Annotated in this window: 55 protein-coding genes and 3 riboswitches (1 of these 58 cut by a window edge); of the genes, 24 read left to right on the plus strand and 31 right to left on the minus strand. The window is 64.1% G+C overall.

All coding sequences use genetic code 11. From position 1 onward, the window contains the following. Positions 1–40 precede the first annotated feature (40 nt). The 7 genes from NCHOL11_RS14725 to NCHOL11_RS14755 all read left to right on the plus strand — a co-directional run bounded on the left by NCHOL11_RS14725 (position 41) and on the right by NCHOL11_RS14755 (position 5,022). Positions 41–859: a sugar phosphate isomerase/epimerase family protein gene (locus NCHOL11_RS14725; protein WP_097093350.1), complete on the plus strand. Its 819-nt coding sequence runs from the start codon at positions 41–43 to the stop codon at positions 857–859. Between the two features lie 29 nt (positions 860–888). Next, positions 889–1,839: an alpha/beta hydrolase gene (locus NCHOL11_RS14730; RefSeq protein WP_097093351.1), complete on the plus strand. Its 951-nt coding sequence runs from the start codon at positions 889–891 to the stop codon at positions 1,837–1,839. Positions 1,840–1,950: 111 nt separating this feature from the next. Next, on the plus strand, positions 1,951–2,433 hold the full coding sequence (locus NCHOL11_RS14735) for an Lrp/AsnC family transcriptional regulator (protein WP_097093352.1): 483 nt from the start codon (positions 1,951–1,953) through the stop codon (positions 2,431–2,433). Beyond that, entirely contained in the window at positions 2,430–2,921 is a 492-nt protein-coding gene (locus tag NCHOL11_RS14740; protein WP_097093353.1) for an Lrp/AsnC family transcriptional regulator, read from the plus strand. Before NCHOL11_RS14735 ends, NCHOL11_RS14740 begins: the two co-directional genes overlap by 4 nt. Before the next feature lie 71 nt (positions 2,922–2,992). Continuing rightward, the gene (locus NCHOL11_RS14745) at positions 2,993–3,499 is read left to right on the plus strand and encodes a nuclear transport factor 2 family protein (protein WP_097093354.1); all 507 of its coding nucleotides are present in this window, start codon (positions 2,993–2,995) and stop codon (positions 3,497–3,499) included. Between the two features lie 140 nt (positions 3,500–3,639). Next, positions 3,640–4,422, plus strand: a complete 783-nt coding sequence (locus tag NCHOL11_RS14750; RefSeq protein WP_097093355.1) for a glucose 1-dehydrogenase — start codon at positions 3,640–3,642, stop codon at positions 4,420–4,422. 42 nt (positions 4,423–4,464) lie between these two features. Beyond that, positions 4,465–5,022, plus strand: a complete 558-nt coding sequence (locus NCHOL11_RS14755; RefSeq protein WP_176502303.1) for a carboxymuconolactone decarboxylase family protein — start codon at positions 4,465–4,467, stop codon at positions 5,020–5,022. 210 nt (positions 5,023–5,232) lie between these two features. Here NCHOL11_RS14755 and NCHOL11_RS14760 read toward each other — a convergent pair whose 3' ends face one another. Beyond that, positions 5,233–6,045 carry a nuclear transport factor 2 family protein gene (locus NCHOL11_RS14760; RefSeq protein ID WP_097093356.1) on the minus strand — a complete coding sequence of 271 codons (813 nt, stop codon included), beginning with the start codon at positions 6,043–6,045 and terminating at the stop codon, positions 5,233–5,235. A gap of 20 nt (positions 6,046–6,065) precedes the next feature. Beyond that, complete coding sequence (locus NCHOL11_RS14765) at positions 6,066–6,854, minus strand: SDR family oxidoreductase (RefSeq protein WP_097093640.1); 789 nt, start codon at positions 6,852–6,854, stop codon at positions 6,066–6,068. Positions 6,855–7,129: 275 nt separating this feature from the next. Between NCHOL11_RS14765 and NCHOL11_RS14770 the strand changes: the two genes are divergently transcribed. Next, a complete protein-coding gene (locus NCHOL11_RS14770; RefSeq protein ID WP_097093357.1) occupies positions 7,130–7,999 on the plus strand; it encodes an LLM class flavin-dependent oxidoreductase in 870 nt (289 codons plus the stop codon). On the opposite strand, the gene NCHOL11_RS14775 is transcribed toward NCHOL11_RS14770, so the two are convergent. Beyond that, on the minus strand, positions 7,993–9,084 hold the full coding sequence (locus NCHOL11_RS14775) for a helix-turn-helix transcriptional regulator (protein WP_097093358.1): 1,092 nt from the start codon (positions 9,082–9,084) through the stop codon (positions 7,993–7,995). The two genes, NCHOL11_RS14770 and NCHOL11_RS14775, sit on opposite strands and share 7 nt — an antisense overlap. A gap of 78 nt (positions 9,085–9,162) precedes the next feature. On the opposite strand from NCHOL11_RS14775, the gene NCHOL11_RS14780 reads away from it, so the two are divergent. From NCHOL11_RS14780 to NCHOL11_RS14810, 7 genes are all read left to right on the plus strand, one after another. Further along, positions 9,163–9,792 (plus strand): nuclear transport factor 2 family protein, encoded by a 630-nt coding sequence (locus tag NCHOL11_RS14780; RefSeq protein ID WP_097093359.1) that lies wholly within the window; start codon positions 9,163–9,165, stop codon positions 9,790–9,792. Between the two features lie 4 nt (positions 9,793–9,796). Then, positions 9,797–10,870, plus strand: coding sequence for an alkene reductase (locus NCHOL11_RS14785; protein ID WP_097093360.1), 1,074 nt, complete (start codon positions 9,797–9,799; stop codon positions 10,868–10,870). Positions 10,871–10,908: 38 nt separating this feature from the next. Next, positions 10,909–11,700: an SDR family NAD(P)-dependent oxidoreductase gene (locus tag NCHOL11_RS14790; RefSeq protein ID WP_097093361.1), complete on the plus strand. Its 792-nt coding sequence runs from the start codon at positions 10,909–10,911 to the stop codon at positions 11,698–11,700. Between the two features lie 4 nt (positions 11,701–11,704). Beyond that, a complete protein-coding gene (locus NCHOL11_RS14795) occupies positions 11,705–12,520 on the plus strand; it encodes an SDR family NAD(P)-dependent oxidoreductase (RefSeq protein WP_097093362.1) in 816 nt (271 codons plus the stop codon). 22 nt (positions 12,521–12,542) lie between these two features. Next, positions 12,543–13,298, plus strand: coding sequence for an SDR family NAD(P)-dependent oxidoreductase (locus NCHOL11_RS14800; RefSeq protein ID WP_097093363.1), 756 nt, complete (start codon positions 12,543–12,545; stop codon positions 13,296–13,298). 31 nt (positions 13,299–13,329) lie between these two features. Next, the gene (locus NCHOL11_RS14805) at positions 13,330–14,793 is read left to right on the plus strand and encodes an FAD-dependent oxidoreductase (RefSeq protein WP_097093364.1); all 1,464 of its coding nucleotides are present in this window, start codon (positions 13,330–13,332) and stop codon (positions 14,791–14,793) included. Between the two features lie 99 nt (positions 14,794–14,892). Further along, positions 14,893–16,389, plus strand: coding sequence for a flavin-containing monooxygenase (locus NCHOL11_RS14810; RefSeq protein ID WP_097093641.1), 1,497 nt, complete (start codon positions 14,893–14,895; stop codon positions 16,387–16,389). A 183-nt stretch (positions 16,390–16,572) separates the two neighbouring features. On the opposite strand, the gene NCHOL11_RS14815 is transcribed toward NCHOL11_RS14810, so the two are convergent. The 14 genes from NCHOL11_RS14815 to NCHOL11_RS14880 all read right to left on the minus strand — a co-directional run bounded on the left by NCHOL11_RS14815 (position 16,573) and on the right by NCHOL11_RS14880 (position 30,854). Then, positions 16,573–18,720, minus strand: a complete 2,148-nt coding sequence (locus NCHOL11_RS14815; RefSeq protein ID WP_097093365.1) for an oxidoreductase — start codon at positions 18,718–18,720, stop codon at positions 16,573–16,575. Between the two features lie 210 nt (positions 18,721–18,930). Then, complete coding sequence (locus tag NCHOL11_RS14820; RefSeq protein WP_097093642.1) at positions 18,931–19,893, minus strand: aldo/keto reductase; 963 nt, start codon at positions 19,891–19,893, stop codon at positions 18,931–18,933. Between the two features lie 242 nt (positions 19,894–20,135). Then, on the minus strand, positions 20,136–20,585 hold the full coding sequence (locus NCHOL11_RS14825) for a TadE/TadG family type IV pilus assembly protein (RefSeq protein WP_097093366.1): 450 nt from the start codon (positions 20,583–20,585) through the stop codon (positions 20,136–20,138). A gap of 7 nt (positions 20,586–20,592) precedes the next feature. Beyond that, positions 20,593–20,772, minus strand: coding sequence for a Flp family type IVb pilin (locus NCHOL11_RS14830; RefSeq protein WP_217991097.1), 180 nt, complete (start codon positions 20,770–20,772; stop codon positions 20,593–20,595). A gap of 69 nt (positions 20,773–20,841) precedes the next feature. Continuing rightward, positions 20,842–22,602, minus strand: coding sequence for a TadG family pilus assembly protein (locus tag NCHOL11_RS14835; protein ID WP_255254857.1), 1,761 nt, complete (start codon positions 22,600–22,602; stop codon positions 20,842–20,844). Continuing rightward, positions 22,599–22,817: a hypothetical protein gene (locus NCHOL11_RS14840; protein ID WP_097093367.1), complete on the minus strand. Its 219-nt coding sequence runs from the start codon at positions 22,815–22,817 to the stop codon at positions 22,599–22,601. The genes NCHOL11_RS14835 and NCHOL11_RS14840 overlap by 4 nt, the downstream gene beginning before the upstream one ends. Beyond that, positions 22,817–23,422, minus strand: coding sequence for a tetratricopeptide repeat protein (locus NCHOL11_RS14845; RefSeq protein ID WP_255254858.1), 606 nt, complete (start codon positions 23,420–23,422; stop codon positions 22,817–22,819). Before NCHOL11_RS14845 ends, NCHOL11_RS14840 begins: the two co-directional genes overlap by 1 nt. Further along, positions 23,422–24,315: a type II secretion system F family protein gene (locus NCHOL11_RS14850; protein ID WP_097093369.1), complete on the minus strand. Its 894-nt coding sequence runs from the start codon at positions 24,313–24,315 to the stop codon at positions 23,422–23,424. The genes NCHOL11_RS14845 and NCHOL11_RS14850 overlap by 1 nt, the downstream gene beginning before the upstream one ends. Further along, the gene (locus NCHOL11_RS14855) at positions 24,315–25,214 is read right to left on the minus strand and encodes a type II secretion system F family protein (protein ID WP_255254859.1); all 900 of its coding nucleotides are present in this window, start codon (positions 25,212–25,214) and stop codon (positions 24,315–24,317) included. The genes NCHOL11_RS14850 and NCHOL11_RS14855 overlap by 1 nt, the downstream gene beginning before the upstream one ends. Next, positions 25,211–26,545, minus strand: coding sequence for a CpaF family protein (locus NCHOL11_RS14860; protein ID WP_097093371.1), 1,335 nt, complete (start codon positions 26,543–26,545; stop codon positions 25,211–25,213). Before NCHOL11_RS14860 ends, NCHOL11_RS14855 begins: the two co-directional genes overlap by 4 nt. After that, complete coding sequence (locus tag NCHOL11_RS14865; protein ID WP_255254860.1) at positions 26,542–27,708, minus strand: AAA family ATPase; 1,167 nt, start codon at positions 27,706–27,708, stop codon at positions 26,542–26,544. The genes NCHOL11_RS14860 and NCHOL11_RS14865 overlap by 4 nt, the downstream gene beginning before the upstream one ends. After that, positions 27,705–28,829 carry a type II and III secretion system protein family protein gene (locus NCHOL11_RS14870; protein ID WP_097093373.1) on the minus strand — a complete coding sequence of 375 codons (1,125 nt, stop codon included), beginning with the start codon at positions 28,827–28,829 and terminating at the stop codon, positions 27,705–27,707. The genes NCHOL11_RS14865 and NCHOL11_RS14870 overlap by 4 nt, the downstream gene beginning before the upstream one ends. A 32-nt stretch (positions 28,830–28,861) precedes the next feature. Beyond that, entirely contained in the window at positions 28,862–29,797 is a 936-nt protein-coding gene (gene cpaB / locus NCHOL11_RS14875) for a Flp pilus assembly protein CpaB (RefSeq protein ID WP_369680252.1), read from the minus strand. A 241-nt stretch (positions 29,798–30,038) separates the two neighbouring features. After that, on the minus strand, positions 30,039–30,854 hold the full coding sequence (locus tag NCHOL11_RS14880; RefSeq protein WP_097093374.1) for a universal stress protein: 816 nt from the start codon (positions 30,852–30,854) through the stop codon (positions 30,039–30,041). Between the two features lie 283 nt (positions 30,855–31,137). On the opposite strand from NCHOL11_RS14880, the gene NCHOL11_RS14885 reads away from it, so the two are divergent. From NCHOL11_RS14885 to NCHOL11_RS14900, 4 genes are all read left to right on the plus strand, one after another. Beyond that, a complete protein-coding gene (locus NCHOL11_RS14885) occupies positions 31,138–33,081 on the plus strand; it encodes a PrkA family serine protein kinase (protein ID WP_097093375.1) in 1,944 nt (647 codons plus the stop codon). A gap of 41 nt (positions 33,082–33,122) precedes the next feature. Beyond that, positions 33,123–34,433, plus strand: a complete 1,311-nt coding sequence (locus NCHOL11_RS14890) for a YeaH/YhbH family protein (RefSeq protein WP_097093376.1) — start codon at positions 33,123–33,125, stop codon at positions 34,431–34,433. Beyond that, positions 34,433–35,971, plus strand: a complete 1,539-nt coding sequence (locus tag NCHOL11_RS14895; protein WP_255254861.1) for a SpoVR family protein — start codon at positions 34,433–34,435, stop codon at positions 35,969–35,971. The genes NCHOL11_RS14890 and NCHOL11_RS14895 overlap by 1 nt, the downstream gene beginning before the upstream one ends. 163 nt (positions 35,972–36,134) lie before the next feature. After that, positions 36,135–36,341 carry a hypothetical protein gene (locus tag NCHOL11_RS14900; protein WP_097093378.1) on the plus strand — a complete coding sequence of 69 codons (207 nt, stop codon included), beginning with the start codon at positions 36,135–36,137 and terminating at the stop codon, positions 36,339–36,341. Positions 36,342–36,351: 10 nt separating this feature from the next. Here NCHOL11_RS14900 and cobF read toward each other — a convergent pair whose 3' ends face one another. Genes cobF through cbiE form a run of 5 tightly spaced genes read right to left on the minus strand, consistent with a single transcriptional unit; the run spans position 36,352 to position 40,742 of the window. Then, on the minus strand, positions 36,352–37,095 hold the full coding sequence (gene cobF / locus NCHOL11_RS14905; RefSeq protein WP_097093379.1) for a precorrin-6A synthase (deacetylating): 744 nt from the start codon (positions 37,093–37,095) through the stop codon (positions 36,352–36,354). After that, entirely contained in the window at positions 37,092–38,399 is a 1,308-nt protein-coding gene (locus tag NCHOL11_RS14910) for a cobyrinate a,c-diamide synthase (RefSeq protein WP_097093380.1), read from the minus strand. The genes cobF and NCHOL11_RS14910 overlap by 4 nt, the downstream gene beginning before the upstream one ends. Continuing rightward, entirely contained in the window at positions 38,396–39,181 is a 786-nt protein-coding gene (gene cobM, locus NCHOL11_RS14915; RefSeq protein WP_097093381.1) for a precorrin-4 C(11)-methyltransferase, read from the minus strand. Before cobM ends, NCHOL11_RS14910 begins: the two co-directional genes overlap by 4 nt. Beyond that, on the minus strand, positions 39,178–39,534 hold the full coding sequence (locus NCHOL11_RS14920; RefSeq protein ID WP_097093382.1) for a cobalamin biosynthesis protein: 357 nt from the start codon (positions 39,532–39,534) through the stop codon (positions 39,178–39,180). Before NCHOL11_RS14920 ends, cobM begins: the two co-directional genes overlap by 4 nt. Continuing rightward, on the minus strand, positions 39,531–40,742 hold the full coding sequence (cbiE, locus tag NCHOL11_RS14925) for a precorrin-6y C5,15-methyltransferase (decarboxylating) subunit CbiE (protein ID WP_097093383.1): 1,212 nt from the start codon (positions 40,740–40,742) through the stop codon (positions 39,531–39,533). Before cbiE ends, NCHOL11_RS14920 begins: the two co-directional genes overlap by 4 nt. Here cbiE and NCHOL11_RS14930 point away from each other — a divergent pair. Continuing rightward, entirely contained in the window at positions 40,732–41,481 is a 750-nt protein-coding gene (locus NCHOL11_RS14930) for a cobalt-precorrin-6A reductase (protein ID WP_097093646.1), read from the plus strand. The genes cbiE and NCHOL11_RS14930 overlap by 11 nt on opposite strands. Here the strand turns inward: NCHOL11_RS14930 and cobJ are convergent. The 4 genes from cobJ to NCHOL11_RS14950 are packed head-to-tail and all read right to left on the minus strand — an operon-like array spanning position 41,457 to position 44,606. Next, positions 41,457–42,206 carry a precorrin-3B C(17)-methyltransferase gene (cobJ, locus tag NCHOL11_RS14935; RefSeq protein ID WP_097093384.1) on the minus strand — a complete coding sequence of 250 codons (750 nt, stop codon included), beginning with the start codon at positions 42,204–42,206 and terminating at the stop codon, positions 41,457–41,459. The two genes, NCHOL11_RS14930 and cobJ, sit on opposite strands and share 25 nt — an antisense overlap. Beyond that, positions 42,203–42,925: a precorrin-2 C(20)-methyltransferase gene (cobI, locus tag NCHOL11_RS14940; RefSeq protein WP_097093385.1), complete on the minus strand. Its 723-nt coding sequence runs from the start codon at positions 42,923–42,925 to the stop codon at positions 42,203–42,205. The genes cobJ and cobI overlap by 4 nt, the downstream gene beginning before the upstream one ends. After that, positions 42,922–43,551, minus strand: coding sequence for a precorrin-8X methylmutase (locus NCHOL11_RS14945; protein ID WP_097093386.1), 630 nt, complete (start codon positions 43,549–43,551; stop codon positions 42,922–42,924). Before NCHOL11_RS14945 ends, cobI begins: the two co-directional genes overlap by 4 nt. Beyond that, positions 43,551–44,606, minus strand: coding sequence for a cobalamin biosynthesis protein CobG (locus NCHOL11_RS14950; RefSeq protein ID WP_097093647.1), 1,056 nt, complete (start codon positions 44,604–44,606; stop codon positions 43,551–43,553). Before NCHOL11_RS14950 ends, NCHOL11_RS14945 begins: the two co-directional genes overlap by 1 nt. A 230-nt stretch (positions 44,607–44,836) precedes the next feature. Then, positions 44,837–45,062, minus strand: a riboswitch (cobalamin riboswitch). A 131-nt stretch (positions 45,063–45,193) separates the two neighbouring features. Here NCHOL11_RS14950 and NCHOL11_RS14955 point away from each other — a divergent pair. Beyond that, positions 45,194–46,051 (plus strand): alpha/beta fold hydrolase, encoded by an 858-nt coding sequence (locus tag NCHOL11_RS14955; protein ID WP_097093387.1) that lies wholly within the window; start codon positions 45,194–45,196, stop codon positions 46,049–46,051. Between the two features lie 41 nt (positions 46,052–46,092). Here NCHOL11_RS14955 and bluB read toward each other — a convergent pair whose 3' ends face one another. The 5 genes from bluB to NCHOL11_RS14980 are packed head-to-tail and all read right to left on the minus strand — an operon-like array spanning position 46,093 to position 53,116. Then, entirely contained in the window at positions 46,093–46,731 is a 639-nt protein-coding gene (bluB, locus tag NCHOL11_RS14960) for a 5,6-dimethylbenzimidazole synthase (RefSeq protein ID WP_097093388.1), read from the minus strand. Between the two features lies 1 nt (position 46,732). Beyond that, positions 46,733–47,338, minus strand: coding sequence for a cob(I)yrinic acid a,c-diamide adenosyltransferase (gene cobO, locus NCHOL11_RS14965; protein WP_097093389.1), 606 nt, complete (start codon positions 47,336–47,338; stop codon positions 46,733–46,735). Next, complete coding sequence (cobN, locus tag NCHOL11_RS14970) at positions 47,335–51,030, minus strand: cobaltochelatase subunit CobN (RefSeq protein ID WP_097093390.1); 3,696 nt, start codon at positions 51,028–51,030, stop codon at positions 47,335–47,337. The genes cobO and cobN overlap by 4 nt, the downstream gene beginning before the upstream one ends. Further along, on the minus strand, positions 51,030–52,070 hold the full coding sequence (gene cobW / locus NCHOL11_RS14975; RefSeq protein ID WP_097093391.1) for a cobalamin biosynthesis protein CobW: 1,041 nt from the start codon (positions 52,068–52,070) through the stop codon (positions 51,030–51,032). Before cobW ends, cobN begins: the two co-directional genes overlap by 1 nt. Then, complete coding sequence (locus NCHOL11_RS14980) at positions 52,067–53,116, minus strand: HoxN/HupN/NixA family nickel/cobalt transporter (RefSeq protein ID WP_097093392.1); 1,050 nt, start codon at positions 53,114–53,116, stop codon at positions 52,067–52,069. The genes cobW and NCHOL11_RS14980 overlap by 4 nt, the downstream gene beginning before the upstream one ends. Positions 53,117–53,289: 173 nt before the next feature. Then, positions 53,290–53,534, minus strand: a riboswitch (cobalamin riboswitch). Between the two features lie 87 nt (positions 53,535–53,621). Between NCHOL11_RS14980 and NCHOL11_RS14985 the strand changes: the two genes are divergently transcribed. The 3 genes from NCHOL11_RS14985 to cobT all read left to right on the plus strand — a co-directional run. Beyond that, entirely contained in the window at positions 53,622–54,404 is a 783-nt protein-coding gene (locus NCHOL11_RS14985) for a formate dehydrogenase accessory sulfurtransferase FdhD (RefSeq protein ID WP_097093393.1), read from the plus strand. Between the two features lie 47 nt (positions 54,405–54,451). After that, a riboswitch (cobalamin riboswitch) is annotated at positions 54,452–54,641 on the plus strand. A gap of 156 nt (positions 54,642–54,797) precedes the next feature. Beyond that, positions 54,798–55,205, plus strand: coding sequence for a DUF1636 domain-containing protein (locus NCHOL11_RS14990; RefSeq protein WP_097093394.1), 408 nt, complete (start codon positions 54,798–54,800; stop codon positions 55,203–55,205). After that, positions 55,202–55,552, plus strand: partial view of a nicotinate-nucleotide--dimethylbenzimidazole phosphoribosyltransferase gene (gene cobT, locus NCHOL11_RS14995; protein WP_097093395.1) — the beginning only. Its footprint extends 666 nt past the window's final position; only the first 351 of its 1,017 coding nucleotides appear in the window; its start codon is at positions 55,202–55,204; its stop codon lies beyond the right edge, outside the window. Before NCHOL11_RS14990 ends, cobT begins: the two co-directional genes overlap by 4 nt.

The raw sequence follows: 55,552 nt of genomic DNA on the forward strand, positions 1-55,552 counted from the left end.
CCCGGCATCGCTCGCACGCAAAGCCAAAAGAGGAGAGGATATGGCCGACAAGCGCCTGTCGCTCGACCATATCACCGTCACCGACACCACCCCCTGGCAGCTGGCGCAGATCGCCGCAGAGGTGGGGTGTGAAGGCATCTGCCCGTTCCTCCATTCCATGGAGGTGCTGCCCGCCATGCCCAGCTATGACCTGGTGCGCGATCCCCAGGCGCTGCGCCAGACCCGCGATGCGCTCGCCGCCACCGGGGTCAAGGTCGACCTCATCTACCCCTTCACCATGGCAGGGCGCACCAACGTTGCTGACTTCGCCCCCGCGCTCGAAACCGGCGCAGCATTGGGCGCGCCCCTCGCCAACGTCCTGTGCTACGACCGCGATCCTGTCCGCCGCACCGAAAAACTTATCGAACTCGCCGACCTGGCCGTCCCGTTCGGCATCGCGCTCTCGATCGAATTTTATCCCCCCTCCCAGGTCCGGACCCTCAGCGCCGCCCTCGAGGAAATAACCCGCGCCGGCCGCCCCGACATCAAGGTCACAGCCGACCTCCTCCACATCATGCGTGGCGGCGAAGCAGACACCAGCATGGCGCTCCTCCGTCACCCCGCCATCGCCATCGCCCAGATCTCCGACGGACCCGCAACCATCGATCCATCCCGGATCGAACATGAAGCCGGCATCCAGCGCCTTCTCCCCGGGCAAGGCAGCTTCAACATCACAGCGTTCGAACAAACCCTAAACCCCAACACTCCACTCAGCGTCGAAATACCACAGCAAAAACAAATAGACGCAGGAACAACACCACAACAACGCGCACAAAATGCGGTGGATTGCGTGAAGGAAGTAGTGAGAAGAACGCGCTGAAAACGAAAATAGGAAAATAGGAGAGAAGAATGCGTGACCTGATCGAACCTAGCCTGTTGCCGGGGTTGGACTTCATGCCCTCGTTCGAACTCACGGCGGAGAGCCTGCCTGCGATCCGGGCGGGGATGGAGCAGATGAGCGCGGCGGTGCCCGAGCCGGAAGGTAGCGGGGTTGAGTGGCGGGAAGAGCGGATCGCTGCGCTTGGCGGCCATGAACTGGCGGTGAGGATTTATCGCCCGTCGGATGCCGAAGGCGTGCTTCCGGCTGTCCTGCATATCCATGGCGGCGGTTATGTGATGGGATCGGTGGCGACCAATCACCTGTCCAACATCGAGCTTGCGCGTGCCGCCTCCGCCCTCATCGTTTCGGTCGATTACCGGCTTGCGCCGGAGACGGTGGCACCCGGCGCGGTCGAGGATTGCTATGCCGCCCTGCAGTGGCTGCATGACAGCGCGGAGCAGTTGGGCATAGACCGGACGAGGATCGCCGTGCGCGGGGAGAGCGCGGGCGGCGGGCTGGCCGCGGCGCTGGCGTTGCTGGCGCGCGACCGGGGCGGCCCGGCGATCGCGCATCAGAACCTGATCTATCCCATGCTGGACGACCGCACCTGCATCACGCGGCTGCCTGCACATCTGGGCGCGTTCGTATGGACGCCGCAGGCCAACGCCTTTGGCTGGCGGAGCCTGCTGGGTCAGGAACCCGGATCGGCCGACATATCCCCCTATGCAGCGCCTGCACGGGCGGAGGATCTGGCCGGATTGCCACCCGCCTTCATCTGCGTGGGTGCGCTTGACCTCTTCCTGGTCGAGGACATGGACTATGCCCGGCGGCTGATCGAAGCGGGCGTCGCGGCCGAACTGCATGTCTATCCTGGCGCCTATCATGGTTTCGACGTGCTGCCAGATGCGCCGCCCGTTCTGCAGATGAAACGCGACGCCGTCGCCGCCCTGCGCAAGGCGCTCCATCCTGCTGAAATATAGCAGGAGGAGCGGCGAAAAAATGAGCAAATAGCGGCGGTAACAGCATTGAGTCTGGTGCTGTGCGTAAGTGCGCGCTATCAAACCAGCTACATTTTTGAAGGCGGGGCAAGAATGCAGATCAGAAGCGGGCGGAAAACAACGCCGCCATCGCTGGATACGCTCGACACGAATATCATAGAGATACTTCGGACCAACGGCCGCGCGACCAACCAGGAAATTGCGGAGCGGCTTTCCGTCACCGCCGCCACTGTTTCAGCCCGGCTGCAGAAGATGGAAGATGCCCGCGCCATGCGGGTGGTGGCCGTCACGGATTTTGCAGCCCATGGCTATAATGTGATCATCGCCCTGGGGGTCAAGGTCCAGGGCCGCAGCGTTCAGGATGTCGGTCAGGAACTCGCCGCTATTCCGGAAGTGCTGAGCGTCAATATCATGAGCGGCGAACATGATGTGGAGTTGCTCGTCGCGCTGCGTGACTTTGGCGAGGTCCAGCAGATGCTGTTCGATCGCATTGCCAGCGTCGATGGGGTCATTCACATAAGGTCGGGGGTGGCGGTGGACATCGTGAAATATGAATTCAACGTGGTGCCGCTGTGACGGGGAAGGCTGATTGGGCGCGCCTGGACAAGCTGGACCAGGGCATTGTCGAAAAGCTTGCCCGTGACGCGCGTATTTCGAACCGGGCGATCGCCGCGGAATTGGGTGTTACCGAAGGCACGATCCGCACGCGCGTCAAGCGGTTGCAGAATGAGGGGTTGATCCAGTTCACGGTCGTCACCGATTTCCGCATGGCAGGATCGCCTAATCTTTGCATGATGGGCATCGACGCCGACCCGTCGCAAGTGTCCGAACTGGCGCGCAGCCTGTCGGACCTTGAGGAAATCACATGCGTCATCGTGCTGCTGGGCCGCTACAGCCTGCTGGCGATGGGCCTGTTCACCAACATCGAGCAGTTGAACGATCTGGTGACGGAGCGCATACGGCCGATGCCGGGGGTGCAGCGCGTCGAAACGTCGGTGTCCGTCCATAACCTCAAATATGAGGCCGGTATCGCCAAGATCACGCGGGACGTCGTCGCAGGCTGAAAAAACGAGCCGGTCAGCCATGGTCTGACCCTTTCGCGAAAAACAGGGGGCCGAGCCCCAAGGAGAGTATCATGTCGATCAATCTGGAAGAATTAGCCGCGCGTGTCACGGCACTGGAAGATGTCAGCGCAATCCGCCAGCTGAAGGCGCGCTATCTGCGCGCCTGCGACCTGAAGCTGGTCGATGAACTGCGCGAGACGTTCCTGCCGCAGGGCATCAGGCTGGATTACCAGAATTTCCCGCTGTTCACCGATCGTGACGAATTCATCGCCATATTCCAGAAGATGGCGATGGGGGGCGGTGTCTATGACATCCACCATGCGACGAACGCGGACATAGAATTGATCAGCCCCGATGAGGCGCGGGGGCGCTGGTCGCTCAATTTCCGCACGATCATCCTTGCGACCCGTTCGGTCACACGGCTCGCGGTGGAATATCAGGACGTCTATCGCAAGCAGGACGGCCGCTGGTGGATTGCAGAGTCGGTCAGCCGCATCACGTCGATCCTGACCGAAGAGATCGGGGAGGACGGCACGCCGCGCTATGTGGCGTTGGGTGAACTGCCCGGCGCTTCCTGATGCCCTGAAGGGGGAGTCCCCTGATTCCAGTTGCCCTCGATCCTGCCGGGGTTTATCCACGCGTATAGAGCCGTCGATGCGAAAAAGAACGCAGTTATGCGTAACGGTCGGCGCGATAAGCGATGGAGAGGCAGGACTCGATGGGCCGTTTGCAGGGCAAGGTTGCAATCATCACAGGCGGCGCTCGCGGCATGGGTGCCGCGACAAGCCGTTTGTTCGTCGAGGAAGGCGCGAAGGTCGCGATTACCGACGTGCTGGAGGAAGATGGCGCGCAACTGGCCGCCGAGCTGGGGGACGCCGCGCGCTTCTACCGCCATGATGTAACGAGCGAGGAAGGCTGGGCCGATCTGGTCCGGACGGTCGAAGCGGACCTTGGCCCCGTCGACATATTGGTCAATAATGCGGGCATCCTGCTGTTCCGCACATTGCTGGACACGACGCTGGCCGATTATGAGCGTGTGTTGAAGGTCAACCTGACTGGTGAGTTTCTGGGCATCAAGGCTGTCGCGCCGGGCATGATCGCGCGGGGCAAGGGGGCGATCGTCAATATCTCGTCGGTTGATGGCATGAAGGGCGCCAACGGCCTTGCCGCCTATTCGTCGAGCAAATGGGGCGTTCGCGGGCTGACGCGGGTCGCTGCGCTGGAGCTTGGCCATCGGGGCATACGCGTCAATTCCGTGCATCCGGGCGGCGTGGACACGGTGATGACGAATCACGACGGTTCCACGCGCGAGAAGGTCAATGAGCGCTTTGGCAATGTGCCGCTTCAGCGCGTTGGTGCGCCGGAAGAGGTCGCGCGCGCGACATTGTTCCTGGCGAGCGACGAGGCTTCTTATCTTGCCGGGGCGGAGATCGCCGTCGATGGCGGCATGCTGACCGGCCAATATTATGTGCAGTTCCCTGGCGCGCCGGGGGTCGATTGAACAGCGAACGGTGAACAAGATAGCGACATAAGGAGAGATGCCATGATCCGTATCGACTTACCCGAGCAGGACGCCGCCGATCCCTATGGCTACGCATCGCGTAATTATGCGCGCGAGATCATGGCGGCAGCAGGAGGCTTTTCGAAGGCGGTCTATCAGCACAGCCTGTTGTCGCTGCGCGAGTTCGAGGGTGCACGGTCGCGCACGGCGCAGATCAATGGTTGCGTGATCTGTCAGCAGTTTCGGGCGGCGCGGGATGCGCAGTCGATGTTTGCCGCGTCCGGGCAACGGCCCGCGCATACGGTCGCCGACAATGGGCCAGCGCCGGATGAGGAGTTTTACGCGGCGGTCGAGAATTGGCGGACATCACCTCTGTTCAGCCCGCGCGAGCGGACGGCGATCGAATTTGCCGAGCGTTTTGCGCAGGAGCCCAAATCCATCGCCCAGGATGAGGATTTCTGGGCACGGGCGCATGCGCTGTTTTCCGACGAGGAGATCGTGGACCTGGCGCATAGTGTTGCGGCCTGGGTTGGACTGGGTCGGGTGGCACATGTGCTGGGGTTCGACAGCGTGTGTCTGCCTTTTGCCGAGGTGGCGTGAGTTTAGCGCCTACCCATTTTTAATGAACGGAGTGTTTTAAGTACGTGCTCCCTCTCCCCTTTAGGGGAGAGGGCTGGGGAGAGGGGAACGCGGGGATCGGCGCGATGTCCCCCTCTCCCGGCTTCGCGTCGCTCGCCACCTCGGCCAGAGTCACGTGCCTCTGGCCGACCCCTAAAGGGGAGAGGGGAAAAATCTGAGTTCCTGATGCTGTCAGCCGAGATTGCCGGGCTCAGCGTGGAGGATCATCGGGTCGCCGGTATGCGCGGCCCAGATCGCGTCTCGGCGTATGATGCGCCATCCTTCGGCACGCCGTTCCCACTGGTCGACATATTCGCCATTGGAATCAAAGATCGGGCCAGCCGGGTCGTCCACCCGCTGGTGCCGGGCCTGCACATAGGAACGGCTCGTCGCGCGATCGCCTTCGACGTCCACCAGGATGCTGCCGATCAGATGCTGGGTGCCGCCGCAGCGGTCAAGGAAACGGCGCATGTTGGTGGTGAGCGCCGCCATGCCATGCTGATCGCCGCCCGTGCCATAATCGAAGCTGAGATCATCGGCGAAGACATCGCTCAAGCGATCCCATTGCTTGTTGTCGAGGATGCGGGCGAAGCGGGACAAGCCGCGCATGATCTCCCGTTCGTCCAGCAGCGCCTGCGGGGTGATGGCCCTGGCCATGTCCGCGCCCTTTTCATCGACCACCATCATGCGGGTTGCCGCACGATCCAGGAAATTTTCCTCATCCTGGGCGATTTGCCGGGCGATGTCCTCTTGCGCGGCGGCGGCGGTGAAGCGGTCATAGGCGGCGCGGTCGGCAAGCCATATTTCGGTGATGACGTCGAAGTCGATGGGGGCGGCGTCCGGAAACAGGAACGCGCCCTCCAGTTCGACATAGTTGCGGCGATAATCGACTATGCCCGGCAGCAGGCGCCGGATCAGGGGCGCGTGCTGCCTTTCATAATAGTCGATGAACGCTTCGCGGGAGAGATCCGGCTTGCGCCTGAGCAGTGCGATGCATTTGAACATCGGCCACCTCCCTTAAAGGATCAGGGCGCCATCCACTGGCCGCCATTGACGTCGAGCGAAGCGCCGCTGACGACGCGCGAATAGTCCGAGATCATCATCAGGACGGCGCGCGCGCAGTCATCTTCCGGCGGGATGATGCCGATCGGGATATTCTTGGTGACGCCAGCGACCACATCCTCGCGCTTGAACCCGGCGTCGACCTGCGACGCGATGAAACCTTCGACCGGCTCGCCATGGATCCAGCCCATGCGGCAGGTGTTGACGCGGATGCCATGGCGGCCAAGATCGCTGGCCATATATTTGCCCAAGGTGTTGAGCGCGCCCTTTGCCACTGCATAGGGCATCTCCATGCCGCCTTCGTGGCCATAGGGATTGACCGACGCCATGGTGGACACGTTCACGACTGCGCCGCCATCGCGCAGATAGGGGATGCAGGCGCGGGTAAGGCGGAGGGCGCCGACGCAGTTGACGTCGAAGGCCTTCGTGAAGTCGCCAATGTCGGCATTGTCGACGAAGCACCAGTCGCCATGATAATAGGCGCTGTTGACGAGGCCATGGACCCGGCCGCCAAATTCCGCGGCGGCGCGTTCTGCCAGCGCCTTACACTGACCCTCATCGCTGACGTCGCAGGCGACGGCGATCGCCTTGCCGCCCTTTGCCGTGATGTCGGCGCATACTTCATCGAGAAAGGCCTGGTTGCGGGCGGCGAGGACGACGCTTGCGCCTTCGGATGCGGCTATGCGGGCCAGCGCCTGACCCATGCCGGGGCCGACGCCGCTGACGATCACGACTTTGTCCTTCAGCAACATCCTCTTTCCTTTCTCATCGCTTGCGCGGCCGATCCGCGAAATTCGGTCGGCAGCTTTGCGGCGCAGGATAAGAGAAAAAAACATTTGTTCAATGCGCTTTTTGCGGGAAGCGCCCGCTTCTATTCGGGATATGCGTAGCGGTAGGCGCTATCGCGCACGAAAGAGATTGCCGCTGCTGTTGACTGTATTTTCCGCCGAATGGATAAGGTGAGGAGCACCCGGCGCCGCAAGCAAAGCCGCCGCGGATGAATAAAGCGAGATGGAAGGAGAGGGCGATGCGCTTTCATTTGGGCGAATCGATGACCGCGATCAACTATTACGCGCCGCTTGCCAAGGCGGCGGAAGCGGCGGGCTATGCAGGCTTCACGGTGCCCGACAGCCTGATCTACCCGAAAAGCTCTGGCACCAAATATAGCTATACCGACGATGGCGGGCGCGAATTCCTGGAGAACAAGCCGTTCCTGGAGTCGTTCATTCATGTGACCGCGATGCTGGCGGCGACGGAGAAGCTGGAGGTCACGACCAACGTCGTGAAGCTTCCGGTGCGCCCGCCGCTCTATGTCGCGAAGATCGTGGCATCGATCGAGGCGCTCTTCGACAACCGCTTCAACTTTGGCGTGGGCCTGAGCGTTTGGCCTGAGGATTATGAGGTCATGGGCGTGGCATGGGAAGGGCGCGGCAAGCGCTTCGACGAGTGCATCGACATCGTGCGCGGCCTCACCAATGGCGGCTATTTCGAATATCATGGCGAGTTTTTCGATCTGCCGCCGGTAAAGCTCAATCCTGTCCCGACCAAGCCGGTGCCGATCCTGATCGGCGGCCATTCCGACGCGGCGCTGAAGCGGGCGGCGCGCAACGATGGCTGGATGTTCGCAGGCGGCGGGATGGACATGATGCTGCCGATGCTGGAGAAGCTGTCCACCTACCGCGAGGAACTGGGGCGCAAGGACGCGCCGTTCCGCATCTTCGGTTCGGCGATGGGGGGTGCCGATCTGGATATGATCCGCCGGCAGGAAGATGCGGGCGTGACCGATGTCGTCGCTTCTTTCCGCAACCTTTATGCGGTGGAAGAGGACAGCCAGCCTTTGCAGGAGAAGATCGACGATCTCAACCGCTTCGCCGACGATATCATCGCACGCTATTGATCGGCTTGTCCGCCGCCCTGGCGCAATTCGCGCCAGCGGCTCGGCGATGATCCGGTCCATTGCTGGAAGGCGCGGCGGAAGGCGCCTGTGTCGCTGAACTGCGTCCGGCGGCCGACTTCGGTGATGGTGAGGCGGGGATCGTCGAGCAGCCGGGTGGCGAGGGCGCGCCGTGCCTCGGTCTTGAGCTGGACGAGGGACGTGCCTTCATCGGCCAGGCGTCGCTTCAGCGTGGCGACGCTGATGCTGAACTGGCGCGCGAGCCTGGACGCGGTGGCGGGCGCCTCTCCGCTGGCGAGCATCGCGCTGAAGAGATGCTGGATGCGTTCCGACAGGGGGGCGTCCAGCGACTGAGGCTGCTCGACGTCGAAGGGGAAGCGTTCGAGCAGATGCTCAAGCTCATGATGGCTGCGCAGCACCGGGCGGTCGAGATAACTGGCGGGAAAGCGCAGGCTGTTTTCGGGCGCGCCATGCTGCATGGGGACGGGCATGAGGTAGGAAATGGTCTGCTCGTCCAGCAGGGGCGGATAGCGCATCGCCGCGCCCAGTAGCGGAATATCCTCACCGATGAGCCAGCCGAACAGGCGGTAGTAGGTAGAGAGGCCCGCAAGGTCCGACACATAGGCGCTCGCATTGCGGATTTTACGCGGCGTGGCCATGTCCAGACGCGCGACCCCGTCATCGACCTTCAGCCGCAGTCGACCGGCGCGCGGGCCGATAAGGGCGGAAAAGCGATCCGTGCGCTCGATCACGTCCGCCAATGTGCGGCAGGTGATGATGCAGTGGCAGAGCATGTCCACCCCCTCCTTCGTCAGCGGCTCACGTCCTTCCTGCCGTGCCGCCTGCGCGTCCAGAGCCCAGGTGCAATGGGCATAGAGGCGGGTGAAGTCATCCTGGACAAGCCCGCGCTGCGCGGCGGCTCCCCCGATCGGCGGCCCAATGAGATGGGCGAGGCTCGCCTGCCGCAGTAGCTCTGCCGGATCGACGCCGATCTCCTCGACCAGCCGCAGCAGATCGCGGGCGATGGCGACCGGAACGCGAGTGGCGACCGGACGGGACAGATGTTTGGTGTTGAGCCTTTTTGTCATGACCTTTGAGCTATTTTGGCATTTTCAGAACCAAGGGGATAGCGGAAACAAGCGGTCCAACGAGAAAGGATCGAGAGGGTGGCGGACGAGAGCCTGATTGCGCGGATAGACCGACTGGAATCGCTGGATGCGATCCGGCAACTGGCCGCGAAATATTCCCTGGCGCTGGACATGCGCGACTCCGATGCCTGGGTGAACCTGTTCCCCGAAGATGTGAAGGTCGGCGGCGGCAAGCAGGGCCGCAAGGCGCTGCGCGACTGGTTCGACGAAACCCATTCGATGCAGTTCGACGGTACGTCCCACCATATTGGCGGACATGTCATCGATTTCGACGATCCGGACCATGCGCAAGGCGTCGTCTATTCGAAGAATGAGCATGAGACGGGCGCCGAATGGGTCATCATGCAGATGATGTATTTCGACAAATATGAGCGGATCGAAGGCCGCTGGTATTTCCGCCGCCGCCTGCCGCTTTATTGGTACGCGACCGACCTCAACAAGCCGCCGATTGGCGATCGCAAGATGCGGTGGCCCGGCGTGCAGCCCTATCATGGCAGCTTCCACGACCTGTTCCCGAGCTGGAAAAGCTATTGGGACCGTCTGGGCCAGCCGCATGACGGCCCAGTCGAAGCGCCCGCTCCGCTGGAAAAATTCATCGAAACGATGCGTCGGGGCGCGCCGCTGCCCAAGCCGCGCGTGCGGAGTTGATGCCATGACGGATATTTTCTCACCCGTGACGCTGGGTGACATTGCGCTGTCCAACCGGATCGTCATGGCGCCGATGACCCGCGACCGGGCCGGGCCGGGCGACGTGCCGACCGACATCATGGTCGAATATTACCGCCAGCGCGCCAGTGCCGGGTTGATCGTGACGGAGGGGACGCAGCCTTCGCCCACCGGCAAGGGATATTGGCGCACGCCCGGCATCCATAGCGAAGCGCAGGTCGAAGGCTGGCGCAAGGTTGCCGACGCTGTCCATCGCGCGGGCGGAAAGATCGTCATGCAGTTGATGCATGTCGGCCGTGCTGCCGTGCAGGCGAACAAGGATGCGGATGCGGAAACCGTTTCGCCGTCAGCCATTCAGTGCCCGGACAAGATTCCCGGACCCGATGGCGTTCCGGTGGAAACGGTCGTGCCGCGCGCGCTGGAAACCGACGAAATTCCCGGCGTCATCGCTGAATATGTGAAGGCTGCCCGCAACGCGATCGCGGCTGGTCTGGACGGGATAGAACTGCATTGCGCCAGCGGATACCTGCCGATGCAGTTCCTGTCTTCGAACAGCAACCAGCGCACGGACCGCTATGGCGGATCGGTCGAGAACCGCATCCGTTTCGTGGTCGAGCTGCTGCAAGCACTTGCCGCAGCCGTGGGTGCGGGCCGGGTCGGTTTCCGCATCTGTCCGGGCGTCAAGTTCAACGGCATGGACGATGCGAACCCGCATGAAACCTATGCGGCATTGCTCAAGGCCATTGATGGCCTGGGCCTCGCCTACTGCCATTTGATCCACATTCCGCTGGAGGGGCAGGACGCGCTCGATCTGGTTCGCGCCAATTGGAGCGGCCCGGTGATCGAGAATGGTGGCCTGAACCTGGAAAAGGCGTCTGCCGTGATTGCGGAGGGCAAGGCGGAGGCAGTGTCCTTCGGCTATCTCTATATCGCCAATCCCGATCTGGTGGAGCGCTTCCAAACCGGTGCCGCGCTCAACAAGGCCAATCGCGCCAGTTTTTACACCGGGGATGGCGACGATCGGATCGGCTATCTGGATTATGCGCTGCTGGACGCCTGAAGCGTCGAGAAACATCACAAGAATATAGGAGAGCTAAAATGGCAAAGCTGCTGGAAGGGCGCACGGCGCTCGTCACCGGGGGCGGGCAGGGCGTGGGGCAGGGCATCGCCCGCGCGCTGGCCGCCGCCGGTGCGAATGTCGCGATCGCTCAGCGCAAGGCTGATCAGGGCGAGGAAGAAGCGCAATATCTGCGCGACACGCATGGGGTGGACGCCTTTTTCATCCGCACCGATGTGACGCAGCGCGCCGAGGTGGAAGCCATGGTTGAGGCGGTCCACCAGCGGTTCGGACGGCTCGACATATTGGTCAACAATGCTGGAGCCAGCTTCCCCAAGCGGATCGAAAAGCATAGCGACGAGGACATGGAGGGTTCCTTCGCGCTCAACTATTATGCCGTGTTCTGGGCGATGAAGGCGGCTTTCCCGATCATGAAGGCGCAAGGCTATGGCCGCGTGATCAACCTGGGGTCGCTGAACGGCGTCAATGCGCATATGTTCACCGTCGCCTATAATGCCAGCAAGGAAGCGATGCGGGCGCTGACCCGGACTGCGGCGGTGGAATGGGGGCCGCACGGCATCACCTGCAACACCATCTGTCCTTCGGCGACGAGCCCGCAGGCGCGCGACTATTTCGCCGCCAACCCGGAAATGACGCAGGCGATCCTGCAGCAGGTTCCGGCAGGGCGATTTGGCGATGCGGAAAAGGATATCGGCCCGGTTGCCGTCTTCCTGGCCAGCGAAGGCGGCGGCTATATGAGCGGCAATACCCTCTTTGCCGATGGTGGCGCGCAGGTGAACGGCGTCGCCTGGCGGCCTGAAGTAGAGGATTGATCCCATGGAAAGGCTGAAGGGAAAGCGCGCGGTCGTGACAGGCGGCGCGCAGGGGATTGGCGCGGCCATCGCGCGCCGTCTTGCCGCGGAAGGCGCGACGGTCGCGGTGCTTGACCTGGATGCGGCGGCGGCTGGCGCAGTGCTGCCCGCGCCGCATGTCGGCATCGCTTGCAACGTGGCGGACACGGCGTCGGTGGACAGGGCCTTTGCCGAAGTGAAGCAGGCGCTGGGCGGCGTCGATGTGCTGGTCAACAATGCCGGACGGGGTAGCGCGGCGGGCGACGGCATGGACCGTTATTATGCGGCACAGGCGGAGAGGGCCGAGCAGATCGCGCGTGGCGAGGAGCCGACCACCTTTGTCGACCAGACCATCCATTGCGGGGATGATGGCTGGTCGGGCGTGCTGGCGGTGACGCTGGACGGTACGTTCAAATGCAGCCGGGCTGCGGTTCGGCTGATGGCGGAGCAAGGCACCGGCGGCAACATCGTCAATATCGGATCGACGTCCGGCGTGAAGGGCGATGGACCTGTCCCCTATTGCGCGGCGAAGGCAGCGGTGCTGGGCATGACGAGGGCCATGGCCCGGGAGCTTGCCGATCGCGGTATCCGAGTGAATGCGGTCAATCCCGGCGCTACCGAAACGCCGATCTATGCAACTTTGCCTGCCGAGATGAAGGACATGATCGCCGCCGACAGCCTGATGAAGCGTCTTGCCCATCCGGACGAGATCGCCGGGGCGGTGGCGTTTCTGGCCGGGGATGACGGCAGCTTCGCCACCGGGAGCATCGTGACGGTGAACGGCGGGGCCTATTTCACATAAACAAGGCTGATGGGAGCAGGACATGAAGGCACTGGAAGGCAAGGCAGCGATCGTAACCGGCGGCGCGCGCGGGGTGGCCAAAGGTGTAGCGACCGCCTTCGTCAAGGCGGGCGCGCGTGTCCTGATCGTCGACCGGGAGGAGGAGCTTGGCCGCGCGACCGAGGCCGAGCTGCGCGCTCTGGGCGGAGAAGCGCATTTCCTGGCTATCGACTTGGCGCAGCGAGCCGAGTTACCGAAGATCGTCGAGGCGGCGATCGGCCGTTTCGGCGGGCTTGATGTGCTGGTGAACGCGGCGCAGGCTTCGCGCCAGTTGCCGCTTGCCGAGACGACCGACGAGGCCATGGAGGTCGCATTCGATACGGGCTTCTGGCCGACCTTCGTGTTGATGCGCGAGGCCTATCCGCATCTGGTTAGAGCCAAGGGATCCGTCATCAACTTCGCGACTGGCGCGGCGTTCGACGCGATCCCGACGCAGGGTTCCTACTGCGCGGCGAAGGAAGCGATCCGCGCGATTTCCAAGATCGCAGCCAGCGAATGGGGTGCGGAAGCGGTGCGGGTGAACATCATCTGCCCGTTCGCCAATTCTCCGGGCGTGATGGCGTGGAAAGAATGGGCGCCCGCCGATTATGATACGCAGATCAACAAGGTTTCCTTGAAGCGCATTGGCGATTGCGAAAAAGACATTGGAGCAGCCGCCGTATTCTTGGCAAGCGATGCGGCAGGCTATATCACCGGGCAAACGCTGATGGTGGATGGGGGGCAGACAAAGGCTTTCTGATACCGATCGCACAAGGAGAGGACAGTCTTTCGTGGCCGACATTTCGCTTCATCGCCCCTATCCCGCCAGCAAGGTTGAACGGTGGGATTTCGAAACCGACGTCGCGGTTATCGGCTTTGGCGCGACGGGTGCATGCGCGGCGATCGAAGCGGCAGCCGGTGGTGCGCGGGTCATGCTGTTTGAACGGGGTTCGGGCAGCGGCGGGGCGTCGGCGCTGTCGGGCGGCGAAATCTACATCGGCGGTGGCGGCGGCACGGATGCTCAGCGCGCGGCGGGGTTCGAGGACAGCACGGAGGATTTGGCTGCTTATCTGAAGGCGGCAGGCGGGCCGTGCGCGGATGAAGCGAAGTGCGATCTTTATGCGCGGGAATCGCTTGGCCATTATGCCTGGCTGAAGGAGCAGGGCATCCCCTATCGCGGCAACTTCCTGCCCGGCAAGCATATCGAGCCGACCGACGATTCCACGCTGATCTGGTCGGGAAGCGAGGCGGCATGGCCGTTCTGCGAGATCGCGAAGCCTGCGCCGCGCGGCCATGTGATTGCGCATATGGGCTGGGGCGGGGGTCGGCCGCTGGTCGATCTGCTGGAGGCTCGGGCAAAGGCGCTGGGCGTTGAAGTGACAACCGATGCGCGCGCCGTTGCGCTGGTGCAGGATGACGATCGGCGAGTAGTCGGCGTCATCGTGCGCATCGACAATGTCAATCGCTTCGTCCGGGCGGCAAAGGGCGTCATCCTCTGCACGGGCGGCTTTGCCTTCAACGAGGATATGCGGCGGCGCTATTGCCCCGACACGTTCAAGATCAGCAGCCCGATCGGCGATCAGGATGACGGCGTGGGCATCGAACTGGGCGTTGGTGCGGGCGGCGACGCCATCCATATGGAACAGTTCTTCACGACCTGCCCCTGGACCATGCCGGAGCCGCAGGCTCATGGCGTTTTCGTGAACCAGATGGGCCAGCGCTTCATCAACGAGGATTGCTATCACGGCCGGGTCAGCCGCGTTGCCATCGACCAGATGGGCGACAGGGTCTATCTGCTGCTCGACATCGCTCATTTCGACGAGCCGCTGCCCATGGCGGGGATGACGATAGCGGGCACGGGCGACAGCTGGGAAGAAGTCGAGGCCGAGCTGGAAATGGCGCCGGGTACGCTCTCTGCCACCATGGCATTCTACAATGCGCATGCGCGGGAAGGGCGCGATCCGCTGTTCCACAAGCGCGCGCCGATCCTGACGCCGCTGGATCAGGGGCCGTTCGTGGCGCTGGAGCTGAATTTCGCGACCAGCTATTTCAGCTTCTTCACGCTGGGGGGCTTGAGGACCTCGACCGATGGCGAGGTGCTGGACCGGGCCGGTGCGCCGGTCGCTGGACTGTTCGCGGCGGGGCGCTGTACTTCGGGGCTGCCGGCATGGGGGCATGGTTATAGCTCTGGCCTCAGCCTTGCCGACTGCACCTTCTTCGGCCGCCAGGCTGGGCGGAAAGCCGCGCAGGGCTGATCTTCGCTTGTTGGTTGGCGCCTGATCCATTTGAATGATGTGCGGCATGGTCCGTTGCGGCATCATGATGGTCAGGAACACAGCCAACAGGAGAGTGACTTGTCCATCGATCAGGGCCGCAAAGGCCTGCGCTTCGCCGTTATCGGAGCAGGCATGGCCGGCATCCTTGCCGCCATTCGCCTGCGCCAGGCGGGCGAGGATTTCACGGTTTTCGAAAAGGCCGGGCGGCTAGGCGGCACCTGGCGGGAAAACCGGTATCCGGGCCTGACCTGCGACGTGCCCGCGCACGCCTATACCTATAGTTTCGAGCCCTATGCGGAATGGGACGCCTATTATGCCAAGGGCGGCGAGATCCAGACCTATTTCGAGAAGACGGCGGAAAAATACGGCATCATGCCGCACGTCCGCTTCGACAGCGAAGTCGTGTCCACGGTATGGGACGAAGGCGCTGGCGTCTGGCGTCTGGGACTGATCACCGGTGAAGAGGTCGAGGCGGAGGTCGTCATCGCGGCTTCGGGCGTTCTGCACCATCCCAAGCTCCCCGACATCGAAGGGCTGGACAGCTTCGAGGGGCAAGCGTTCCACAGCGCCCGCTGGCAGGATGATGCGCTGGTCGACGGCGCGCGGGTGGGTGTGGTCGGCAATGGGTCCACCGGCGTGCAGATCGTCACCGCGCTGAGCAAGCGTGCATCGAAGCTGGTACATTTCCAGCGCTCGCCGCAGTGGATCATGCCTGTCCCCTATTTCCAGTATAGCGAGGAAGAAAAGGAAGCCTTTCGCCGCGACCCTGCGCTGATCGAGGATATTCGCAACAACAAGGAATATTGGGACAGCATCTTCCGCTTCACCCATGCCATCACGGATACGCATGGTCCGGAGATCGCGGCGATCGAGCAAATCTGCCTCGATAATCTGGAGAACAGCATCCGCGATCCTGAGCTCCGGGAAAAACTGCGCCCCAATTATCGCGCGGCGTGCAAGCGGCTGATCTACAGCTGGTCCTATTATGACGCCGTGCAATCGCCGAACGTAGAGGTGGAGCGGAATCGCATCGCCCGCGTCGAGGCCAAGGGCGTGCGGATGGAAGACGGGCGGCTGCACGAACTTGATACGCTGGTGCTGGCGACCGGCTTCCATGCGGACCGCTTCATCCGCCCGACAACGGTTCTGGGCCGGGGTGGCGTTTCGCTCGATGATATATGGTCTGTTCGTCCGACGGCCTATTATGCCGTGACCATCCCGGGCTTTCCGAACTTCTTCATGTTGAATGGTCCGACCGGTCCTGTCGGCAACTTCTCCCTGATCGACATTGCGGAGAAGCAATGGGCATATGTGGATCAGCTGATCGATCTGCTGCGGTCGGGTGAGGCCCGGACGATCGAACCGAGCGCTGACGCTCACGCCGATTATGAGGAGCGGCGGATTGCGGCGGCGCGTACGACGATCTTCGGATCGGGTTGCAACAGCTGGTATCTGGATGCCACCGGCGTTCCGGCAAGCTGGCCCTGGAGCTATGAGGCATTTGCCGATGCCATGGCGGCTCCGGTGCTGACGGATTATCGAGTTGAGGCTGCGGCTGAACTGGTTGAGCGGTGAGGGGTTTTTAATCCCTCAAATCCGTTCGGACTGAGTTTGTCGAAGCCCCTCACTGCATAAAGAAGTAAGGCCCTTCGACAGGCTCAGGGCGAACGGTTGTTGGGTGGTCTCGATAAGGGGCAGCTCAGATACAAAAAGGGGAGCGTTGCGGCGCTCCCCTTTTCTTTGGCCTTGAAGATCAGATCAGCGGCCCATGGCGGCCACGGCTTCGGCTGCACCACGGATCGCGCCTTCGATATAGGTGACGCCGGTGCCGTCGCCGACCTCCACCACATCATGGCCCTGTGCGCGCAGGGCATTGGCAAGGGTGGAGTCGCCATGCGCGCCCATGGCAACCACCACATGATCGGCAGCAACGCTCTTCTGCTCACCGTCTGCACTGGTGAAGGTGACGCTGTTCTTGCCGATCGCGATGCCGCTCGCGCCGGGGAACATGGCCACGCCATGTTCGCGCAGTTCCGCCAGCAGGCGCATGCGGCGCACCAGCAGCAGGCCGCCGCCGAACCTGGGCGCTTCGCCGACAACCGTAACTTCACGGCCGCGTTCCATCAGGAATTCGGCCAGCTCAACGCCGACCAACTCGCCGCCGATGATCACGACGCGTTTACCGAGCGGCATCCAGGCATGGGTCGCCTTGCGCACCAGGTCGAGATTGGCGGTTGCGCCGGTCGCTGCGCCGAGCTTCGTCGCGACGCGGGTGGTCCAGCTGGTCTTGCGACGGATTTCAGCCGAATCCTCGCCCAGCATCATGCCGCGCAGATCGTCGCCCGACAGCACGAAGTCCTGATCATTGCCGGGGATCGGCGGCATGTCGCGCACGGCGCCGGTCGCGACGATGACCTTGTCGGGCTTGAGGCTGGCGATGAGGTCCGGGGTCGCGACAGTCTTCAGGCGCACATCGACCTTCGACTGGCCGATCTGGTCACGCAGCCAGTTGAGCAGCCGCTCATTGGGCTCATAAGCGAGGCCGGCGAAGCGCAGCGTGCCGCCCAGGCGATCGGATTTTTCGAGAAGCGTGACCTTCGCGCCCGCAAGGTCCAGCCTGCGCGCGGCTTCCATGCCGCCGGGGCCGCCGCCGATAACCACGACATGGCCGGGAACCTTGGCCGGGGACCAGTCGAGATCCTCATAACCGGTTTCCGACCGCACGGCGCAGCGCACCTGTTCGCGAAGATAGGCGGTGCTGACGCAGGTGTAGCAATAGATGCACGGGCGGATATCGGCCACCCGGCCTTCGGTCAGCTTGCGGGGCAGATCAGGGTCGGCGAGGAGCTTGCGACCCATGGCAAGGAAGTCGAACTCGCCCTGCGCCAACCCCTTGTCGCCGCGATCGAGCTCGACCCGACCCGACGCGATCACGGGGATCGAAACCACCTTCCGGATTGCGGCGGCGGCTTCCAGGTTGAAGGCGGGTTCATGCGGGATGTTGGAACCCGAATGGAGCTTGCCCTGGCCGACGTCATGATAGGCAGTGACGGTAAGCGCGTCGGCACCGGCCGCTTCGATCATAGGCGCCAGTTCAAGCGCATGGTCGATGGTGATGCCGTTTTTGCCCAGCTCGCGTGAATCCATCTTCACCCAGACGGGGAAATCCGGGCCGACCGCGGCGCGCACCGCGCGTACCACATCGAGGAGCAGGCGCGCGCGACCTGCCACGTCGCCGCCATATTCATCCTCGCGCGTGTTGGTGTAGGGCGAAACGAAAGAGGAGAGCAGATAGCCGTGGCCACCGTGGATCTCCAGGCCGTCCATTCCGGCGCGCTTGGCGCGTAGCGCGGCGTCGGCGAACTGGCGGATCGCATGATCGATGTCGGCCTTCTCCAGCACCTTGATCTGCGGCACCACGCCTCCGGCGAACGCAGCCATCTCTTCGGGCAGGAAAAAGTCTGGGAAGTCGCCCGCGAAGGGGGGCGGATATGCCGGAGCCCAGAGAGGATGCCCATCCTGCGCGCTGTGCCCGGCGACAAGGCCGCCATGGTGAAGCTGAGCAGCGATGCGCCCGCCTGCTGCATGGACGGCCTCTGTCAGCTTCGTCAGGCCGGGCAGGAAGCGATCGTCCGAGATGGCGGTCTGGTTTGGCTGGACGGCGCCCACAGGCCAGGCGACGCCGGTCACGCCCATGATGATGAGGCCAGCGCCGCCCTTCGCCTGGGCGACATGATAGTCGATAAGGCGCTGGCCGACCGTACCGTCGGCTTCTGCCAGGCTGACGCCCATGGCGGTGACGATGATGCGGTTGGGAAGGGTGAGCATACCGATCTGGCCGGGCGTGGTGAGAGATGCAGGCGCTGCGCCCGAACGGGATTGTGAAAGGGCAGGGGCAGCAGTCATGAGAGTCTCCTAATTCGCCACATGCGTATGGTCTGCTCGTCTTTTACCGCCTTGTTCACTGTTAGTCAGGCGAAAATAACGGCGATCGCGTAAGAATTTGTACGATTCTTTCCCGATTGATCGATTCGCAAAAGAATGATCGGATCTGACAATAAAAAAGGGGGGCGATCGACCGATCGCCCCCCTTTCCATTCTTTCAGGCTTAGAAGATCAGCCGATCTTAAGCGCAGCCAGTTCGTCGGCCGACAGGGTGAGCGAGGCGGCCTTGACCGCTTCCTCGATACGGGCCGGGCTCGACGCGCCGAAGATGGGGATCACCTGCTGCGGCTGGTTCAGCAGATAGGCGAGCACGACGTCCGAAACGCTGACGCCATGCTTGGCGGCGACATCCTTGGCAGCGGCCAGACGGTCCTTGTTGACCGGGTTGTCGTAGAAGCCCTGGAGATGCTCGGGCACTTCGCCCTTTTCAGCGAAAGCGAAGTAGCCGCGGCTCTGCGAGCAGTAGGGGATGATGGCCAGGCCAGCATCCTTGAGCTTGCCGCCATGATCTTCGAAATACATCTGGTAGCCCTGAGCCGTGGCAGCCTCTTCATTGGGCTTGGCGAGGCCCCAGAAGGGTTCGACGGCGACGAAGCCAGCCTTGCCGTTCGCCTTGGCATAGTCATTGGCTTCCAGCACGCGGGCGTCGGACCAGTTGGACGCGCCGAAATAACGGATCTTGCCCGCATTCTTGGCTTCGTTGAGGAAGTCGACCAGTTCGGCAACCGGGGTTTCCGGATTGTCCATGTGGACCCAGTAGAGGTCGATCGTGTCGACGCCGAGATGCTCAAGGCTCTCGTTCAGGTCGTTGCCGATGTCGGCCGGGTTGACGCGGTTGCGATAGTCGCCAGCGCGCATGTCGAAATGCCCGCCCTTGGTCGCGACGATCACGTCTTCGCGCTTCTTGCCCTTCAGCCAAGCGCCGATGGCGCGTTCGCTGGCACCCTTGGGCGCGTCGGGCATCCAGTCACCATAGGAACGGGCGGTGTCGACGAAATTGCCGCCCAGCTCCAGAAACTTGTCGAGGATGGCGTTGCTGCGGTCCTGGTCGATCGACCAGCCGAGCATGTTGGTGCCATAGCACAGACGGCTGACCGAGAGGTCGGTATTGGCGAGCGTGACCTTTGAAAGCATGGCTAACTCCTGCATGGCGGCGTCTCTTGCGGGTGCAAAAGCGTGCCCTAAACTACCCCGCGAACCGGGACCGGATCGCATCCGAACTAGCGCTCAGCGCCGTTCCGGACATCCCGCGACGCACAGACAACCCTTGTTGCGCGCGTCATGGCGAGAGCGGACAGTTACGCAGCAGTTGGGGAAAAGGAAAGGGGGATTGTTCATATTCGTAGACGTTACGGAAGGGTGGAGCGCCGGCCCGGTCAATAGCTGCCGTTGGTGATGATGACGGTCGCGCCGAGCGTGGTCGACGGCAACGGAATGAAGCTCGCATAGCGTATCAGCGGCGACCTGCTCATGTCGTAGCGGACCTGTACCTTGAACTGTCCGACGCCGTCGGGTTGCGCTTGAATGTCCGGTGCGCCTCCGGAGCCGAGCAGCGCGCCATAGCCGTTGATCACTGCTTGGGCCCGGCTGCGCGCGAGGTCGGCGCGCTCGCTGCTGGAAAGGCCCGCCATCGCCGCCCTTGCTCCTTCGGCCGCGGCATGGCGCACGCCGAGCAGCGCGGAGAACCAGAAGGAATAGATGATGACCGCGAAGATGAGCATCAGCAGCGCTGGAGTGACGAGCGCGAACTCCAGCGCGGCTATGCCTTTCTGACAGTGGAGGAGCCGGAGCGCGGGCGTGATGCTCCTCCTGCGGCGGGGGGTCATTGGCGGGTCAGCTGACGCTGTTGAACAGGGCGGTGAAGGCGCCGCGCAAGCCGGTGGTGAAGTCGGTCTGAAGCGCGGTGATCGCGGCCACGATTACGCCGCCCAGCACGGCGTATTCCACGGCGGTCAGGCCCTTCTGGTCGCGTGCAAGCCGCTTCATGAACTTGCGTAGCGGTTCGATCTTCATCGTCATTCTCCTCATATCCCTCCGGCTAAAGATGGTCGGCGCGTGGAGGGGGGCGCGCCGCCGATTTCCCTAAATCAGCACCGGCACGCCGCAGCGGGCTCCCGTGACCCACACCGTCGCATGGCCAAGCTGAATGCCGAGCGCTGCGAGCAGATTGTCGAGCAGGGGATCGGCGGTGCTGCCGAGCAGCGCCCCCAGCGGGGCCGTGATCGCGCCGAGCAGTTGGGATCGCGTGGCGGTCGCGTCGCAGACCGGCCACAGGCAGAGGTCGAGCGCTTTCACCTGAATGCCGCTTGGGGCCCCGAGGCTGTTGGTGAGCGACGTCAGCAGCGTTCCGGTCTGCGTACCGTTGCCGATGCTGGCGGGCGCGCCCGGCGTTCCGGGGCGGCCGATCGTCCCCTGGCCGCCTGGGCCGAAGACCAGAGTCCCGCTGTTGCCGGTGACTGGCTGAGCGATCGCGCGGACGTCAGCGGTGATGAGGTTGAGGACGTTCAATATTCGTGCGGGCGCTATGTCGCTGGCTGAGAGCGGCGGCATCGGGCGGGTCATGGCGCTGGCGGGGACCTGACCGATATAGGCGTTGACGAGCCCCGAGCTGGCAAGCACGCTGACCCGGCTGTCGCGCGCTTGCTCGGCTGTGCTGGCGCAACTGATCGCGCTGACGTCCGCCCTTGCTGCGGCGACATCGATCAGGACGGGCACCGTGCCGACGCTGATGCCTAGAATGTTGAGGTTGAGGCCTAAGTTGAGCTGTAACCGCAGCGCCGAAGTGCTGGCGCTGGTCTCGCCTGCCGGGCCGAAGGAGAAGCGTGGCCTGTCGATCGGACCAGTGGCGACGGCGGCGAGGCGGATCGTGCTGCCCGCCGCGACGCGGCTGATCGCGTCAGTGAGGTCGATGCTGCCCTCGCCCGCCTGCACGGCGAAAGTGAACAGCTGATAGGCGTTGATCCCGGCGCGGAGGCCCGGCTGCTCGTTCGCCTCTCCCACGGGCATGTTCTTCCACACGCCGAGCCCGAACAGGCCCTCAAGTGGAACGGGGTAGCCATTGGTGATCCGGCCTGCGACGAGGTTCAGGGTAGCTGCGGTCGCGGGCTGATCGGCAGCCTCCGCCGCTGCCAGCATCAGCGCGCGGAGGTCCACGGTGCGGCTGGTGAGCGCGCCATAGGTGCCGGTCTCGCCCACGCGCGCCGCGAGAGCGTCGAAGAAACGCCCGGCGTCGACATAGCCGTTCGCCAGGGTCCGAACGTCATTCGCGCCCAGTTGCAACTTGATGCCAAGAAGAGCGCCGAGCAGGTCGTTGACGCTGTTTACCAGCGCGTTGGTGACGGTCAGGATGCCGGAACTGACGCCCACGCCCGCTTCGTCGATGCGCGCGGCGGTAGCGGTGGCGGACAGGTCCGGGATGGGATCTGCTCCGCCCAGGACGCGGGTGAAGAATTGGCGGCTGGGCTTTCCGGTGCGGATGCGGACGGCGGTGGTCTGGCCGTTGCCGGGGCAGCGCGCGAAGCTGGCGTCGAACCGCTGCGGCGAGGAAAGGGCTGCGTCAGCGCAATAGCGGCCAAGCTCCACCGAACGCAGGATTGCGGGATCATAGCCGTTGCGGCTGAGGCTGTCGCGCGCGCGCGCCTCTGCCTGCGCGGGATACATCGCGGCGGCGAGCGCGGCGCTTTCGGTCGCGGCGCGCAGGTCGCGGCTCCCCGCATAATAGAGGCCTGCATCGAGTGCAAAGCCCATCGCGCCGACCAGCGCGGCCCCGAATGCCGCGACCATCGGCACCACGGAAGCGCGCCGGTCGTGCCACAAGGCTGGGAGGCGGCGGAGCGGCATCATGCGATGGTGGTGGCATCCTGATCGGCGGATCGGGGAAGGGGTTGGCCGATGGATTGGAGGTAGCGGTTGCGGATGACCTGCGCCTCTTCGGCGCTTAGGCCAGTGCTTTCCTCGGCGCGGGGCGGTGAGCGCAGCTGCCATTCGACGACGCGGCGCGCCTGATCGGGCTGGGGGAGCGTGGGGGCGGAAGCCAGCAGGAGACACAGGCAGAACATCAGGGGTCCTTCGGCATAGGGAGGCGAGCGGCTTCGAGGGCGATCTGACGGCGGACGGCGTCGCGTTCGCTCCCATCGCGGACGGTGGAGAGGAGGGCTTCGGCCTCGGTACTCTGACCCGCTGCCCTAAGAGCCAGCAGCAGATTGTTGCGGATCACCGCCGTCCCGGGCGACAGGTCCAGCGCGCCGCGCAGGCTCTCTATCGCCTCTGCCGCCAAGCCAGCGCGCAGCTGGGCGAAGCCGAGCGCGTTGCGGAGCATCGGGTCGGCGGGGCTCGCCTGAACGGCTTGCTGGTAGGGCGCTATCGCTTCTGCCCAGCGGCCGCGCGCGGCGAGCAGATGGCCGCGTATCGCGCTGCCGCCGCCATCGGGGAGCGCCGCTGCCGCTGCTTCCGCTCCGTTGAGATCGTTAAGGTCGAGCAGGCTGTTGACGCGCAGGATGCGCGCGTCGCGGTCGCCAGGGTAGCGGCGATCGAAATCGTCGAGATAGGCGATGGCGGCGCGCGGCCTGCCATCGGCGCGCGCCTGATGGATGAGTTGCAGATAGAGGCTGCGCGTCGATCCCGCGGTGTCGGCGGCTGCAAGCAGCAGGGGAAGCAGCCACATCATCGCGCGCTTGCCCGCAAAGTGTCGAGGATGGCGACGACCGGCGGCCCGCCCAGAACGATGAAGAGGGCGGGCATGAAGAAGAGGATCATCAGCACAACCATGCGCACAGTGATCCCGCCCATTGCCTCCCGCGCGCGCGCAACGCGGCGCTGGGTGAATTCGCGGGCGAATTCGCGCAGGGCCGGGGCAAGCTCGATCCCCTGGAACATGGCTTGGCGGAACAGGGAGGCAAGTTCCTTAGCGCCGCTGACGGCCACCCGCGCGGCCCAGCGGTCGAGCGCCAGTTCATAGCGCATGCCCCGATCAAGGTCGCTCACCAGCAGGCCGATCAACTCGCCATGATGCGGCACCGCCACCTGCTCGTCCCGCGCGATCGAGCGGAAACATTGGTCGAGCGACACGCCGCTTTCCAGCATCATCAGCATGAGGTCGAGCAGAAAGGGAAATTCGGCGGTGATCTTCCGTGCCCGTCCCGAAGCGAGCAGGTTCAGCATCTGTCGCGCGCCGACGAACGCAAGCCCTGCGGCGATGACGATCAGCATCGGGCGTGACATCCAGCCGCCCCATGCGATGCGGCACAGGAGCGCGGCCAGTAGCGCCGCCAGCATCGTCCCGGCGAGCCGCAGCCAGAGGAACCGGTTGACCGCGCGGGGATCCTGATAGCCTGCCAACTGCAACTGGCGCTCCAGGCTCGACCGATTGCGGCCTTCCGCGCCCAAAATCGTCGGCAGGCGGATGGCTGTCTTCGCGTGCGCCGACGTTGAGGGCGCCAATCGCGACAGCCGCGCCTCCAGCCGCCGATCGGCCATCAGCATCCGGCCGCCGAGCACGGCTATGCCAAGCCCCACAAGCGCCATGAGGAAGCAGGCGAGGAGAAAGGTCGAAGGCATCAGAAGGCGAGCCTCATCACGCGGCGCATGACGAGCATGCCCGCGATCTGGAGTCCGATCGCGATCACCGCCATTCGATGCCCCCGCGCATCGTCGAGGAAGAAGTCGATATAGGCGGGGTTGGATGCCATCAGCAGCGCCATTGCGACGATCGGCATGGCGATGAGCACGCGTGAACTGACCTTGGCTTCGGACGTCGCAGCTTTCAGTTCGCGGGCGATGCGGATGCGTTCGCGCAGGATCGCGGAAAGGTTCGACAGGACGGCGCTGACCGGGCCGCCATAGCGCATGTTGGTGCGGATCGCCGCTGCCAGCATCGACATTTCAGGAACGTGGAGACGGTCGGCGAGCTGCTGCATCGCCTCGCTCACCGGCGCGCCGAGTTCAAGCCGCCGTGCGGCTGGGGCAAGATAGCTGCGCACGATCGCGGGGGCATCGGGGAGCGACCGTTCCAGCGCCTGGGGCAAGGAGCTGCCGACCGCCTGCATCTGCCGCACGGCATCGATGTAGAAGGGCAACGCTTCGATGAGGGCGTTCACCCGGCGCTGCGCCCGTGCCCTGATCCACAGGAACAAAATGGCGGGGGGCAGCGGCAAAAGGAGAATAGTCGCAACCGGCCCGGTGGCGAGCAAAATGGCGAGGGCGAACAACGCCATGCACCCGCCGAAGATACCGATTGCGCGCGTCGTCACTTCCAGCTGCGCCCGCGCCAGTATCGGCGCGGCGAGACTGGGCACTGTCAGGCGGGCGCTTTGGCGAAGATCCGGGGCGTCGCCGGGCGCGATCGCCGCCAGCCGCCGCGAAAGCCGCGCCTGTTCCCGCGCTCGCAGGGCGAGCAGCGGCGAGACCGCCGCCGCCAGCGTCAACAGCCCGAGCAGGAGGAACGCCGCTGCCTTCACAATATGCCCTGCCGGACAGCAGCCGCCGTGTAGTCGCGCAGACGCGCTTCGAAATAGGGGCGAGGCGAGTGGCTGCGAAATTCGCCCATGCCGGACATGGCGGGCTGTTCGTGAAAGCTGAACAACTCATTGAAGGAGTAGGCCTCGCCCTCGATGCCGGTGACTTCCGTCACGCCGGTCACGCGGCGGCTGCCGTTCGCCAGGCGTTGGATATGCACCACGACATGCACGCTGCTGGCGATAAAGCGCCGGATCGCGCGAATGTCATTCTGAACCCCGGCAAAGCCCATCAGCATTTCCAGGCGAGCAAAGGCGTCGCGCGGGGAGTTGCCGTGCAGCGTCGCCATCGACCCGTCATGGCCGGTGGACATGGCTTGCAGCATCTCCACCACCTCCACCCCGCGTACTTCGCCCAGGATGATGCGGTCGGGCCGCATGCGCAGCGCGTTGCGGACCAGTTCCCGCGCGCTGATCTCCCGATTGCCATCGACATTGGGCGGGCGGGTTTCCAGCCGGACGACATGGTCCTGCCGCAACTGCAATTCGGCGGCATCCTCTATGGTGATCAGCCGCTCGCGGTCGCTGATGAAATGGGACAGCATGTTGAGCAGGGTGGATTTCCCCGCGCCCGTGCCGCCGCAGATCAGGATGTTGAGCCGCGACCGCACAGCGGCGGCGAGGTAGGCGGCCATTTCGGCGCTCATCACCTGACGATTGATGAAATCCTCAAGCCCCAGAGCCTGCATGCGGAACTTGCGGATGGACAGCAGCGGCCCGTCGAGCGCGACCGGCGGGATGACGATGTTGACGCGCGATCCGTCGGCCAATCGGGCGTCGACATAGGGGCTGGCTTCATCCACGCGGCGGCCGATCGGGCCGACGATCCGCTGGATGATGTTCATCAGGTGGGCGTCGTCGCGGAAGCGCCGGTCGACCTTCTCCAGCATGCCGCTGCGTTCGACATAGATGGTGCCGGGGCCGTTGACGATGATGTCGTCGATGCTGCCATCGCGCAGCAGCGGCGCGAGCGGACCTAGCCCGGCGACCTCGTCCTCCACATCCTCGATCAGCAGCAGCCTTTCCGCTGCATTGAGCGCGAGTTGCCCGCGCCTGCTGCGGCTGGTGATGACCTGCTCGATTTCGGTGCGCAACGCCCGCGGCCCGAGCGTTTCAGCGGTGCTGCCGCGTGCTTCCAGCTGTTCGATGACCTGCGCGCAGGTTTGGGCCATCACCGCCTGATAGCTGTCGCTCATCCGCTGGGCGGCTGGCTGCGCCACTGGAGCGGGCCGCGCTGCGCCGCGCGGCAGGCTTGTGTCGAAGAGCAGGCTCATGCCGCTGGCTCCACCGTTCGCTGGAGCAGGCGGCGAAGTCGTTCGAGGCTTTTGGACGATCGTTGCGGTTCGATGCCGCAGGCGGTGCGGATCGCGCGGATGTAGCGGTCGGGCGCAGCCTCCAGGCCAAGCGGGCGACCGGCGTTCAGGGCATTGCGCAGGCGTATCTGGTCGATGGGAAGCGGCAGGGTGCTGCTGGTGCGCAAGATCTCGCCCATCCGGCGGCTGTCCAGCAATATGCCGGGTTGATGATCCCACACCAGCAGCCGCGTTCGTGACAAGCTCGCCTCGTCATCGCCGATGCGCTCCAGCAGGCGGCGGCAGGCGTCCATCTCGCGGATCGACTGCGCGCAGACCAGTTCGACGCGGTCGGCGAGCGAAGCCAGCGTGCGCAGCAGCCCCGGGTGGCGCAGGCTGCCCGCGCAGATGACAAGATCGCCGCAGCATGCCCGGAGCAGCCGGACCAGCGCGGCGATGTCGGCAGGCGCGATGCCTGCGGGCTCGGCACCCGAACCGCCGTCGAGGGTGAGGAGCATCAGGCCGCTTGGATCATGCCGGGCCAAGGTGCTGGACAGCAAGCTGGCGTCCAGCCGCTCTATGTCGGCGATGGCTGAGGCGATGCCGTAGCTTACCGGCAGGTCGAGATAGGCCTCAGCCGCGCTGGTCGGCATGGTGAAGTCTATCAGCAGCGTCGAAGACCCGGTGCGGGCGCGGCTGACCGCCATGTCGGTTGCGACTAGCGCGGCGGCTTCGGCGTCGGCGCCAAGGATCAGTGTCAGTCGGCCGCCCTTGCCATGATCGGCGGTCGAGCGATTGAGCAGGCGTCCGATTATGGTGGCGATTTCGTCGCCTCCTGCGTCGCGGCGGATGACGTCGTCAGCGCCGGATCGAATGGCGTGCAATATTTCTTCCGCGGCGGTTTCCCCGGTCACGAGCACCACCGGCCGCCCGGCTGCGCCTTCCGTCGCTGCCGACAAGGCCGTGGCTATCGAGCGCTCTGGCGGCACGGCGTCTCTGTCCACCAGAATGACGCAGGGCCCTTCGACCAGATCCGGCGTGACCGCCTGCGCCAGTTCGACCGCCGCGCGGCCCTGCATCGCGTCGCCGATCCGCCCGGCGAGGCTGTGATCGACCGATAGAAGGATGATCCGCGCCATGGTCATGGCCTCACCACGCCGAAGGGCACGACCGGGTCTTTCGTGTCGAGCAGCGATCCGGGCAATGCGGGGATGTCCTTCGCCTGCACCGGTCCTACCAGGCGGGGGGTGGCGACGATCACCAGTTCCTGCCGTTCCTTTTGCATCTGTTGCCGCCGGAAGAAGGCGCCGATCACCGGGATGTCGCCCAGCAGCGGCGTCTTCTCCCGCGTTGTCGACTGGCTCGAATAGCTTAAGCCTGCGATCACAAAGCTCTGGCCGCTGCCGAGTTCTACCGTGGTTTCGGCCGACCGGCGGCGCAGGCCCGGCACGACATAGCCCTGCAACTGGACGCCGCTATTATAGTCGAGTTCGCTGACTTCCGGCGCGATCTTCAGCACGATCTGATCGGGCGACAGGACGAAAGGGGTGACGGACAGGCGGACGCCGAATTCCTTATATTGGATGGAGATGGCATTGCCGGTTCCCGACGCCTGCGGCACGGGCACGGGAATCTCGCCGCCAGCAAGGAAGCTCGCCTGTTCGCCGGAGCGCACCAACAGGGTGGGCTGGGCCAGCAATTCGGACAGCCCGTTGGAGGAGAGGGCGCTCAGCACCGCATTGATGCCGCGATTGGGTGCGGACAGGAACAGGTTGAACGCGTTCTGGATCGGGACGCTGGCGTCGAGTGATGAGCCAACGGGCGCGAAGCTGGCGCTCTTGAAGCTGCTGGGCGATACGACCGCGCCCTGTATGTCGCCGCTGAGCTTTGAGAAGTTGAACCCCAATGCCTTCAGGGTAGAGGAGGACACGGCGGCGAACTGCACATCGACGGCGACGACCTGCTCGCCTGCGACGATGCGGGGGCCGACAAGAGCGCCCGGCTCCCGGGCGCTTGCGGTTGGCGGCGATATGGCGAAGCGCGTCTCCGCCATCAGCGTACCGTCCCTTCCAAAGACGCTGATCGTCGCGCTTCCCGCGCCGATGCCAGTCACGCTCAAGGACCGCGCGGTAGGCGCGGTGACCGAAATCACGTCATCGCGATCCACCTCGATCCTCCCGATGGGGCGCGGATAGCTGAGCGTGCGCTTCTGCTGGATGGCAAGCGGCCTTTGTTCCTGTGCGCGCAGGATTGCGGGAGCAGTCATGGCAAGCACTGCTGCGAGGGCGTGGATGCACTTCAACGCTGGGCGCTCCCCGAATAGATGGTTTCGCGCCGGTCGCCGATGACCAGCTCTATGGGTTGCCGCGGGGCGGGGGCGGGACGTGCCTGCATGGGCGCGGTCAGGGCTTGCGCCGGGAGCGTTGCGGCGACCGGGGTTGGATCAGGGCCTCTGGAGCTTGCGGGCGCGACTGCCACTTGCTCGCTGTCTACGGGGTTGCGCAGCGACAGAGTGAGCGCGCCGGTGCTTTTCGCGAGTGACAGGGTGGAGACCTGTTCCGGGTTGAGCGCCAGCGTCACCGTTCGTGCGGGGACTGGCGCTGCGGACAAGGCGTCCTTCGCGCCGGAAGGAGGAGCGGTGCCAAGAACCGCGTCACCCACTGCAAGCACCTGGACCATCTGCAACAATGTCTGGGCACGGCTGCGCCATGCTCCGCGCGCGCCGCTGATGGCGTCTGCGCCGGGATAGACGACCTGCACGTCCACCCGGTCACCGGGGCGGACCAGGCCTGCGACGGCGATCTCCGCCGTGGTGTCTATGCTGATTGCCCGCATGCCAACCGGCACGCGGATGGCGAGCTTTTCCTCGCCGCCGACCGCATCACGCGGGATGAGCGCGCCTGCCGCAATCGTGCGGGTGGCGACCTTGCCAATCAGTTCGGCAGGCGTGGCGGCAGCGGGATGGCGCGCAGGGTCGGCCATGGCATTGCGGATCATGGCGGCGGTGATCGTCTCGCCGGTCCGGATTGGCCGTGCAGCAGCCGCAAGGACCACCGGCTGCGGCGATATGTGTTGGGCCGACTGGTCAGGCGCGATTTCGGCGGCGGAGGACCGCTGCATTTCCCGCATGCCGAGCATCAGGAACAGCAGGGCGCACAGCGTCCCTGCCACCATCATGATCCTGGCTTTCCATCCCCAATGCATCAATTCCCCCTTGATCTTGCGTCCACGCAAAGCGGGTCGCCGGGACAGACAAGATCCTGTTTCGAAGGGGATATTATGCTTTACGCTACGGACATGGGATCGGAGATGCCGCCGATTTGAGGGGATCGGATGGGCAAAGATTGCCGCGCGTTAACCTCTGACCCGCTGCTTTATGTGAAGCGTCGGTGGCAACGGCATTTGGTCCGCCCGGCCATTGAAGGGAAAGGTCCGATCTGGCGCAATTTCCAAAGGGCCGGATGGCTGCGGACGGTCAGTGCGCCAGCAACAAGGGAACCTGTGCGTCGCGGAGCATCGTCCGCGTCACGCCGCCGAACACAAGCTCCCGCCAGCGGCTATGTCCAAAAGCGCCCATCACCATCCAGTCCGGCTTCAGCACGCCGATCGCAGCTTTCAAAGTCGCTTCCACGGTGCGGCCATCCTGCGGCCAGCTATGAAATTGTGACTTGATGCCGTGGCGGCAGAGATATTCTGGCGCATCCGTTGCCGGGAAGGGGTATTTGCCCGCTTCCTCGACCGTCACCACATGCACTTCACCGGCATGTTTCAGCAGCGGCACACCCAGCCGGAGTGCGGCGGAAGCTTCTCGCGAGCCGTCCCAGGCGACGAGCGCGCGGCCCGTGATCATGACGCCCCGCGCCGCATCCGGCACGGCAAGGACTGGCGTGCGCCCGCCTATCGCCAGATCTGCCGCAAGATCCAGCGGATCGCTCATGTCGCGGCGGGGACGGCCCGGCAGGGTCACGACCATGAAGTCGCACAGGGGGGAGGCGGACAACAGACCACTGACGATATCGCCATCGGCGTGCCGCCAGTTCCAACTCACGCCCTCACGATGAAGCCGCTGCTCGAGCCGCTGCCGCATCCGCATGTCGATTTCGTGCAATTCCGCCATGATCGATGGCGCCATGGCCGCCCCGCCATAGACATCCCCCGCCACCAGATTGGGCATGGCGGTGATTTGAACGCAGTGAATATGCGCGTCCGTTGCGCGGGCAATGTCGCAGGCGGCCTGCAATCGGCTTTCCATGCCGCTATCGTCATGGATGTGAAGCAGAATGGATGTCATCGCATCTCTCCATATGCTGCTGCCTGGCGAAACGTCTTTCCCAAGCCGTTTCCTTATACCCTCTTTTTGCCGGTCCTTGTTAGAGGCTTTTGACCGCTGCCCGCGCGCTGCCCTCCCCTTTGGAGCGGAACGGCGCGGAAACATGTCTGCCTGCCGGTTCCTTATTGCGAACTATTCGGATGTGCAGGAATAAAAATTTTGCAATTGTCCAACTGCAAGGGCCTGTTTTTGCAGTCTCGTGCGTATTATATTCGTAACATGACTACTGCGGCGGGAGTCGTCAGTGACGAAAAACGAACTGTTTTCGAGCTTCACGCGGAATTTTGACGAACGGCGTCAAGCCGAAATGTCGATCGAGGATTATTTGCTGGGATGCCGCAATGATCCTCTCATGCACGCATCAGCACCGGAACGCCTGCTGGCGGCGATCGGCGAACCGGAGATCATAGATACTTCCCGCGATCAGCGGCTCGGTCGGATCTTCATGAACCGCACCATTCGCCGCTATAAGAGCTTCGCCAATTTCTACGGCATGGAAGCGACGATCGAGCATATCGTCAGTTTCCTGCGCCACGCGTCCCAAGGCCTGGAAGAGCGCAAGCAGATCCTCTATCTGCTCGGTCCCGTCGGTGGCGGGAAGTCCTCGCTCGCCGAACGACTGAAGTCGCTGATGGAGGCGCACCCTATCTATGCGCTGAAGGCTGGGGACGAGATCAGCCCCATCTTCGAAAGCCCGCTCGCCCTGTTCGATGCGGAACAGCATGGCGGCTTTATCGAAGATAATTACGGCATCCCCCGCCGCCGGCTGACCGGCATGATCAGCCCATGGGCGCGCAAGCGGCTGGACGAGTTTTCCGGCGATATCTCTCAATTCAAGGTCATCCGCCTGATGCCGTCGCGCATGCGGCAGATCGCGATCGCGAAGACCGAGCCGGGTGACGAAAATAATCAGGACATCAGTTCGCTGGTCGGCAAGGTCGACATCCGCAAGCTGGAGATGCTGTCGCAGAATGATCCTGACGCCTACAGCTATTCGGGTGGGCTCAATCGCGCCAATCAGGGCATGCTCGAGTTTGTCGAGATGTTCAAGGCGCCGATCAAGATGCTGCACCCGCTGCTGACGGCGACTCAGGAAGGCAATTATATCGGCACCGAGAATATCGGCGCTATCCCCTTCAACGGCATCATCATGGCCCATTCCAATGAATCGGAATGGGCGAATTTCAAGAATAACAAGAATAACGAAGCTTTCATCGACCGTATCTACGTCATCAAGGTGCCCTATAGCTTGCAGGCGACCGAGGAGCGGCACGTCTATGAAAAGCTGCTGCGCGAGTCCGACCTGAACAAGGCTCCGTGCGCGCCGGGCACATTGGACATGCTGGCGCGCTTTTCGGTGCTTACCCGGCTGCGGGAGCATGAGAACAGCAACCTTTATTCCAAGATGCGCGTCTATGATGGCGAAATGCTGCGGGAAATCGATCCGCGCGCCAAGAGCATCCAGGAATATCGCGACGCCGCTGGCGTGGATGAGGGCATGTCCGGCACATCGACGCGCTTCGCTTTCAAGGCGCTGTCGGCGACGTTCAATCATGACAGTAGCGAGATCGCCGCCGATCCGGTCCATCTCATGTATGTGCTGGAACAGATGGTCCGGCAGGAACAATTCCCCGTCGATGTCGAGGCCAAATATCTGGAGTTCATCAAGGGCGAACTGGCGCCGCGCTATGCCGAATTTATCGGCAACGAAATCCAGAAAGCCTATCTGGAATCCTACAATGATTATGGCCAGAACCTGTTTGATCGCTACGTCGCCTATGCCGACGCGTGGATAGAGGATCTGGATTTCAAGGACCCGGACACGGGGCAGCTTCTCGACCGCGAAGTCATTAATCAGGAACTGACCAAGACGGAGAAGCCCGCCGGGATCGCCAATCCCAAGGATTTCCGGAACGAGGTTGTGAAATTCGCCCTGCGGATGCGGGCCAGCAATGACGGGCGCAATCCCAGCTGGACCTCCTATGAAAAGATCCGCGAAGTCATCGAAAAGCGGATGTTCAGCCAGGTCGAGGACCTTTTGCCCGTCATCAGCTTCGGGTCTAAGAAGGATGGCGATACCGCCAGCAAGCATGACGAGTTCGTCGCCCGCATGGTCGAGCGCGGCTATACCGAGCGGCAGGTCCGGCGGCTCGTCGAATGGTATATCAGGGTCAAGCAGGCGGGATAGACAGATGGAGGCGCCCTCTTCGTGACAGCGCAGTGGCCACCATGCACATAGTCGACAGACGGCTGAACCCGGGGGGCAAGAGCCTGGTAAACCGGCAACGGTTCCTGAGGAGGGCGAAAGCCTATGTCAGTCAGGCGGTGCGTGACAGCCTGAAGGATCGCAGCATCAAGGACCTGGCCGGGGAAGGCGAGGTGACAATCCGCCGCGACGCGATCCATGAGCCCACGCTGCACCGGGCGGAAAAGGGCGGTAACCGGGAACGGGTGCTGCCCGGCAATCGCGAATTTCTGGAAGGGGACCGGATCAAGCGGCCGGATGGTAGTAGTGGCGGTGGGTCGCAGCCGGGTGAGGGCGAGGATCAGGACGACTTCCGTTTCGCGCTCAGCCGGGAGGAGTTTCTCGACCTTTTTCTGGAAGACCTGGAACTGCCCGACATGGCCAAGAAGAAGTTGGTCGCTGGCAAGATCGAAGGCGTGCGCCGGGCAGGCTATTCGACCATCGGCAACCCGTCCAACCTGTCGGTGCCGCGCACCATGCAAAAGGCGATGTCCCGTCGTATCGCGCTGCGCCGCCCGAGCGGGCGTGACTTGAGCCGCATTGAAGATGCCATTGCCGAGATCGAGGGGCGCACTGTGCCTCTGCCGGATGATGACGTTGCGCTGGAACGGCTGCGGGAGGAGCGGGCACACATCATTCGTCGCCGTAATCTCATTGCTTATATCGACCCGGTAGACCTGCGCTTCCGCCGTTTCGAACCCGTGCCCCGGCCAGTCGCCCAAGCGGTCATGTTCTGCCTGATGGACGTATCGGGCTCCATGACCGCGCATATGAAGGACCTTGCCAAGCGCTTCTTCGCGTTGCTGCACCTCTTCCTGTCGCGCTGTTATGAGCATGTGGAGGTGGTGTTCATCCATCATACTGACCGCGCGGCGGAGGTGGATGAGGAGACCTTTTTCTACAGTAGCGTAACCGGCGGCACACTGGTGTCGAGCGCGCTCGACAAGTTGATCGAGGTGGTGAAGGACCGCTATAGTCCTACCGACTGGAACATCTATGTGGCGCAGGCTTCGGACGGCGACACGCTGGCATCCGACAATGCGCGGGTGGTCGGCCTGATGCAGGACGAAATCCTGCCCTTCTGCCAATATTTCGCTTATCTGGAGGTGGGGCGCGAGGAGTTTGCTTCGATCGAGTCCGCGACCTCCACCACCGGTTTGTGGGACGCCTATCTGCCGGTTTCGCAGGCCAATCGGCAATTCACGATGCGCAAAGTGTCGCATCGCCGGGAAATCTATCCCGTCTTCCGCGAGCTTTTCCAGCGGCGCGGCGTGGGTGAAAGGGCGTCTGCCTGATGGCGTCGGTTGCTCCCGCTCCGCTGTTCACCGGCAGCGACTGGGACTTTTCGCTGATCAACCGCATCTATGATACGGTGGAGCCGATCGCGCTTCAGGAGATGAAGCTCAACATCTATCCCAACCAGATAGAGATCATCAGTGCCGAGCAGATGCTGGACGCCTATTCGTCCATCGGCATGCCGTTGTTCTACAAACATTGGTCATTCGGTAAGCAGTTCGTGACCAATGAAATGCTGTACCGCAAGGGACTTCGCGGCCTTGCCTATGAGCTGGTGATCAACTCCAATCCGTGCATCAACTATCTGATGCAGGAAAACAGCGCCACCATGCAGACGCTGGTGATTGCCCATGCGGCATTTGGACATAATCACTTCTTCAAGAATAATTATGTGTTCCGTCAATGGACGGATGCGGAGGGCATTCTCGATTATCTGGAGTTCGCCAAGCGCTACATATCGCAATGCGAAGAGCGCTACGGGCAACTCGCGGTCGAGCGGGTGCTGGACGCCGCCCATGCCCTGATGAACCAGGGGGTCCACCGCTATCCGCGCATCCGCCCGCGCGACATGCGGGCGGAGGCCGAGCGTGAGGCAGAACGGCAAGCCTATCGCGACCGCATCTATGACGACCTTTGGCGCACGGTGCCGGTGGGCGCGAAGGCGGCGGCCGTGCCGTCGGACGAACGCCGCGCAGCGCTTGGGCTGCCGCAGGAAAATATCCTCTACTTCCTGGAAAAGACCGGACCGCGCCTCGAAAGCTGGCAGCGGGAAATCCTGCGGATCGTCCGGCTGATCGCGCAATATTTCTATCCGCAGCGCCAGACCAAGGCGATGAACGAGGGCTGCGCGACCTATACCCATTATCGCATCATGACGATCCTGCATGATCGCGGCTGGATTACCGATGGCGCGTTCATGGAGTTCATCCAGTCGCATACCAATGTCGTCTATCAACCAACATTCGATTCCGGCCATTTCGGCGGCTTCAATCCCTATTCTCTGGGCTTTGGCATCATGTCCGACATCGAGCGGATCTGCATGAACCCGACTGCGGAGGATCGCGAGTGGTTCAGCGACATTGCCGGGTCACGCGATCCGGTAGAGGTGCTGAAGGACATCTGGATCAACTATCGCGACGAAAGCTTCGTCTCGCAATTCCTCAGCCCCCATCTGATACGCCAGTGGCGGCTCTTCAAGCTCCTCGACCATGAAGGCGAGTCGGAACTGCGCGTCGACGCCATTCATGACGAGCGCGGCTACAGGCGCATTCGCCGCGCGCTAGCCCGCGAATATGACATTGCCCGGCAGGAGCCCGACATCCAGGTGGTCGATGTCGATCTGGCTGGCGACCGTACGCTGATGCTGGAGCATGTGGTGAATGACGGTGTGGTGCTGGACGCTTCAGACGCTGCGATGGTGCTGCAAAGCCTGGCCAATCTGTGGGGCTATGAAGTCGCCCTGAGCGAGGTTCATGGCGAGAGCCGCAAGGAGTTGAAAAGCCATCGTTGCCAGCCGCAGCAGGGATGGATCGGCTGAAGCGGTGCGCGGCGGCGGCAGGCCCAGCGGCGACAAGAAGATTCCATTTCCAAAGCTCTGCGGAAAGGCGTAAATTCCGCCGGGTTTCGTAAGTGGCTTCCTTGGCTGGCCGCACCCTGCGCCGCTTGGGATTGGCTCGAAACTTTAGCAGGAGAGCATTTTCATGACACATGCCCTCAATGCACAGGAATGCCTGGAAAGAGCGCGGATGCATGAGCAATTGGCGGCGACGACCGCCGACGCATCGGCACGGACGATGCATCAGGCCATGGCCGCCGAATTTCGCCGCCGCGCTGCGATGGGTTCGATCGACGGCAGCGGACCGATGATCAGCAAGCCAATGATCGAGTTGAGAGTTCCGGCCGCCTGATCCTGGATCGTTAGGCGTCCTGCCGCAGCAGATAGACGTCCATGATCCATCCATGCTTCTGCCGCAATGCTGCGCGGCGCTCGATGATCTCTGGTCCTGCCAGCGCGAGTGGCCCCTTTGCCAGCGCCTGATGTTCCATGCCGAGATAGGCGCCCCACCAGATCATGAAATGCTCCGGTTCCAGCGTTTGAAAGGCGCAATGTCCGTCCAGCATGACGACGATGTCGCGCACGCGATTTGGCCAGCCGTGATCGCGCAACTGCCTGCCTGTGGTGATCAGCACCGGGCCGGCCAGGCGGTTGAGGCAAATGCCATGCGCGGCCGTCAGCGCCTGAATACTGGTGATGCCTGGAACGACGCTTATCTCGACGGAGGGACCTAGCCGCTCGGCGATGCGCAGGCTGCTGTCGTACAGCGAAGGGTCGCCCCAGACGAGCAGCGCCACGGTGCCGCCATCGGGCAGGTTCCGGGCGATCTGTTCCATCCAGATTGCGGCGATCGCGTCATGCCATTCCATAACCACATCGACATACATTCCCTGCTCCGCTCTGCTGGGCATGTCGAACTCCGCGATGCGCACGGGTCGGGTCAGCATCTCCGCACATATGGCGCGGCGCAGGTCGAGAAGTTCGGATTTTGCTTCACCCTTGTGCGGCAGCAGGATGAGGTCCGCCGCGTTCATCGCGCGGATGGCGGCGCGTGTCAGATGATCGGGATTACCTGTCCCGATACCGATGAGGGACAGGTGGATCATGTGGCACTCGCGATCAAGTGGAAGAAGCTGCCCGTCACCCGGGCTCTGCGCGAACCGCTGCTCGCCACCGGCACGCCCATCGCGTCAGTCACATGAGCGAGCGGCTCGTCCGGTTGTTCGACGACGGTCGAATAATGAAATTCATGCCCGCGCAGTGGCGCGCCTGAATTATGACCGCCCATCGGCGCCAGCAGCCGCGCCTGACGATAGCCCAGGTGCAAGCGCCGCTCTGCAAAGCTGGAAACCAGGCCGAGCAGTCCCGCCATGGCGTGGGATTGCCCCTGCGCATCGATGATCGCCTGCCCCAGCACCATATAGCCGCCGCATTCGCCATGGATGGGCCGATCCTCTGCATGGCTGCGCAGGCCGTTCAGAAAGCGGCTCGCCTGCGCAAGCCTTGGCGCATGCAGTTCGGGGTAGCCGCCGGGCAGCCATACGGCGTCGGCCACAGGATCGGGCGCTTCGTCGGCCAGCGGGGAGAAGGGGATGATCTCCGCCCCGGCTGCGCGCCAGCCACTCAGCATATGGGCATAGGTGAAGGAAAAGGCCGCGTCCTGTGCCAACGCGACACGCTGCCCCGGCGGCGGACAGTGATAAGCGGCAGGAGGCAGGGCCGGGAGGGCGTCCGCTGCCGCCTGGAGAACTGGAACATCGACATGCGCTTCGATCAGGTCTGCGATGGCGTCGATCATCCGGTCCGCCTGTTCCAGGTCGCTCGGTTGAACAAGCCCCAGATGCCGTTCCGGAATGGCGAGGGCAGGCGACCCTGGGATAGCGCCAAGCACCGGCATGGCAATGTCCTCCATCGCCTGCCGGATCATCGCTTCGTGACGCGGGCTGGCGACACGGTTGATGATGGCGCCTGCCACGCCGACATCGGGGCGGAGCGCGCGGAATCCCTGGGCTATGGCGGCTGCCGACTGGCTCTGGCCCGACGCGTCGATGATCAGGATGACAGGCCAGCCCAGCAAGGCGGCTATGTCCGCGCTGCTGCCATTGCCGCTCGCCCCCCGTGCTGGCGCGCCGTCGAACAGCCCCATCACGCCTTCCGCGACGATCAGGTCTGTGTCGGCCGCTTCACCGGCGAGACCGTGGAGCATGGCCGCATCCATTGCCCAGCTGTCGAGATTGAGGGAAGACCGCCCACTCGCCAGCCGGTGAAATCCCGTGTCGATATAGTCCGGACCACATTTGTAGGGTTGGACGGCCACGCCTTGGCGTCTCAGTGATCGGAGCAGCCCCAGTGTGATGACCGTCTTGCCGGATCCTGATCGCGGTGCGGCAATGAGGATGCCGGGCGTCATTCGTCCGATCCGGCGAAGGGCGAGTCCGCCGTCGCTGGCCGAAATCGCCGGTCGTAACCGGGCGCGTAAAGCTGGCTTTCTGCGAAATCGGTGTCGCCCAGCACCGGCCCGACAAGAATGATGGCCGTCCGCTCTGGGCCGCCTGCTGCCAGACCCTCGATGGTGGCGAGTGTTCCTCGAACCACGCGTTGATCGGGCCAGCTCGCTCGCCATATGATCGCCGCCGGGCAGTCTGGGCCATGGAGCGGTATGAGGTCTGCCACCACCTGCGCCAGATTATGGATCGAAAGATGGATCGCCAGCGTCGCTCCCGTCGCGCCGAAGGCCGCCAGCGTTTCGCCCGGCGGCATGGCGCTTGCCCGGCCTGGCGTGCGCGTGAGGACCAGCGACTGGCCTAGCCCCGGCAGGGTCAGCTCCGCCTCCAGAGCGGCCGCCGCCGCCGCGAAGGAGGGGACGCCCGGCGTCACCGTATAGCTGATGCCTAGCGCCTTGAGACGGCGGATCTGCTCGCCCATCGCCGACCACACCGACAGGTCGCCTGAATGCAGCCGGGCGACATCCTGGCCCGCCGCATCCGCCTCTGCGATCAGGGCGATGATTTCGTCCAGTGTCAGCGGCGCGCTGTTGACGATCCGCGCGCCCGCCGGGCAGTGGTCGAGCAGCGCCCGGGGTATGAGCGACCCGGTATAGAGGCAGACGGGGGAGGCCGCGATCAGGTCGCGGCCACGTAGCGTCAAGAGGTCGGGCGCGCCGGGGCCAGCGCCGATGAAATGGACGGTCATGACGATACTCCTCGGGCAAGCGCGCAGGTGGCTTGGCCATCGGGTGAAATGATGCGGGATGCGGCCAATTGCGCGCCGGGGCCTGCGGCGATGAGGGCGACGGCTTCGGCCACGCTGCCGGTGCCATGGGCGGCGAGGCTGGCGGCGGACTGGGTTGGCGTGTTCACCGCCGCGACCGCCGCCGGATCGACAAGGATTAGTGGTAGACCCAAGGCGCTGGCGAGGGGAGCCAGCAGCGCTTGCCTATGCGTCAGCGTCGCCAGCGCCGCGACGGCTTCGCGATGCGCGCCAAGCGCCGCTTGCAAGGATTCTTCGCTAGCCCCGCTGCGGCAGCCGAAACCCGCTACGATCATAGCATGACGCTCCACTGCACCAGCGGATAGGCGGCCTTCCACCCGCGCCGCGTGCCGATGGGCGCGGCACGTGCCATTTCGATCCGCAGCAGCTCGCCGCCCAGTCGTTCATGCCATCGCGCCAGCAGCGCTTCCGATTCCAGCGTCACCGCATTGGCGACCAGCCTTGTGCGCTCGCCCGGCAAGGCGATGATCGTTTTGATCAATGCGTCGCTCAGACCGCCGCCGATGAAGATCGCGTTGGGCCGTACCCGTCCTGCCAGCGCCGCCGGAGCGCGTCCCTCGACCAGCAGGAGCCGATCCACGCCCAGCCGCCGCGCATTGGCCGCCGCTCGCCTGGCGCGTACTGGGTCAGCTTCGAAAGCCAGCGCCTGCGTGGACGCATGGCTCAGCAGCCATTCGATCGCGATGGATCCCGATCCCGCTCCGATATCCCACAATGTCTCGCCAGGACGCGGGGCGAGCGCCGACAGCGTCAACGCACGGGCGGGCCGCTTGCTGATCTGCCCGTCATGTTCGAACCAGCTGTCGGCAAGGCCACTTGCACATGGCATCGCCTCGCCGTCGCCCGAAATTTCAACGCCGACCGCCACGGGATGCGCGATATCTTCGAAGGCGAGCTTGTCAGCCTCCTCCGACCGAATACGCTCGCGCGGTCCACCGAGCGCTTCCATGATATGCAGTTTTGACGCGCCAAAACCCGTCGCTGCCAAATAGGCCGCAAGTGCCTGCACCGCTGCCCCGTCGCGCAGCAGCACCAGCGCGCGGCGTCCCGGCGCAAGCACTGGTCTCAACTGATCGAGCGGCGCGGCGTGGAGGCCATGGCAGGTCACATCCTGCAACGCCCAGCCCAAACGGGAAGCCGCCAGCGAGAAGGTCGACGGCGCGGGATGCGCAATCCACTCGCGGGGCGTCAGATGCCGCGTGACGCTCGTGCCAGCGCCGAACCAGAAGGGATCGCCCGACGCCAGCATCACCGTCGGCTCCCCACGCCGGGCAAGCAGTGCTTCTACCCCATCCTCGAATGGCACTGGCCAGCTAAGCCGTTCCGCTTTAAGGGGTGGCAGCAGCGCCAGCTGGCGCGGAGCGCCCATGATGACGCGCGCTTGTTCCAGCGCCGCGCGCGCGATGTCGGACAAGCCTTCCGCCCCGTCCTCGCCTATGCCGATGATCGTCAGCCAGGGAACTTCAGCCGCCATGCGCAACATCCTGATCCTTGGCGGCACCATGGAAGCGAGCGCGCTCGCCAGAGCCTTGGCCGAGCGCGGCGAACAGGCGACGCTGAGCTATGCCGGGCGCACCGGCAATCCCCGTGCACAGCCGGTGCCGATCCGCGTCGGCGGCTTTGGCGGCGCTGACGGCTTGGCGGCGTTCCTGAAGGCGGGGGCTTTCACCCACCTTGTCGACGCCACCCATCCCTTCGCCGCTGCGATCAGCGCCAATGCCGCCGCCGCCGCGCGTGCTTCTGATGTCGCCCATCTGATGCTCACCCGTCCGGAATGGCAGGCAGTGGACGGCGACCGCTGGACCCACGTCCCTGATATCGCCAGCGCCGTCCGCGCGCTCGATGGCCCGGCGCGGCGCGTGATGCTCGCTTTGGGGCGGATGCATGTCGAAGCCTTCGCCGCGCAGCCACAGCATCACTATCTGTTGCGGTTCGTCGATGCGCCAGATGCGCCGCCCGCATTGCTGCGCCACCATCTGCTGGTGGATCGTGGCCCTTTCACGCTGGCGGGTGACCTTGCCCTGATGCGGGATCAGGGCATCGATCTGGTCGTCGCAAAGAATGCGGGAGGGGAGGGTGCCCGTGCCAAGATCGACGCCGCGCGCGCGCTCGGCCTGCCGGTCATCATGATCGACCGCCCGCCCGTGCCGCAGGCGCAAGCCGTCCATGACATCGGCGATGTGCTGGCGTGGATCGATCATTCGGCCCATCGTGGCGTGTAGAGGATCGGGCGGGACGCTCCCTCGATAAAGCGCGTGCGGCTTGACCCGACGATCACCATCGTGCGCATATCCGCCATTTCAGGGGTCGCCTCGGCCAGCGTCACGGCGCGCAACTGCTCCTCGGCCGTCGATACCGCGCGAGCGAAGAGGATCAGCCGATCCCCGCCGCATTCCTCCCTCAACAGATCGAGCACGCGCGCAAAGCCATCAGGCCGCGCCTTCGACCGGGGATTGTAAAATGCCATCGCGAAATCGGCCTGCGCGGCAAGGCGCAGCCGCCGTTCGATCAGCGCCCAGGGTTTCAGATTATCCGACAGGTTGATTGCGCAGAAATCATGGCCCAGCGGCGCGCCCGCCCGCGCGGCGGCGGCGAGCATGGCGGTGATGCCCGGCAGCACGCGAATGTCGATCGCGCGCCATGCTTGCGGCCCGGCCTCCAGCGCTTCGAATAATGCGGACGCCATGGCGAACACGCCCGGATCGCCAGAGGACGCCACCACCACGCGCCGCCCCGCCGCCGCCAGTTCCAGCGCATGCGCTGCCCGGTCCAGCTCAACCCGATTGTCCGATGCATGGCGCACCAGATCCGCGCGATCCGCCACCCGCGCGACATAAGGCGCATAGCCGATCAGATCGTTCGCCTCGGCCAATGCCTCCGTCACCTCCGGCGTCACCAGTGCGTCAGCGCCCGGACCAAGGCCCGCGACCGCTACCCATCCGCTCATGGCCGCCGTCCCTGACCATGGATCAACAGGATGGAAAAATAGCTGGTGACCGCCTGCGCTTGCCCCAATGGCGTGATCTTCTGATCCGCCATGGTCGCATATTCGACCAGCCAGGCGCAGTCGTCCTTGCCCGCCGCCTCCACCGCGCGGCGCAGCTTGGCGAGGTTGCGGCCGATCTTCATGACGACCAACGCATTGCTGTCACGGATGCGCCGCGCCAGCTCCTCTTCCGGCAAGGTCGCCATCAGCACCGTCAATACATCGTCGCCCCAGCTGATCGGCGTGCCGCTCGCGGTCCAGGCGCCCGACATGCCAGTGATGCCGGGCACGATCCGGACGGGTGCGAGCGGAGAGAGGCGGCTGTGCAGATGCATGAAGCTGCCGTAGAAAAAAGGGTCGCCTTCGCAGAGCACGACCACATCCTCGCCCGCTTCCACCAGGCCGTGCAGATGGGCGGTGCATTGGGCGTAAAAGGCCGATAGACATTGGTTGTAGCGCGGATCGCTTACCGGAATTTCGGTCGTCACCGGATATTCCATCGCATATTCGACCGCATCCGGACGAAGCAGTCCATCGACAATCTTGCGGGCATGGCCGTGACGGCCGGGCTTGCGGAAATAGGCGATGTGGCGCGCCTCGCGGATCAGACGGTCTGCGCGCACGCTCATCAGGTCCTGTGCGCCGGGGCCAAGCCCCACGCCATGGATCGTCCCGCTCATTCCGCCGCACTCGCCAGCGCGTTGACCGCCGCGACCGTGATCGCGCTGCCGCCGAGCCGTCCTTCCACGATGCAGCAGGGCACGGGCTGGCTTTCCCACAGTGCCTGTTTCGATTCCGCCGCGCCGACGAAACCGACAGGACAGCCGACGATCGCCGCCGGACGCGGACATGCGGGGTCTTCCAGCATGTTGAGCAGGTGGAATAGCGCGGTAGGAGCGTTGCCGATCGCGACAACCGCTCCGGCCAGACGGGAGCGCCACAATTCTAGCGCGGCCGCCGACCGAGTGTTCGCCATCGACCGGGCGAGGTCTGGAACTTGTGGATCGTTAAGGGTGCAGATGATGGCGTTGCCATTAGGCAGGCGGGCGCGCGTGATCCCTTCCGACACCATTCGCGCATCACACAGGATCGGCGCGCCAGCCTCCAGCGCGGCGATCGCGGCTTTGGCAAATCCCGGCGAGAAGCGAATATGCGGCGCCAGACCTACCATGCCCGCCGCATGGATCATCCGCACGGCAACCCGCTCTTCCTCGGTGGAGAAGCGGTCCAGCGCCGATTCCGCGCGGATCATGCGGAAGGACTGGCGATAGATTTCCGCGCCGTCTGTTTCATAAAGATGCGGCATCAATGGGCTCCGAAATGGGCGAATATCTGATCAGGCCACAGGCCCGCGTGCAGCGGCGGCGCACCCGCGCGCGCATTAAAGGCAAGGTCGAAGACGCCCTCTCGCCCGGTCAGGACGACCGCCGCTTGTGAAGGCCGGGCGCAACCCTTGGCACATCCAGACACATGCAGCCCCGGCACATAGGGCGCGAGCCGGGCGGCAAGTTCACGGGTGGCGACGCTCGACTGCGGGCAGGCTGGAGCGCCCGGACAGGCATCGGCGGCAAGGCGCGGGTCGGACGGATCGTCGGCAGGTGCGCCGCTGCCCTCCAGCACCAACCCTCGCCATGGCGTGACCCGCACCGCACGCGCGTCATCGGCGATGATGGCGAGGAGTTCCGCCGCCTCGATCCGGCCGAAGGGCGCGGCATGAAAGGGGCCGGGTGCATCCGCCAAAGCCGTGGCGCGGGAACGTGCCGGGGCAGGCGCCTCGATCGCCTCTTCAAACAGCGGGACATTGTGCCGCGCCATGCGGCCAGCCTGAACGCCGCCGCTTGCCACGAACCGATGGGCCATGCGGATCAACCCTTCCGCCGCGTCTGCCGTGTTGACCGGAGTACCTTTTATGCGCCCGTCCGCCCGCAGGATCAGCGCGCCGCTCGCGGCCCGTTCCACCCTGAAATCGGCCGACGCGTCGCTCAGCACCGGGGCAGGGCCAGCGTCGATCGCGAAGCCGACCTTCGCGGGAAGGTCCGGTAGTTCGCGCAGGCGCGCCGTCAGTTCCGTCGCAATCAGCGCGCTATCATCGCCCTCATGCCAATCCGGGTTGATCAGTATAGGAACGTGAGCGTCTCGCTCCTCATCGGCATGCGCGAGTCCAATAGCGATCAATCGCTCCATCAGCGCACGATGGTCAGCCTCCGCCACGCCCCTGATCTGAAAGGCGGCGCGGTTCGTGACGTCGATATGGCCATTGCCAAGGGTAAGCGCCGCCTTGCAAAATCCTACCGCCTGTTCCCGGCTCATCCGGCCAAGCGGTGGACGCACCCGCACCAGCAGCCCGTCGCCCGCCATCATCGGCCGCCACGCCGTCGGGCACCAGCCGCGTACACCGCGGCGCGCGCCGGTGCTGGCGGTATCACGCCGCATCTGCTCCTGCATTGCTTCAGCCCTCCAGCACTTGCGCCACGACCAGCGGACGGCGCGCGCAGGAAGGCGGCCAAGCCGCTCGCCTGCACGGCCGCAGCCGCACGAAATTCGTCGCTCAAACGGAGAACCGAGCCGTGACCATCCCCTGGATCATGGCAAGAGCGACCTTTGCTCCGGCAGGTCTCCTGGCTTGCGGGTCACAGCTTGGCATGGGGCCTTCCCGGATCGCTCCAGTGGCTGGCCCTCCCGTTGTCGGGACTGGCCGGTCCATGCTTCGCTCGCCGCTCACAGTTGCAGGGACAGCCACGGATTTGGGAGAGAGCCTCCCGCACCGCATTCCCATTTAAGCCCCTATACCGGGGCACCGGCGCGATCGATGAACCGGGGGAACCCGGCTCGACGCGCTTCATAATGACGATGCAGGCGAAAGGGAAGTAGTCAACGCCCGCTTCCTTGCGTCCATCGCGCATCGCCGCTACGCCCTCGCCAAATAGTGCAAAAATGGAGAGGAAAAGATGGGCGATTTCAGCTTCGAAGGCACCAGCCGCTTCCTGGAAACGGACAAGGGGCGGCTTCATTATCATGAAGCGGGATCAGGCCCTGCGCTGCTGCTGCTCCATGGGTCCGGCCCCGGCGTCACCGGCTGGGCCAATTTTCGGGGCAATCTGCCTTTCTTCTCCCAATATTTCCGCACCATCATCCTGGACGCACCGGGATATGGGAAGAGCGATCCCGTGGAGGGCGACCCGGTAGGAGTAGCCCGCGACGCAGTCGTCGCGCTGATGGACGGCCTTGGCATCGACCGCGCCCATATTGTTGGCAACAGCTATGGGGGGATTGTCGGCGGACATCTGGCGGCAACTCATCCCGACCGCGTGCTGCGCTACATCACGATCGGCGGCATTGGCTTTAACATCACCTCGACCTTCCCCAATGAGGGGCTGACCCGCCTAGTCGATTTCATCGAAGATCCGACGCGGGAGAACATCATCGCCTGGCTCGAATCCATGGTGTACGACAAATCGATCATCACCGATGAATTGATCGACATGCGCTATAAGGCGGCGCTGGAACCGGTGACGATGGAAAGCAGCCGCAAGATGTACACGCGCGCCGCTCTCGGCTTCATCGCGCAGTCGATGAGCGGGCCGGGCGTGTCGCAGCGTATCGACTATCTTGGCAAGATCCAGGCGCCGACGCTCATCATGTGGGGCCGCGATGACAAGGTCAGTCCGCTCGACGGCGCGCTGCTGCCCATGCGCATCATCCCCAATGCCGAACTGCACGTCTTCCCGCGCTGCGGCCATTGGACGATGATCGAGCACAAGGACCGGTTCGAAACGCTGGCGCTGGATTTCCTCCGGGGTGAATAGCTGATCTCGGTCCGAACGGGGGAGCGTATGCGGATGCGGAACTAACGCCGCACCACCACGGAATGCCAGTCGGTCCGCTGCTCCCAGCCCCGCCGTTCCAGTTCCGGCACATCCTCTTCACTGATAGGCCGGCCAAGGCAGAGCAGCCCCAGGCACTCCCAGCTTGCGGGAATATCGAGCATCGCGTTCACGCCTTCGGGCTCCATGATCGACACCCAACCCATGCCGATGCGCCGCGTCTGCGCCGCCAGCCATAGCGTATGCACCGCCATGACGCAGCTGTAACGCCGCGCCTCTGGCATCGTGACCGCGCCCAGATGATGGCCCGTCTCCGTCCCATCGTCGCAATAGACGGCGAACAGGACGGGCGCCTCGCGCAGGCCATGCAGCTTCAGGCTGCGATAGAGCTTGTCCTGATCGCCATCATATTCCTTGCCCGCTTCCTTGACCTGCCGGTCGACATGACAGGCCAGCCGCTCGCGTAGCTCCACGGTTTCCACACGCACGAAACGCCACGGCTGCGACAAGCCCACTGATGGCGCGCGATGCGCCATGCTGAGCAGCCATTCGACGTCCGTCTCATCAATCGGGTCCGTCCTGAAATGGCGAATGTCCCTCCGCGCCCTTACCAGCGCCTCGAACTGCGCGCTGTCGATCGGGATGATGGCGGGACCGCTCATGTCAGAATTCAATCCCCGCCTGCGCCTTCACGCCGCTGCGGAAGGGGTGCTTGATCAGCGTCATTTCGGTGACGAGGTCCGCCGCCTCGATCAGGGGCTCGGGCGCGTTGCGACCTGTGATGAGGACATGCTTCATCTCGTCCCTGTTCGTCACGGCTTCCAGCACCTCTTCGACCGGCAGATAATCGTAGCGCAGGACGATATTCAGTTCGTCCGCCAGCACCATATCATAGGCCGGATCGGCAATCATCCGCTTGACCTCATCCCATGCTTCGCGGGCAAGGGCGATGTCCCGGGTCTTGTCCTGCGTGTTCCAGGTGAAGCCTTCGCCCATCGGCTTGAATGTGACATTATCGGGAAACGCATCGAACACCGCTTTTTCTCCGGTGGTCATCGCGCCCTTTACGAACTGGACGACGCCGACCCGCTTGCCATGGCCGATGGCGCGGATGACCATGCCGAGCGCGGCGGTCGTCTTGCCCTTGCCCTTGCCGGTATGGACGATCAGCAGGCCCTTTTCCTGCGTCTTGGTCGCCATGATCTTGTCATGGGCGGCCTGCTTCTTCTTCATCTTTTCGGCATGCTGTTCCGGCGTGCGTTCGATCATGGGCGATCTTCCTTCAGTTGGGCAAGGATCATGGCGGCGCTGTTCGAACGTGGGCGCCACAGCCCCCGGTCCAGCGCTTCGTGGAGGCGTGCGGCGGTTTCGCGCAGCGCGGCGGGGTTGGCTTCGGCCATGAAGGCGCGCACGGTTTCGTCCTCGATGAAGGCGGCGTGGACGGCGTCGAAATGATGGTCTTTGACGCCATGCGTCGTGGCGGCGAAGGCGAAGAGATAATCGACCGATGCAGCGATCTCGAACGCCCCCTTGTAGCCATGGCGCATCATGCCCGCGATCCATTTGGGATTGGTGACGCGCGCACGCACCACCCGGCCGATCTCGTCCTCCAGCGTACGGATGACCGGCCGTTCGGGCCTGCTATGGTCATTATGATAGCTGAGTGGCTGGCGGCCCGACAGATGCTCGACCGCCGCTGCGATCCCGCCTTCGAACTGATAATAATCATCGCTGTCGAGCAGGTCATGCTCGCGATTATCCTGATTTTGGATGAGAGCATCAGCCTCGCCCAGCCGCCGGGCGAACAGATCGCGTTCCGCATCGCCCTCGACGCCGCCGCCATAGGCGTGGCTTCCCCAATCGAGATAGATGTTCGCCAGGTCTGAACGATCATGCCACAGCCGCTCGTCGATCATGGCCTGCAATCCCGCGCCATAGGCGCCCGGTTTCGATCCGAAGACACGCGTCCCAGCACGGCGCAGCGCTGCCTTTTCAGGCGCGCCCTCGGCCATGAGCGCCGTTGCTTCCGCCCGGTGACGCGCGGCGGCGGGATTATCCTCTTCCGGCTCGTCCAGCGCCATGACGGCGCGGGCGGCGCTGTCAATCAGGTCGATCTGTTCGGGAAAGGCGTCGCGGAAAAAGCCGGACACGCGCAACGTCACGTCCACGCGGGGCCGGTTGAGTTCGGCGATCGTCATCACCTCAAACCCGACCACCCGTCCCGATCCCCAGTCCCACCGCGGCCGCACGCCCATCAACGCGAGCGCCTGCGCGATGTCGTCGCCGCCGGTGCGCATGTTTGCCGTGCCCCAGGCCGACAGCGCGATAGCGCGCGGATAATCGCCTTCTCGCTGGAGATAGTCCTGCACGACCAGCTCTGCCGATTTCTGGCCCAGGTTCCACGCCGCGACGGTCGGCACCGCGCGCGTATCGACCGAATAGAAATTCCGTCCGGTCGGCAATACATCGGGCCGTCCCCGTGTCGGTGCCCCGGAGGGACCGGGCGCCACGAACCTTCCGTCGAGCGCCTGAAGCAGTGCCGTCTTCTCCGCCCCTCCGCAAGCGTCGACGCGGGGTGCGAGGTCATTGCGGATCGTCTCCAGAACCTGCGCACTTGCAGGCCCGGGACCGGCTTCTCCCGTATCGAGAAGCTGCATGGCATAGAGCTCGAGTCGCTCGACCGTATCGCCGGTGCTGCGCCAGACGTCAGGTGTCGTATCCGCCAGAATCTGCGGTCTCGGCCCCGTCCAAGGCATGCCCATGCCGCAGTCGATCGGATCGAACCCAAGCGCCAGATCATCAGCCAACGCCCGCAGCAGCGATTGCTGCCCTCCGTCCAATCCCCTGGGGCAGCGAGCCAAGGCGATCAGCAAATCGCGGCGCAATACCCGTTCGGGCGATCGGGTGAAGACATGCAGCCCATCGCGGATCTGCATTTCTTTTAACTCACACAGATAATTGTCGATCGCCGCCAGCGCATCATCGCCGCTGCCCTGCGCCCCTGCATCCTTGTCCAGCCCCTGCGCCGCAGCCAGCGCCAATATGTCCCGCCGCAGCGTCTCCAGCCTGCGCGGGTCCATACCAGCCGCCAGATAATATTCGTCGACCAGCGCCTCCAACTCCTTGAGCGGCCCATAGGTCTCTGCCCGCGTCAGTGGCGGCGTCAGATGGTCGATGATGCATGCGCCGATCCGGCGCTTCGCCTGCGTGCCTTCGCCCGGATCATTGACGATGAAGGGATAGATTTGGGGGATCGGTCCGGCGCAGATTTCGGGGAAGCAGTTTTCCGAAAGCGCGATCGCCTTGCCAGGCAGCCATTCCAGATTGCCATGCTTGCCCACATGCACAACTGCGTTGGCGCCAAATTCTTGGGCCAGCCAGATGTGGAAGGCGAGATAGGCATGCGGCGGCGGCAGCGCTGGATCATGATAGCTGCTCTTGGGATCGACATCATAGCCGCGTGAGGGTTGCACGGCGACCGCGACATGGCCGAAGCGATGCACGCGCAGGCGAAACGCGCCATCCTTGCAGAATGGATCATCCTCCGGCTCTCCCCATCGGTCCGTCACCAGCTGGCGAACGCTTCCAGGCAGTCCTGCGAACGCAGCACGATAATCTGCGAGGGGCAGCGCGCACGTTGTCTCGCTAACCGTCATCAGCTGCATCAGCGCCGCGCCCTCGGCGGGCGCACCGCCAATTGCATAGCCAGCCTCTCCCAGCGCCCGCAGGATCGCCGCCGCACTTTCCGGCGTGTCGAGTCCGACGCCATTGCCGATCCGGCCGTCCCGGTTCGGGTAATTGGCGAGCACCAGCGCCACGTGCCGCTCACCCGAAGGAGTACGCCGCAACCTCGCCCAATTTCCAGCAAGTTGCGCGACGAAGCTCACTCTGTCCGCCAGCACCTGCGGCACGATGATGCTGCATTCGGTGCGCGCGTCGAATCGCGCCGCCGCCTTGAAAGCGACCGCCCGCGTAAAGATCCGCCCGTCCACCTCGGGCAAGGCGATATGCATCGCCAGATCGCGCGGTCCCAGGCCTCGCGCGCTGTCCTGCCATGCCGACTGTTCGGCGCTGGCGAACACCGTCTGGAGGACAGGGCAGTCCGCCTGCTCCAATATCGATGGCGTGCGCGGCTCGCCCGGCGCGGATGCAGCAAAGGCGGTCGCGTTCAGGATGACATCAGGACCCACTGACGCGATCACCCCTTCCAGGAAGTCCCGGGCAAAGGGTTCACGCAGCGCACGCACATGCACCGCCAGCACATTCAGCCCCGCCGCTCGCAGCCCGGCGATCATCGCGTCCACCGCTTCCAGCGTCCCGGCGATCAGCAGCGCACGGTAGAATAGGAACAGCACTACAGGCTGCCCATCCGTCCAGCCCGCCTTCACCTGATCCAGCACGGGACGCTCGACACCCGGCAAATACAGCCCCGCGTCGGCGACCGGCACCGGCGGGTCGGCATAGCCCGTATCCCGTCCCGCGATCCCCGCGGCCGTCTTCAAGAAGGCGATCGCATTGGCGATGCCTCCCTGCCGTAGATAATCCCGCAGCAGATCGCATGTTTCGGGTGGGAGGGTGGACGCGAGGCGCAGTTCCGGATCATCCTCCCGGCCATCGGCGATCGCGGCAAACGCTATGCCCTTTTCTCGCGCGACATTGGCAATTTCCTCAATGCCATAGGGCCAGTAGCTCTTGCCCCCCAGCAACACGACGCAGACAAACTTTGCGTGGGAAATCACCTTTTCGACATAGAGATCGACCGAATAGGGATGCTTCAATTGCAGAAGGTTGGCGAGCCGGATGGAAGGCGCGCCATCGCCCAGCATCGCCGCCGCGCTCGCAAAGCAGGCAAGGTCGCTGTCCGCCACGGTCAGCAGTACGATGTCGCCCGGCGACTGGCCAAGATCTATGGCTTCATCCCCGTTCGAAACGGTGCCCGGCGTGGCGGTCAGCAAATGCATCAGGCGTCTGCCAGCTGTCCTGACAGCGCATCTTCGATGGCGGCGCGATCCAATCCGGCCTGACCGATCACCACCAGCCGCGACGCGCGCACCTCGTCCGCCTGCCACTGCCGGTCGAAATGATGTTGGATGCGCGGTCCCACCGCCTGGATGACCAGCCGTGCGGGGCGCCCGGCGATGGCGATAAAGCCCTTCACGCGCAGAATGTCATGGTCGGTGATGAGCTTCTCCAAAGCCGCCAGCAGCGGCGCGGGGTTGCCGATTTCCTCCAGTTGCAGGACGAAGCTGTCGAAATCCTCATGATCATGATCCTCCTCATCATCATGATGGGACGGGCGCGCATCGATCTGGTCCTCGACGCCCGCACCAAGGCCGAGCAGGACGGCGGGGTCGATCTCGCCGCGCGCGGTGCGCAGGAGGCGGACGCCCGGCCGCACTTCCCCGCCCAGCTGCTGCTCCAGTTCCGCCAGCTTTTCAGGCGCGACAAGGTCGGTCTTGTTCAGCAGCACCAGGTCGGCGCAGGCCAGCTGGTCTTCGAACAGCTCCTCGATGGGGCTGTCATGGTCCAGCGTCGGGTCGGCCGCCCGCGCCGCAGCGAGCGCGGCTTCATCATGGGCAAAGCGCCCGGCTGCAAGCGCATCCGCATCGATGAGCGCAATGACGCCGTCCACCGTCGCCCGCGTCCGGATATCGGGCCACTGAAACGCTTTCACCAGTGGCTTGGGCAGTGCGAGCCCTGAGGTTTCGATAATGATGTGATCGGGCGGCACGTCCCGGTCCAGCAGCCGCTGCATGGTGGGCAGGAAATCGTCCGCCACGGTGCAACAGATGCAGCCATTGGCAAGCTCGATTATATCCTCGTCCGGGCAGGCTTCGTCGCCGCAGCCCTTCACCAGCGAACCGTCTACGCCGACATCGCCAAATTCGTTGATGATGAGGGCGAGCCGACGCCCGCCCGCATTTTCGATCATATGGCGGATCAGCGTCGTCTTTCCGGCACCCAGAAAGCCCGTGATGACCGTGGCGGGAACCTTGCTCATAATGTCTGTCCTTTGTTGGGGATGAGCACGTCGATCTCGTCGAAGCGCTTCCAGCGGTAGATGATCCAGCTCACCAGCCAGCAGGCGGCGAACAGGCCGATGATGAAAAAGCCGAGGCTGTTGAAATGCTCGCCCAGACGGGCGGCGATCGACCAGATGCCGCCGGTCAGGCCCAGCTTGTCGCCCAGCAGCGCCGCCGCCTCGATCCCGCCGATGACGATGGCGACCAGCGCCGACACCAGCGTGATGGTGATGTTATGGTAAAGCTTGCGGATCGGCTTCACGAACGCCCATTGATAGGCGCCCATCATCAGCGCGCCGTCCGCCGTGTCGATGAGCGCCATGCCCGCTGCAAACAGCAGGGGAAATATAAGCACCGTTGCGATCGAAAGGCCGCTCGCCGCCTGACCCGCCGACAGGCCGAGGATGGCCACCTCGGTCGCCGTGTCGAAGCCCAACCCGAAGAGAAATCCGAGCGGCGCCATGTGCCAGCTACGCGTGACGAGGCGGAACAGCGGCCGGAACAGGCGCGACAACATGCCCCGATTGCCCAGCAGAATGTCCATGTCCTCATCGACATAGGTTCCGCCGTTGCGAACATGATTGAACGTCTTCAGAACAGACCGCAGGATGATGAGGTTCATCGCCGCGATAGCAAAGAGGAAGCTTGCGGAGATGATCGTGGCAATCGTGCCGCCGATCTCCCCCGCCGCCTCGACGCGGCTGAGGGCACTGGCGGCAAAGGCGATGAGGACCGCCGCGATCAGCACGATCGCGCTATGCCCGATCGCGAACCACAGGCCCACGGTCAGCGGCTGCTGCCCGTCCTGCATCAGTTTGCGGGTCACATTGTCGATGGCGGCGATATGGTCGGCGTCCACCGCATGACGCAGGCCCAGGCTCCAGGCGAGCAGGGCGGTGCCCAGCATCATCGTATCGCCCGAGAAGATCATCAGGGCGCATATCCAAAGGCCGATATTGGCGGCGATCAGCAGCGCGAACATCCATGTCGCGCGGCGGCGCAGCGCCGGAACTTGCATAACCATCGGACGGCTTGGCTCCCGTCTGCGTCAGCGAGACTGGACGGGACCTCCGCTATGCGGCCAGCACGACGCGCCGGACGGACGCATCTTAGCGCCCGGCACGCATGCCGGTGCGGTCCCGCCGCACGCGTCGCTCAGACGGAATACCGTGCCCCGGCCATCCCCTGGGCCAAAGCAAGAGCGACCAGACGCCGGCAGGTCTCCTGGCTTGCGGGTCATCGCTCGACACATGGCCTTCCCAGGCCTCGCATGATTTAGCGTCCGGCCCAGTGGCTGACCCTCCGGCGGTAACGGAAAGTCGCTATGCGTCTCGCTCACCGCTTACAGTTGCAGGGACAGCCGCGGATTTGGGCGCCTGACCGGCAGCCCGCACCGCATTCCCTTTGAAGCCCGTTCGGGCACCGGCGCGATCGGGGCTGTGCATAGATGGCTTGACCGGCAAAGGAAAGCGGCAGTTGCATGGTTGCGTCATATTGCAGGGCGCATCCCGCCCGCCTAGACCGGCGCTATGCCATTTCCCTTCTCCTTCACCCGCATTAGCCCAAAGGGCGACGCATCGTTCGTGGAGCGCGATCTGGCGGAGGAGATGCCCGTCGCGATCGAGTTCAACGGCGTCGGCTATGCGGTGCTGATGGCGACGCCAGGGGACGTGGCCGAACTGGTTCAGGGCTTCGCGCTTGCCGAGCGGCTGGTCCTGCCATCGGACGCGCCGCTCGACGTTGACGTCCATGTAACGGAGCAGGGCCTGGTCGCCCGCGCCACGCTGCCGCCGGAGCGGGTGGAGGGACTGCTCGGCCGCGTCCGTCACCGCGTCTCCGATTCCTCCTGCGGCTTATGCGGCGTCGAAAATCTGGAGCAGGCGCTGCGGCCCCTGCCCGCCGTGACAGCCCGCTCGACCGCAGGCCGGGCGGCTATCTTCCGGGCGTTGGGCGATCTTGCCGCGCATCAACCGCTCAATCGGCAAACCGGTGCTGTCCATGCCGCTGCCCTGGCGGGGGCAGATGGCGCAATCCGCCTCGCCTATGAGGATGTGGGCCGCCACAACGCGTTCGACAAGCTGATCGGGGCGATGCGGCGGCGGCAATTGTCATGGGATGGCGGCTTTGCGCTACTGTCCTCGCGCTGTTCCTATGAGCTGGTGGAGAAGGCCGCGCTCGCTAATTGCCCGCTGCTTGTCACCATATCCGCCCCCACCCGCCTCGCTGCCGAACGCGCCGCCAGCGCCGGGTTGCCGATCATCGTGCTGGCCCGGGCAGACGCCATGCTGGCGGCAGGCGGGCTGCCCGGCTGACGAGGCGCCGCTTCATCTACCGCTTGCGGGCTTGGTCCTGCCTCATTATCAGCAGCGCCGCGACAGGTTCCCCGTTTGGGGATCAAAAGGGAAGTCGGGTGCAATGCCCGCGCTGCCCCTGCAACTGTAAGCGGTGAGTGGACCGGCCACGCAGCCATTGGGGGAGTATCTCCCGAGAAGGCGGCCGATGCGCATCGACCCGTGAGCCAGGAGACCTGCCTGCCGCAGTCGTTCTTCGACCGGACAGGGTGTGCCGGACGAACGGGGTTCCCCGCGGACGACAGCCATCGCCTTGCCCGCCACTGGCCGGTCAGGGCCGTTGCGGTTCGATTTTGCAGGGAGGGCCATGATGCCGGTCTTTCATGTTCAGATGATTATAAAAGCGTGCCGCTGATGCTGCGTGCCGTCGAAAACAGCGCGTCGGTGGTCGTCTGCTCGACCTGCCGCCTGTCCGCAGACCAACGGGAAGACAGCGAAGGGCGGCGCGGCGGTGCGCTGCTGGTCGATGCCATGCGCGGGCTTCAGGCGCAGGAGCCTGCCTATGAAGCGATCGCCGTGCAGGAAATGCCCTGCCTCTTCGCCTGCCAGCGGCATTGCACCGTCCATGTGCGCGGCCCTGGCAAGGTCGGCTATGTGCTGGGCGACTTCACCCCGGACGCGGATGCCGCGCGCGCCATCCTTGACTATGCCCTGCGCCATGGCGCCAGCGAAGAGGGCGTCGTGCGCTACGCCGAATGGCCGCAAGGGGTGAAGGGGCACTTCATCGTCCGGACGCCGCCCGAGGGCTTTGTCTGCACATGATCCGTTTTGAGGACCGCGACGGTTTTCAGGCCGCGCTCGCCACACTTCCTGGCAGCGACGCGACGGCGATCGACGCTGCGGCGGCGCGGCAGGCTTCTTTGACGAAGCCCGCCGGATCACTAGGCCGCCTGGAGGAAATTGCCCTCTTCATGGCGGGCTGGCAGAGCCGCGAGTGTCCGCGCGCCGACCGTATCCGCGCCGCCATCTTCGCCGGCAATCACGGCGTTGCCGCGCGTGGCGTCAGCGCCTTTCCGGCGTCCGTCACTGCGCAGATGGTCGCTAACTTCCAATCTGGCGGCGCGGCGATCAATGCGCTTGCGGGCGCTTGCGGAGCCGATCTGGTGATC

Source organism: Novosphingobium sp. Chol11 (genome assembly GCF_900218065.1).
In the GTDB taxonomy this organism is placed as follows: domain Bacteria; phylum Pseudomonadota; class Alphaproteobacteria; order Sphingomonadales; family Sphingomonadaceae; genus Sphingobium; species Sphingobium agri.

Coding starts and splice junctions, on each gene's coding strand:
- NCHOL11_RS14725 (WP_097093350.1), top strand. CDS start 41: ATGGCCGACAAGCGCCTGTCGCTCGACCATATCACCGTCACCGACACC.
- NCHOL11_RS14730 (WP_097093351.1), top strand. CDS start 889: ATGCGTGACCTGATCGAACCTAGCCTGTTGCCGGGGTTGGACTTCATG.
- NCHOL11_RS14735 (WP_097093352.1), top strand. CDS start 1,951: ATGCAGATCAGAAGCGGGCGGAAAACAACGCCGCCATCGCTGGATACG.
- NCHOL11_RS14745 (WP_097093354.1), top strand. CDS start 2,993: ATGTCGATCAATCTGGAAGAATTAGCCGCGCGTGTCACGGCACTGGAA.
- NCHOL11_RS14750 (WP_097093355.1), top strand. CDS start 3,640: ATGGGCCGTTTGCAGGGCAAGGTTGCAATCATCACAGGCGGCGCTCGC.
- NCHOL11_RS14755 (WP_176502303.1), top strand. CDS start 4,465: ATGATCCGTATCGACTTACCCGAGCAGGACGCCGCCGATCCCTATGGC.
- NCHOL11_RS14760 (WP_097093356.1), bottom strand. CDS start 6,045: ATGTTCAAATGCATCGCACTGCTCAGGCGCAAGCCGGATCTCTCCCGC.
- NCHOL11_RS14765 (WP_097093640.1), bottom strand. CDS start 6,854: ATGTTGCTGAAGGACAAAGTCGTGATCGTCAGCGGCGTCGGCCCCGGC.
- NCHOL11_RS14770 (WP_097093357.1), top strand. CDS start 7,130: ATGCGCTTTCATTTGGGCGAATCGATGACCGCGATCAACTATTACGCG.
- NCHOL11_RS14775 (WP_097093358.1), bottom strand. CDS start 9,084: ATGACAAAAAGGCTCAACACCAAACATCTGTCCCGTCCGGTCGCCACT.
- NCHOL11_RS14785 (WP_097093360.1), top strand. CDS start 9,797: ATGACGGATATTTTCTCACCCGTGACGCTGGGTGACATTGCGCTGTCC.
- NCHOL11_RS14790 (WP_097093361.1), top strand. CDS start 10,909: ATGGCAAAGCTGCTGGAAGGGCGCACGGCGCTCGTCACCGGGGGCGGG.
- NCHOL11_RS14795 (WP_097093362.1), top strand. CDS start 11,705: ATGGAAAGGCTGAAGGGAAAGCGCGCGGTCGTGACAGGCGGCGCGCAG.
- NCHOL11_RS14800 (WP_097093363.1), top strand. CDS start 12,543: ATGAAGGCACTGGAAGGCAAGGCAGCGATCGTAACCGGCGGCGCGCGC.
- NCHOL11_RS14815 (WP_097093365.1), bottom strand. CDS start 18,720: ATGACTGCTGCCCCTGCCCTTTCACAATCCCGTTCGGGCGCAGCGCCT.
- NCHOL11_RS14820 (WP_097093642.1), bottom strand. CDS start 19,893: ATGCTTTCAAAGGTCACGCTCGCCAATACCGACCTCTCGGTCAGCCGT.
- NCHOL11_RS14825 (WP_097093366.1), bottom strand. CDS start 20,585: ATGACCCCCCGCCGCAGGAGGAGCATCACGCCCGCGCTCCGGCTCCTC.
- NCHOL11_RS14830 (WP_217991097.1), bottom strand. CDS start 20,772: ATGAAGATCGAACCGCTACGCAAGTTCATGAAGCGGCTTGCACGCGAC.
- NCHOL11_RS14835 (WP_255254857.1), bottom strand. CDS start 22,602: ATGATGCCGCTCCGCCGCCTCCCAGCCTTGTGGCACGACCGGCGCGCT.
- NCHOL11_RS14840 (WP_097093367.1), bottom strand. CDS start 22,817: ATGTTCTGCCTGTGTCTCCTGCTGGCTTCCGCCCCCACGCTCCCCCAG.
- NCHOL11_RS14845 (WP_255254858.1), bottom strand. CDS start 23,422: ATGTGGCTGCTTCCCCTGCTGCTTGCAGCCGCCGACACCGCGGGATCG.
- NCHOL11_RS14850 (WP_097093369.1), bottom strand. CDS start 24,315: ATGCCTTCGACCTTTCTCCTCGCCTGCTTCCTCATGGCGCTTGTGGGG.
- NCHOL11_RS14860 (WP_097093371.1), bottom strand. CDS start 26,545: ATGAGCCTGCTCTTCGACACAAGCCTGCCGCGCGGCGCAGCGCGGCCC.
- NCHOL11_RS14865 (WP_255254860.1), bottom strand. CDS start 27,708: ATGACCATGGCGCGGATCATCCTTCTATCGGTCGATCACAGCCTCGCC.
- NCHOL11_RS14870 (WP_097093373.1), bottom strand. CDS start 28,829: ATGACTGCTCCCGCAATCCTGCGCGCACAGGAACAAAGGCCGCTTGCC.
- NCHOL11_RS14880 (WP_097093374.1), bottom strand. CDS start 30,854: ATGACATCCATTCTGCTTCACATCCATGACGATAGCGGCATGGAAAGC.
- NCHOL11_RS14890 (WP_097093376.1), top strand. CDS start 33,123: ATGCACATAGTCGACAGACGGCTGAACCCGGGGGGCAAGAGCCTGGTA.
- NCHOL11_RS14895 (WP_255254861.1), top strand. CDS start 34,433: ATGGCGTCGGTTGCTCCCGCTCCGCTGTTCACCGGCAGCGACTGGGAC.
- NCHOL11_RS14900 (WP_097093378.1), top strand. CDS start 36,135: ATGACACATGCCCTCAATGCACAGGAATGCCTGGAAAGAGCGCGGATG.
- cobF (WP_097093379.1), bottom strand. CDS start 37,095: ATGATCCACCTGTCCCTCATCGGTATCGGGACAGGTAATCCCGATCAT.
- NCHOL11_RS14910 (WP_097093380.1), bottom strand. CDS start 38,399: ATGACGCCCGGCATCCTCATTGCCGCACCGCGATCAGGATCCGGCAAG.
- cobM (WP_097093381.1), bottom strand. CDS start 39,181: ATGACCGTCCATTTCATCGGCGCTGGCCCCGGCGCGCCCGACCTCTTG.
- NCHOL11_RS14920 (WP_097093382.1), bottom strand. CDS start 39,534: ATGATCGTAGCGGGTTTCGGCTGCCGCAGCGGGGCTAGCGAAGAATCC.
- NCHOL11_RS14930 (WP_097093646.1), top strand. CDS start 40,732: ATGCGCAACATCCTGATCCTTGGCGGCACCATGGAAGCGAGCGCGCTC.
- cbiE (WP_097093383.1), bottom strand. CDS start 40,742: ATGTTGCGCATGGCGGCTGAAGTTCCCTGGCTGACGATCATCGGCATA.
- cobJ (WP_097093384.1), bottom strand. CDS start 42,206: ATGAGCGGATGGGTAGCGGTCGCGGGCCTTGGTCCGGGCGCTGACGCA.
- cobI (WP_097093385.1), bottom strand. CDS start 42,925: ATGAGCGGGACGATCCATGGCGTGGGGCTTGGCCCCGGCGCACAGGAC.
- NCHOL11_RS14945 (WP_097093386.1), bottom strand. CDS start 43,551: ATGCCGCATCTTTATGAAACAGACGGCGCGGAAATCTATCGCCAGTCC.
- NCHOL11_RS14950 (WP_097093647.1), bottom strand. CDS start 44,606: ATGATGGCGGGCGACGGGCTGCTGGTGCGGGTGCGTCCACCGCTTGGC.
- NCHOL11_RS14955 (WP_097093387.1), top strand. CDS start 45,194: ATGGGCGATTTCAGCTTCGAAGGCACCAGCCGCTTCCTGGAAACGGAC.
- bluB (WP_097093388.1), bottom strand. CDS start 46,731: ATGAGCGGTCCCGCCATCATCCCGATCGACAGCGCGCAGTTCGAGGCG.
- cobO (WP_097093389.1), bottom strand. CDS start 47,338: ATGATCGAACGCACGCCGGAACAGCATGCCGAAAAGATGAAGAAGAAG.
- cobN (WP_097093390.1), bottom strand. CDS start 51,030: ATGCATTTGCTGACCGCCACGCCGGGCACCGTTTCGAACGGGGATGAA.
- cobW (WP_097093391.1), bottom strand. CDS start 52,070: ATGAGCAAGGTTCCCGCCACGGTCATCACGGGCTTTCTGGGTGCCGGA.
- NCHOL11_RS14980 (WP_097093392.1), bottom strand. CDS start 53,116: ATGGTTATGCAAGTTCCGGCGCTGCGCCGCCGCGCGACATGGATGTTC.
- NCHOL11_RS14985 (WP_097093393.1), top strand. CDS start 53,622: ATGCCATTTCCCTTCTCCTTCACCCGCATTAGCCCAAAGGGCGACGCA.
- NCHOL11_RS14990 (WP_097093394.1), top strand. CDS start 54,798: ATGCTGCGTGCCGTCGAAAACAGCGCGTCGGTGGTCGTCTGCTCGACC.